Origin of the sequence: Fortiea sp. LEGE XX443 (assembly GCF_015206815.1) — a bacterium.
In the GTDB taxonomy this organism is placed as follows: domain Bacteria; phylum Cyanobacteriota; class Cyanobacteriia; order Cyanobacteriales; family Nostocaceae; genus Nostoc_B.
In genome coordinates this window covers 1-57,671 of sequence record NZ_JADEXZ010000010.1, presented here as the reverse complement: position 1 = coordinate 57,671, position 57,671 = coordinate 1, and the positions used below count along the sequence as shown (strand labels likewise).

The following is a 57,671-nucleotide window of genomic DNA, read 5'->3' as shown; positions in this document are numbered from 1 at the left end:
AACAAGATATGAATATCCAAGATGTAATCCGCATGGATCACAATAAGGTAAATATCTTGTTTACAGAACTGCTACAAAGCAATAATCCCCAAAAGATCCAAGAATACTTCGGTCAAATTTATAAAGATTTAACTGCCCATGCAGAAGCTGAAGAGGAAGTAGTGTATCCCAGAGTTCGTTCCTTCTACGGAGAGAGCGATACCCAAGAACTGTATGACGAACAAGCCGAAATGAAGCGCCTATTAGAGCAAATCAAAGCTATTAATTCTTCTGCACCTGAATTCAAAGATAGAGTCAGAAATTTGATGGATATTGTTGGCGACCATATTCGTCAAGAAGAAAGTACAATGTTTGCTGCCATCCGCAACAATTTGAATACTGAACAAACTGAGCAATTAGCTACACAATTCAAAGCAGCTAAGAGCAGAATTCAACAAAGATTAGGCGGTACTACAACCGGTGTGAATGTTTAGTGGGAGTTCCCGCTGACAATAGCAGCTAATCTGCACACAGAAATATCTGATTTTGTAGCTTAATAAAAAAGGGGATAAGTATATCAACTATCCCCTTTTTGTTTGAGCTTTAAGTAGATTTTAAATCAGAAAAATCTAGGAATATAGCAGTAGACAAGGCAGTTAGGACATCGGCCAATGATAAAAATCATGCACTAAAAGACGTTTAACCCTGTCACCTGCGGTCACTGAGCGGCTGGTGAGCGCAGTCGAACCATGCCGAAGTGTCACCTGTTCCCTGTCACCTGCTATAACTAACTAATTTCACTATCTATACCAGCGATTGTTATTACGATACTTTTTGTAATGACCATAATGATTACCACGGTCACGACGAGAATTTTGAGATATCCCATAGTCTTGATCTCTGTTAGAATCACGTCGCTGATAAGGTGCTTGACGACGATTTATCTGCCCTCGACGATTCTGTTGACGATTAGTTTGATTGATAATTTGGATAATTGTATTGTTGTCTCCATTAATGGCCGCAGTTTGACCTGCTCCTTGATTACTGTTCACCTGTGCTAGAACAGGAAAAGACGCAAGCCCAACACTTGCAACTGCCGTTAAAAGACTAAAAATAAATTTTTGTTTGCTCATTTTCGTCATACCTTAAATCAACTCATTAAAACCACCTGATCTTAGATTTTGGTGGGGCTTGTAATAATTTAATTACTAATTAGTAATTATTTAGCCCCATATTCATCTGTTCAATCCAAAATCTAAAATTTTCAATTTTCTGAAGGGTTTGAGCCTTGGACTAAATAGCTAATAAATTTCAACGGCGGAAATTGCGCTGTCTAGTTAAAGATGGATCATATGCTGGGTTGTAAACATCCACCTGAACCCCAACAGGAACTTTAATAGTCGGCCCATTTATCCCTGTACCGTTACCTCTACCGCCATTAATGCGTTGTCTGCTGGTGCGTTGTTGGTTTGCCCGTCCACTGCCAGTGTAAACTTGAGTCCCAACTTGTGTAATTGCGTTTCCTGAGCATTGACCTTGATTTTGCAAATCAACATTGTTGCTCTGTCGTGAAGGCTGTCTAGAGCCACGAACAGCTACTTGAACACCAACATCAGTCATTACACACTGTGCAGCAGCAGAATCAGTAAAAGCAGGTAATATCGGTAGTAAAGCACTGCTCGATAACCATCCAAGTAATAACAGTTTGGATCTCATGTTTACCTCCTAATCAACATCTGGTAATTACTATCGACATACAGTTGTAGAAGTAGTAGTTTGAGCAACACTTCTACCTGAGTAACTTGTTTGACGCTTGGTGTAGTTAGAAGTGTAGCGACGACAGGGTGCTTGCCGATAGTACCTACGCAGGCGACGACGGGAATAGGAATCTGATTGAGTGTAGTAACTATCTCCTGGTTGATACCTGTCTTCTTCAGAAGTTATTCTGATTCCACTATCTGAATCAACTATTGTTGTGCCGTCATCAGTACGGATTTCTATTCTGGATGCGCTGGCTGCATTTGGCCAGGCTATGAGCGCCAAGAAGACCGCTAAGGGTAAATACTTTTTCGTCATCATGATGAAATTTCTCCATAAATGGAGGGAAAAAGCTTTCTGATGCTGAATTAATTCAAAAAGCCCAAAAATTTTAAACCTGATTTTGTGATTGCTTAAAGCAATACGTTACGCAAAGATAAACCAAATAGTTAGCTTGCAACTCCCAATCTTCAATTAAGATTGGGAGTCTTACTTAAGAGCTAATGAATCTCATCAACTAATAACCTGACTAATCAATATCTGTCACGGCGACCACGCTGATCACGGCGAACAGAGTTTCTTTGTGTGTTAATTACTCTAGAGCGTTGTTCAATAGAGTTGCGATAACCTACAGCACCCGCAGATTGATCAGTATATTGATCATTACCTTGATTGACTTGTCCGCCAGAACGCCGACCTCTGACGCGTTGACGGCTGTTTTGGATATTGATCTGATCAGCCCGTTGATAAATGTAGTTTTCGTCGCCTACGGTAGCAGCATTTTGATTGACGCTCTGAGTACTTGTTTGGTTAGTCTGGGCATTAGCAGGTAAGGAAGCTAATCCTAAAGCTGCTACAGAGAAGATACCGACCAGATAACGTTTTACTAATGTCATGCTCACCTCAATTTGTAAATTTTGAGTGCAGTGAAAGAAACACTTTCTTGCATTAAAAACGTGCAAAAGCACACGTGAGTATCTTAGCCTACGTTTTTACATCTTACATGAATAATTTCTCATTAATTTGGAATAATTTCGTTTTTTATATCTTTATATGCTCATATGGCTGAAAAATAATCATCAAAGAAATAGACCTAATAAGGTATAAAAAATTCTCTTTTATAGCTTTTATTGCCTAGTCTTTATTTCTCGTTTTTAAGTATATAAAAAGACTGGGCAAAAAAATAATTACTGATGCTTCTCTCAAGGACAAAGTTGCCCAAAATGAGATTTTTTAGCTTTTTATCCCCCAAAATTACGGGCTAATAAAGTTTTTACATTTGCTGAGATTAAATTTCATAGTGCCAAATGTCTTCTTCTCTCACCACGATTCGATGGAGAGATAGACGATCAATTAAACCTTCTTCCTCAAACTGTCCTAAAATTCTAGTGATGGTCACGCGGGTGGAACCAAGCATTTCAGCTAGGTCTTCGTGAGTTAAACGCATATCTATTAAACGTCCCTGCTCAACTTCCGATCCGAACTTTTTGGATAACCAAGCTAATAGTTTGATGAGCATAGTATCCACTTTTTTATAACTACGGATCACCATCAATTCTTCAGCCTGTTGGATGTGTGCTAATAGAGTCTCTTGGGGTTGATACCAATCTTCTATGAGTAAGATTCTGACTTCTACCTTTGTTAAGCACTCCATCTGATAAGGTTCTATTTTTGACATACTTTTACCAGTGATATCTCCAGGCCCCCATAATCCTAGAGCAACTGTCGTACCATCTTCTAAGTAAGTAAAAGTTCGCACGAAACCTGTTTCAATCTGCCAAAGAATATTTTGATAATCTGGCAGGAATGACCGCCTTGTAAAATGCTGCTTGGCATTTTTAGTGGGTGAGTTAGACACACTGGAGTGTAAAGACACCATGATATATAGTACTATTTTTCGATATATTAACCGTAGTATACATAATAGATCAAGCTAAATAAACTTGTAGGTATAAAAAATCGTAAGTTTTAAACCTACGATTTTTGAGAAGCGCAGGGAGGACTGGCTTGGCATGGGGCGCTTTACCTGTAAGTTTACCCGCCATAAAACTTCTCCCTTTGTGTGAATTTAGCATTGAGGTTTGCCCTCAATGTGCTGGAAAATTGTGTCAAGAAGAAATGTGAGTTGTCATAAAGCGAACGATATGGTCAGCGATCGCATTTCCTTCCTCTTCCAAGGCAAAATGCCCGGTATCGAGTAAATGAAACTCAAGCTTTTGCAGGTCGCGCTTGTAGGGATAAGCACCTTCGGCTGGAAAGATAAAGTCATTCTTACCCCAGACAATCAGGGTAGGGGGCTGATATTTGCGGAAATACTCCTGCCATTGCGGATATAACGGTGGATTTGTGCGATAGCTATAAAACAGCGCGAGTTGAATCTCATCGTTTCCGGGGCGATCTAGGAAGGATTGATCGATGTTCCAGTTATCAGGACTGATCGCTTCAGGATTGCGAACACCATTGATATATTGCCACTTTGTCGTTTCTAGTGTGAAAAAGGGTCTGAGCTTGTCAGCATTCTCAGGAGAAGGATTTTGCCAGTAAGCCTTAATCGGTTCCCAAAATTCGCCGCGGATACCTTCTTCATAGGCATTCCCGTTTTGAACAATGAGTGCTTCCACTCGCTCTGGATGTTTAGCCGCAATCCGAAAGCCAATGGGAGCGCCATAATCCATTACATAAAGGCTATAACGCTGGAGATCAATGGCGGTAATAAATTTCTCTACGATCTTTGCCAGGCGGTCAAACGTGTAGTCAAACTCTTGCACGGTTGGCATAGAACTGTTACCATAGCCCGGATAATCAGGTGCAACCACATGAAAGCGATCGCTAAGTGCAGGAATTAAATTGCGAAACATATGAGAGGATGTTGGGAAGCCATGCAACAGCAGAATCGTCGGATTACTGCGGGAGCCAGCTTCTCGGTAAAAGATATCTAAACCATCGATCGAAACTGTGCGAAATTTGGTCATAACATTACTCCTGGTAAGTTTTTGTACTGAACATGTTTGTTCTGGCAGAAATTTTAGCCGGAAAATCCGCCATTAGCGTGAGAGTGTCAGTCTTTGAGGAACGACAGCAGGTCAGCGTTGAGTTGATCTTTGTGCGTGTCGGTCAGTCCGTGGGGTGCGCCTGGATAGATTTTTAAAGTGGCATTCTTCACAAGTTTGGCGGCAGCGATCGCCGCAGCACCGATCGGCACGATCTGATCATCATCACCGTGGATCATCAACGTTGGTACGTCGAACTTTTTGAGATCCTGGGTGAAGTCCGTTTCAGAGAATGCCTTGATGCAGTCGAAGGCGTTTTTGTGACCCGCCTGCATACCCTGAAGCCAGAACCAGTCGATCATACCTTGGGAGACTTTAGCACCCGGACGGTTGAAGCCGAAGAACGGGCCGCTAGCGAGATCCTTGTAGAGCTGCGATCGGTCAGTAAGAGAACCAGTGCGAAGCCCGTCGAACACTTCGATGGGTAGCCCATTAGGATTATTCTCTGTCTTCAGCATCAGTGGCGGAACGGCAGAGATTAGCGCAGCTTTCGCAACTCGTGCTGTGCCGTGGCGACCGATATAGCGAGCAACTTCACCGCCACCCGTCGAGAATCCAAACAACACCGCCTTTTTAAGATCCAGGCTTTCGATTAGCTCCGCCAGATCGTCGGCATAGGTATTCATCTCGTTGCCGTTCCAGGGTTGGCTTGATCGCCCATGTCCTCGGCGATCGTGGGCAATGACCCGAAATCCGTGGTCTGCCAAAAACAGCATCTGAGCTTCCCAACTATCAGAATTCAGAGGCCAACCGTGGCTGAAGACAATCGGTTGTCCTGTACCCCAATCTTTGTAGTAAATCTGTGTGCCATCTTGCGTTGTGATTATGCTCATGGAATTTCTCCTCAATCGGTATGGGTTGGGTTCAAGAGAACGAAGGCGCTGACTGGACATTTACATCGTTGTTCTCATTCTTCAACAGACATTCCATTTAGCCCACGCAAGTTCCCTGAGTTAAGCTGCAACTTATCTTGAAGCGTGGTATTCTTCAGGAAAAAAGACCGTGATTCAAAGGCTACAGCTCGTTATAAAAAAGACTCGCTTTGTTCTTTAATCCTGCAATTTGCTTATGGATGCCAATGCCAAGAAATCCAAGCACAGTAGAGTTGCCTCTGCACGGGTGAGAGGAGTCATTCTATCGCCTCATGGATGGCAGAGGTTTCAAGCGGCAAAGCAACAGGCAGAATCGGAGGAAACCTGGGGTAAGCGATTCACGCAAGAAGATTTAAGCGATCGCACCGGATTATCACTCAATACCCTGTCCCGCATTTTTAAGCGCGAACTGGGAGTTGATCGCCAGTCGTTAGAGCTTCTGTTCCGGGCGTTTGCGCTGGAATTAACGAAAACTGATTATTTATCCCCGATTACATCAGAGGAAGAATTAGCTCTCCAAAAAGTGAATCCGCAGCAGGACTGGGATAACGCGGTCGATGCCTCTGTTTTTTATGGTCGTGAGGCGGAGTTAGCACAACTGTGGCAGTGGGTTGTGACTGAACGCTGCCGCATAGTTGGGATACTGGGAATTGGGGGGATTGGCAAAAGTACGATCGCCGTCAAAGCAGCACTGCAAATGCAGCCAGAGTTTGAGATTGTAGTCTGGCGATCGCTTGTCAATGCACCTTCATTAGACGAACTCCTGACCAGTCTGCTAAAATTTCTCATGCCACTCCAGGGAGACGATCCCATCATCCCTGGTACGCTCGACGAAAAGCTAATTTTATTGATGCAGTATTGGCGATTGCAACGATGTCTATTGATTTTGGATAATGCGGAAACGATTTTGCATAGCGAGCAAGCTGGTCATTGGCGATCAGGTTATGAAGCTTATGGACAGTGGCTCAGAACGATTGGCGAAACGCACCACCAAAGCTGTTGTTTGCTAACCAGCCGCGAGAAACCACAGGAAATAGCGATGATGGAAGGCACACAAAGCAGGGTGCGATCGCTACCTCTAAATGGACTCACGCCCGATGATGGCCGCGCCATCTTTCGAGAAAAGGGAGTATTTACAGGTTCAGAAGCCCAGTGGCAAAATCTGATCAATCACTATGGTGGCAATCCCCTGGCACTGAAGATGGTGGCAGCTGCTACCCAAGATGTATTCAACGGTAGCATTGCTGATTTTATAGCCTACATCAGTCAGGGGACTTTCATCTTTGGAGACATCCGCGATTTGCTGGCTCGTCAGTTCAATCGCCTATCAACAGAAGAACAGAAAATATTGTACTGGTTTGCTATTCACCGGGAGCCAGTGGCGATCGCCCAGATTCGTGAAAATGTGGTTGGTTCAGCCGATCAACAAAGCGTTCCCCAACTGATAAACTCGTTGATCCGGCGATCTCTAATCGAGAAGGCAAAGCCTACGCTACTCGAAAAAATAGATGGGTTATTCTTCTTGCAGCCCGTTGTTATGGAATATGTCACGGAACGATTGATTCAAAAGGTCTGCACAGAATTTGCGACTCGACAGCTTGATGTATTGCAAAGCCATTCATTGATTCGAGTACAGGCAAAAGATTATATTCGAGAGATTCAACTGCGATTAATCGTGCAATCTGTGCTGGAATGGCTGTTATCGTCTTACAGAAATGTGACAGAGGTTGAGGACAGAGCAAGGCAACTACTAGCACAGCAGCGACAGCCATCAAGATATGGAACAGGATATGTTGCAGGTAATCTAATCAATCTTCTGGTGCAGCTCAAAGTAGATTTGCGCGGTTCCGATTTTTCTTTCCTCGTGGTGCAGCAAGCTGACCTGCGGCAGGTTAATTTAGCAGGGGTCAATTTTCAAAATGCAGATTTAAGCAAGTCCATTTTTTCAGAGAGCTTAAATAGTGCGATGTCCATCGATATTAGCCCAGACGGTGAGATTGTTGCTGTTGGTGATTCAAGTGGACTGGTATATCTCTGGCAGATCGCTACGACTCAACTATTAGCTACCTTTGAAGGTCATACAAGCTGGGTATGGTGCGTTGCCTTTAGTCCTGATGGTAACAGGTTAGCCAGTAGCGGTAGTGATACTTCGATACGGTTGTGGGATGTGCAGAGCGGCCAGTGCTTACGGGTTTTAACAGAGCATACAGGCTGTGTTTGGTCAGTGAACTTTAGTCCCGATGGTCAACGGTTGGCGAGTGGTAGTGACGATCAAACTGTGAGAGTGTGGAATTTACAAGGAGATTGTCTCCAAGTCTTGCAGGGACATACAAAAAACGTTTACTCAGTTCACTTCTCTCCTGATAATCAAACCTTAGCCAGTGGCAGCAAAGACGAGTCGGTTCGGATTTGGGATGTGATGAATGGTAAATGTCTCAATGTGTTGCAAGGACATACTGAGGGAGTTCATTGTGTCCGTTACAGCCCAGATGGTCAACTGCTAGCCAGTGGCAGTTTTAGTGGCTCGATTCGACTCTGGAGTGGGCAACTTCACACCAACGCCTATCAATCAACGGTGCTGCATGGACACACCAATTGGGTTTGGAGTATGGCATTTAGCCCAGATGGGAGCATTTTGGCGAGTGGCAGTGATGATGGGACTCTGCGCCTGTGGAATGTCCAAGATGCTCAGTGCATCAATGTTTTGGACGGTCACACCGACGATGTTCTGGCTATTGCCATTCGGGGGCAACTAATAGCGAGTGCCAGTCAAGATCAAACGGTGCGGCTGTGGAATCTGCACGGGCAAAGCCTGAAAACATTGCGCGGGTGTACCAGTGGCATTCGTTCTCTCAGCCTCAGTCCGAATGGTCAAACCCTTGCTAGTAGAGGTCAGGATGAAACAATTCACCTGTGGCATTTGCCGTTGGATGACAACTTGTCACCCCTTCGCCCTTACAAAACCTTGCAAAGAGAAACTGATACGATTTCTTGTTTAACCAGTTGGACTTCATATTTAAGCTTTAGCCCTGATAGCCAAACAGTTGCAACTAATGGCCAGGATGGCTCGATTTTGATGTGGAATCTGCAAACGGGATCTCTGTGTGAGTGGTTAGGTCATGATGCGCCCGTGTGGACAGTCATGTTCAATCCTAGCGGGAAAATTTTGGCAAGCGGTAGCCACGATCAAACTGTGCGGCTATGGGATGTAGACACTCATCAGTGTTTGCGGGTACTGCGCGGTCATCAGGATGGTGTGAGATCGATCGCATTTAATACTGATGGTCAAAGGCTCGTAAGTGGCAGTTCTGACCAAACCATTCGCCTGTGGGACGTGCAAACCGGGGCTTGTCTGCAAGTGTTGCCGGGTCATACTGGCGGAGTGTTCACCCTGACATTTGCTGCCAATGATCGGCAGTTAATTAGCGGTAGTTTTGACCAAACTATTCGCCTGTGGGATCTCCAGACGGGCGAAAGTATAAAAGTTCTGCGGGGTCATACAGGTGGAATCTGGACTGTTGCCATCAGCCCTGACGGTAAAACCTTGGCAAGTGGCAGTGGTGATCAAACCATTCGCCTGTGGAATCTACAAACAGGGAATTGTTTGCAAGTGTTACACGAGCATACGAGTTGGGTAACTTCGGTGAGTTTTAGCTCCAATGGTCAATTTTTACTGAGTGGTAGTGACGATCGCACAATTAAGCTGTGGGATGTCGCAACCGGACGCTGTATTCGGACGTTGATCAGCGATCGCCTGTATGAAGGCATGAATATTCAAGGGACAAGGGGATTGACCAACGCTCAAAAAGCGACATTGAAAGCATTAGGGGCAATTGTTTAGTCTGTGTGTAGCGTGGGGAAAGATTTTAATTGCTCTGAAAATCTTGATCAACACTTTTGAGGTCACTCTATGGAGCCAAATGATACATCTGCCCGCTACGACCAAATTGCCCAATGGTGGCAAACTCAGCATCAAGATTCAACCTACGGGATTGCCCAATTAGAACGGGCGATCAAATTTACTTTTAAGCAGCACGCAGCACTTGATGTCGGGTGTGGAAGTAGTGGGCGTTTTATTAACAGCTTATTCCAGCATGGATTTCAGCCTGAAGGACTGGATATTTCCAGGGAAATGATCAATTTAGCCCAACGCCTACATCCAGAAATCACGTTTTACCAGGAAGATATTTGTGATTGGCAACCGCCGAAACTTTATAGCCTGATTGTGGCGTGGGACAGCACTTTTCATCTGCCACTCAACAGGCAAGCGCCTGTGATAAAAAAGCTATGCGATGCGCTTGAACCCGATGGAGTGCTTCTATTTACCTGTGGCGGTGGATATACAAGCAGCGAGATTTCAGGGGCGTTTCAAGGTCAGGAATTTGAGTACAGCACTTTGGGCGTAGATACTTTCCTGCAAATTCTGGCGGAGCATCATTGCACCTGCCGCCATCTCGAATATGACCAATATCCTGAAAATCATGTTTATATCATTACCCAAAAGACCTAACTTATCATTCGCACAATTAAGCTGTGGGATGTCGCAACCGGACGCTGTATGAAAATGTTGATGAGCGATCGCTTGTATGAAGGGATGAATATTCAAGGGGCAAGGGGATTGACGAACGCTCAAAAAGCGACCTTAAAAGCATTAGGGGCGATCGCGTAAACTTGACATTCTCAACAGGTTCAAGTGCAGCATGATGAAGCAACGTTAACCTTCAACAACTTGTAGAACCACTTTGCCTTTCGTGCCACCTTGTTCTAAACGCTGATGGGCTTGTGCTACTTGAGTCCAAGGCATGACAGAATCAATCACAGGATGTAGCTGATTGCGTTCAATTAAATGTCTAAGTGAATCTAATTTGGCGCGATATTGAGAGGTAATAACAAAATGTATGGTTAAGTTTTTAGCCCATGCTTCTAGTAATGACTGAGGAGTTGCAATATCGACAATGCTGACGATTCGACCATAGGGGCGAACCACTTGGGGACTCTGCTGAATAGTTTCTCCACCAATAGTGTCTAATAGGAGGTCAACGCCTTTGTCATTAGTTACACGCTGGATGACTTCAACGTAATCTTCAGACCTATAATCAATTGCATAATCTGCTCCTAGTTGTTTGACCAAGTCGTGATTATTAAAACTACAAGTTGTAAAAACGTAAGCGCCTATTGCTTTCGCTAACTGAATGGCAAATGAACCAACGCCACCTGCGCCAGCATGAATCAAAACAGACTCACCTACTTGTAACTGACCTCTAGTCACTAAACAGTCCCATGCTGTCCCCGCAGCCAAGGGAAAACAGGCGGCTTCCGGATGTGATAAGTTTACTGGTTTATGAGCAACGATCTGCTGATCTGCAACGTGATACTCTGCGTAACTCCCCGATTCACCAAAAAGCTGCGGTGAGTAGTACACTTCATCACCGACTTTGAAAGTTGTGACAGATTCTCCAACAGCTTCAATGACACCGGAAATATCCACACCAAGAATGGCAGGTAACTTCACCAAATTCTGATAGTCTCCACGACGAGTCTGATAATCAACTGGATTGAGAGACGTGGCATGAACTCGCACTAACACTTGATGCGGTTTTGGCTTTGGTTTGGGGATTTCCTGAATCTCGAACCCATTGACACCACCAAACGCTTTTAGAACAGCAGCTTTCATCAACTGCATAGTTATCTTCCTAGCCTCTAAAATTGAGTTTAAAGCGCTCTTGCTTCTCTACTCACCAGTATAGAGTCCTATGTCGTTACAATACTTTTTCATCTCCTATTTAAGATCCTGTAGAGACGTTGCATTGGAACGTCTCTACAAAAAGATGTGTTTCATATTTATTGGAAATTGGTATCACCGATGCTCTAGAGGTAAGGATTTAGGGTGAGGATGTGCTGCACGGAGGTTGTTTAAGGCTCCCTGATCGCCTTAACTTGGTGCTTAACTAGCGGATCTTGAGTGGTGTAATTTCGATTAGTCACGCACACTGAGTCCATCTCGCAACAGCTTACGCCATAAGCTATTTAGAGCATTCTGCAATTCCTCATTCCCAATAACTCAAATTAGGATCAATAACTCATGTCTACATTCAAGTACAACCGGTTAGACAAAAATAATGCTGCGGTGCTGCTGGTCGATCACCAAACTGGACTGTTCTCACTTGTGCGTGATATTGGTGCGGCTGACTTCAAAAATAATGTGCTAGCGCTAGCAAGTGCAGCCAAGTTTTTTAACCTGCCCACAGTTTTGACAACTAGCTTTGAGGATGGCCCCAATGGTGTCATCATCCCTGAACTGAAAGAGAAGTTTCCCGATGCTCCTTTTATTCCGCGTCCCGGACAGATCAACGCTTGGGATAACGAGGACTTTGTGAAAGCAGTAGTAGCAACAGGCAAGAAGCAATTAATCATTGCCGGCATTGTCACTGATGTCTGTGTTACTTTTTGTGCGCTTTCGGCATTGGAAGCGGGTTATGAGGTTTTTGTTGTCACTGATGCCTCTGGAACCTTTGATGAAGCCTGTCGTTATGCCGCTTGGGAACGAATGTCTCGTGCTGGAATTCAATTGGTCAATTGGTTTAGCGTTGTGGGTGAATTGCACCGTGACTGGCGTAACGATATTGAAGGACTGGGTAGTCTCTTAGCAGGGTTTATTCCTGACTACAAAAACTTGATGACCAGCTATGCAGCAACGTCAAATGCTGGATCTCCCAGTAAATAGTGAGAAAGCGCCTACTTTAGCTTGTGTGTAACTGAGTTGGTATTGTCATCGCTAGGTTATCAACTTTACTTGAAACATAGCGGTGACAACTACTTCTTGGTAAACAATTGCCGAACAATCTGGTATCTCTAAGGTGGTTGTTCTCAATGAAACTTTTTTCTCAATTAATTCTCTCGTCATCTCTGATCTTTGGAGTATGCCTAACTCAGCAATGCCTTTCTAGACCTGCTACTGCTCAGGATACATTGCACGATCGAGTCACATCTGTGAATCAGCTTACTGATGTGCAGCCTACAGATTGGGCGTTTCAAGCATTACAAGCATTAGTTGATCGCTACGACTGCATTGTTGGTTATCCCGATTAAAAATTTCAAGGCAATCGCTCAATCACTCGCTATGAATTTGCTGTCGGGTTGAATGCTTGTCTCGCTCGGCTCAATCAGCTACTAGAAAGTACGACAGCAGATGTGATTAAGAGAGAAGATTTACAAACTTTGCAAAGACTTCAAAAGGAATTTGCAGCAGAACTCTCAATATTGCGTGGACGGGTAGATTCCTTAGCAACACGCACAGATCAATTCGAGTCTCAGCAATTCTCGACGACGACAAAATTTACTGGAGAAGTAGTTTTTGCGGTGAGTGGTGCATTTGGCGATGATAAAGCTGTACCAGCAGGAGAAACACCTGGCTCCAGGGGTAAGGTCGGTGATAATATCATTTTTAGCGATCGCGTGCGGTTAATCTTTAACACCAGTTTTACGGGGCAAGATTTACTGAGAATTCGATTTCAGGCTGGCAATATTCCTAACTTGAGGCAAGCTACAGGTACAAATATGGCTCGCCTCAGTTTTGATGGTGATACAGACAATCAGTTAATTCTCAATCAACTCTATTATCAATTTCCCATCGGGTCTGCTGTTAAGGTGAGTGCGATCGCTCAAGGTACGTTGTTTGATGTGGTCGATACTATTAACCCTCTATTGGGAAGTGATGGCAGAGGTTCTATTTCTGCATTGGGGATTCGCAGCCCTATCTATCGTGAAGAAACAGGTGGGACAGGCATTGGTGTCAGTTATAACTTCAACTCAGCCATCAATTTGGCACTGGTTTATCTTGCTAGTGAAGCCAACAACCCGACTGCGGGATCTGGATTATTTGATGGTTCCTACTCTGCCCTAGCACAACTGACATTAAAACCTACGAAATCCTTAAGTTTTGGCTTAACCTATGCTCGTTCTTTGAATGCGATCGATATCAATACAAGTAGTACCATTACCAATGACCCCTTCAATGGAGCCAGTAACAACATTGTTGGCAATAGCTATAGTCTTGCAGCTTCCTGGCTCGTCAACCCTGCCTTCAGATTAGGGGGATGGGTAGGATATCTCCAAGCATCAGCGCCAGACCTCCCCAATGATCCCAGCGCTGAGATTTTTTACTATGCTGTTAATTTTGGATTCCCAGATTTGGGCAAAAAAAGCAACCTACTGGGCTTTGTCTTTGGACAACCTCCCAAAGTAATCAGCAATGAGTTTGGGGTAATAGATCGCAACACTTCATTGCATTTTGAAGCCTTCTATCGATTGCAAGTGAACGATAATGTCTCAGTTACCCCTGGTGCGATCGCCATTATCAACCCCGATCACAACAGCAATAATGACACGATTTTTGTGGGTACCATTCGGACGACCTTTCAATTTTAGGATCTGTACAAGCACAGTAAAAGCAAGTTTCTTTTAACTATCAAATTTCCCAGAACGTTAAATTCTATGTTGGATGAACCATCGGCGATTAATACCAGTGAAGAAAATTATTTAGTCACAGCTGTGATCTCTCATGTAGTAAAACCAGGACGTGAGCAAGGTTACGAAGCATGGTTTCATGGTATCGCCGCAGATGCACGAAAATTCAAGGGACATTTGGGTGTTAGCACTATTCGACCTCATGATCATACCCATCCTGAATACGTAGCCATTCTCAAGTTCGATTGCTATGACAATCTTAAGACCTGGCTAGAATCAGATATTCGGCAGGAATGGATTGAGCGATTGCAGCCCTTGATCGAAAAACCAGAAGATATTCAAACCCTAACTGGGTTGGAAACCTGGTTTACTCTCTCAAACAGGCCGATGAAGTCTCCACCACCTCGCTACAAAATGATGTTAGTGACGTGGTTGGGAGTCTTCTTCACTCTTCCTCAACTCAATCGTTTGCTAGCACCGTTGTTATCTGGGTTGCCTGTCTTGCTTAGTCAACTGATTAGCACAGGATTCGGTGTCGCCTTGCTCACTTATGTGATTATGCCGCGCCTAACACAATTATTTCGCAAATGGCTGTATCCCATTCCCTAAAACGCTGCTTCATATGTGAGGTAAATTATTTGCAGTAGTAATGGCTGTTATCAACGGATCGAGATTCTAGCGATGCCTGCGGCGGGCAAGGCGACTGTCTTTAATTAGTTGTGGCAGTCTCGCTGCGGTAGACTCAAGTGGAAGAATGCGATCGCTATCTCCATGAATAACTAAAGTTGGCACGTTGATCCGTGGCGGATCGTCACGAAAATGTATAAGAAGCTTGGCCATGTCTGTCTCTATAGCGGTTAGCTGGCGTTGTGCGAGATAGGTTGGGAAGCAGAGCTTGGCGTGCGTCTTCATACGCCTCCCATTGCTCGATATCTGAGAGGGAAGGAATGGTGGCGAATTCCCCCTCGTCGAGACCAGCAAGAGCCGCATCAACCATGTCGTCAACCGACATAACGATCTCTTGTGGTAGGTGTTCAACTGGCGTACCAGCAATACTCCAAAAGTTTGTGCTTGTAGCACCTGGTAGGACGACCTGAATCCGAATTCCTGTGTTAGCCAGCTCATGTCGCAACGATTGGCTGAAGGCCAAAACGAATGCTTTTGTACCGCCGTATACGCCATTGAGTGTCTCAGGAGCCACTGCAACGATTGAGGCGATGTTGATAATCGTGCCAGAGCCACGGGAAACAAATGCTGGCACTACCGCATAGGTCAGTCGGGTCAGCACCTCGACACCTCGACTACGACCAAACCATTCCTCGTATGTGCGGTTGGCAAACCGATAACGCTGGTTGGCATCTACATAAGTGATACAAACAGGTAGAGCGTCTGTGATCAGTCGTAATTCCTGTTCTCGTAAGCGCAATTCGGCTTCGCTTTTATGTAAAGCTGCTGTTCGTTCTGCAACCTGTTGTTCTAAGGTGCGATTGTAATCGGCTAACAGTTGCTCGGCTTGTTTTCGCTCAGTAATGTCTTGAAAAGCGGCGATCGCATAAGTCACATTGCCCTGCTCATCAAAAACTGGAGTTCCCCGTGCCTCAATGGGAATTATGGCGTTGTTGTGGCAAATTTCTATATCATCAACTCTAGTATGTTCGCCCCTTAACGGCTCAACGGGAGGAACCCCCGCACGCAACTTTTCGCTTTTTGAGCCACATTCTGGACAATTCATCTTTCAGCACCCTCTATTCATACCTTATTATGCAACGCCAAAGAATAATGAGTGTGCGCTGATATTCGTGCTGACTGTATGCCTTGATCGCGCCTTCTAAGTTAAGCGATCGCGTAATTTCATATTCCTGCCTGTAGCGGGTGAGTTCCAATGAACTAACCCGCTTTCAAGAAACAGAAATGTTTCTTAGAAGCAGACGCACTGGCGGCACACCACCCGCTATGAATAGAAGAAACAAGTCAAATCCTCTTCCCTTCTGCCTTCTGCCCTCTGCCTTCTGCCTTGTTTCTTGAAAGAGGGCTAAGTCCTGAAGAGTTAAAGATGATTAATTATTCGATTTCCTACGCCCATATCTCTTCTATTGACCAAAACTAGGGTCACCACGTTCTGGCAAAAAATGCTCTGGTGCAAACACTTCTGGTTCACGGAAATGCTCTGGTATGATGTGGGCAATCTAATTATGACGATGAACGAGAGTGGCGCTGGCTTGATCTACTGGCATGAGGATGACTTCGTTAATGTTCACATGGGGCGATCGCGTGGTGCAGAAAAATACCACATCAGCAATATCATCAGGAGTTAACGGGTTTACCCCTTGATAAACTCGCTTGGCGCGTTCAGCGTCGCCATGAAAACGCACTTCACTAAATTCTGTTTCCACCATACCGGGATCAACGGAAGTTACACGTACAGGAGTGCCTAAGAGGTCTTGTTTCAAGCCTTCGGAAATTGCCTTCACAGCAGCTTTTGTCGCACAGTAAACATTCCCACCTGGATAAGTTTGATGTCCGGCAATAGAACCAATATTTACCACATGACCGCGATCGCGCTTCACCATTCCAGGAACAACATAGCGGGTAAGATACAACAAACCCTTAATATTGGTATCAATCATTTCTTCCCAGTTTTGAAAGTCGCCTTCATGCAGCTTGTCTAAACCACGACTCAAACCAGCGTTGTTGATGAGAATGTCAATATTAGACCAGTCGGCGGGTAGGTTAGCAATTACAGATTCTACCGCTAGGCGATCGCGCACATCTAGCTGTAACAAATGAGTTGCTGTCCCGAACTCTTGACTCAGATTGTCTGCTAACTGCTGTAACCGTTCTAGCCGCCGCGCCGCTAAAATCAACCTTGCACCAGCACCAGCAAAAACTTTAGCGCAAGCAGTACCAATTCCACTGCTTGCACCAGTAATCAAAACAATTTGATTTTGTAGGGAAATCATTATTAGTCAATAGAGAATGGATAATAGGGAGCGGGGAACAGAAGTTTCTTGACTGTTTCCTGTTCCTGGTTCCCTTTTAACAAGATGAAGGATAAAGACTGAAATTTCACACTTCATACTTCATACTTCATACTTCATTTCACTACTCGCAAACGCTGAGTCACCATTGTCATACCTTCACCCCGCACAATTACCGCCGAAATCCAGTGATTACCAGGGGTTGCGGGTGCGCGTCCGACTTTAAAAAGTCCACCTGATGTGAGTAATTGCAAATCTACAGGTGTGGGATTGAGATATTTTTCTGCTTTGACGGGTTCTTCTATGGCTGTTCCTAGTAGAAAATCATCTCCTAATGGTTCTTTAACGATCGCATCAAAACTATACTGCTGTCCAACTTTCACCTGCTGGGGTAATTTAAAATCAATTTGGGGTGGTTGATTGCCAGAGGTAATTAGGCTACGTTCCGCTAAGATGTCTTGACTAACTATTTTTCCACCTGCAATTTTTTGGCGGGATGTAATAGTGGCATTGAAAGCCAAATTATTAGCGTTAGCAGATGGCGAATTAGAAATGTTAGTGACTGTTTCGGCAATAATGGCATTACCTTCAGATTGCCAAGATTGTAGCTTTGTGCTGTAGCGCAATTGTGGATATTGTTTCCAGAGTGTAACCAAAGCCTTTTCGAGATTTGGGCGGTTTAATCCATCTCCACTGGTAAAATTGGGACTATAGAATTGGATCACACCTTTAACATCACCTTTACTAGCAGATGTATCAATTTGCGTTAGTAAATTGTTCAGTTCTGCGGGTGCGGTTTGGGGGGGTGCAGCTTGTACACCATGCAAACTGCTAGTTAAACCCAGTGTCAGCAGAGATAATAACAACCAACTGTTAGCAGCAAATCGGGGTTGGCGTTTTAATAATGCAGCGATAATGTTAGTCATTGGTAACACTTTACTGATTTTAGTCATGAACGTAGGGAAATTGTTTTATCTTAATTAAGCTAGGCGCTAAACGGTAGAGGTTTGATGACAAACGCACCGATAAAATTACTCATAGCTGCCAGTGGGACTGGTGGACACTTGTTTCCAGCGATCGCACTGGCACAAAAACTGCCAGACTATGAAATTGAATGGTTGGGTGTCCCAAATCGGCTAGAAACGCAACTTGTTCCCAAACAGTATCCCTTGAATACTATTCCAGTTGAAGGGTTCCAGCAAGGGTTCGGACTTGCCTCTGTTCGCATTTTGGGTAAACTCATTGGTTCGATTATAGAAGTTCGACGAATTCTCAAACGAGGAAACTTTCAAGGCGTATTTACTACAGGTGGCTATATTGCGGGGCCTGCGGTAATTGCGGCGCGTTCTTTGGGTTTACCTGTAGTTTTTCACGAATCTAATGCTTTACCAGGAAAGGTAACTCGCTTTTTTGGCCCTTGGTGCAATGCAATGGCGCTAAGCTTTGAAGCCGCTGTTAAGTATTTACCCCGTGCTAAAAATGTTTGTGTTGGTACACCAGTGCGGACACAATTTTTAGATGCTGAAATCCCATCACTAGATTTATCGATTCCTGAAAGTGTGCCTTTAATAGTGGTTTTTGGTGGTAGTCAAGGCGCAGTTGCTGTCAATAAATTAGTGCGTCAGGCGGCGACAGCCTGGCTAGATACTGGTGCTTATATCGTACATTTAACAGGCGATCGCGATGCCGATGCAGGTATTTTTAAACATCCGCAATATATAGAGTTACCGTTTTATGACAACATGGCGGCGCTATTACGACGTGCAACTTTAGCAATTAGTCGTTCTGGCGCTGGTAGCTTAACAGAATTAGCCGTGTGTGGTACACCAGCGATTTTGATACCTTATCCCTTCGCGGCGGAAGATCATCAATCTTACAACGCAGCCGTATTTACCAAAGCTGGTGCAGCAATTATGGATAAACAATCAGAGTTAACAGCCGAAATATTACAAACTCAAGTTCTACAGTTGTTGCAAAATCCCGCCGAGTTAACCAAAATGGGCGAAAATGCGAAAGCGATCGCGGTTCCTGATAGTGCTGATAAATTGGCTTCTCTATTGCGGGAAGTGCTGGAAAGTTAAAAAACTCAGGATAGAAAATATTATCTGGAGACACGAAATTTCGTGTCTCTTTTATGTATGGGAACTTTTAAACTTCACACTTCCTACTTTCCCGTCCCCAGTTCCCGGTATGATAAATATTAGAGACCTTTTGTAATTATTTGCAAAATATAGAACTATGGGAATTTTGACATTAGGCTGGGTATCACTGCTAGTTGTGTTCACTTGGTCGATCGCAATGGTAGTTTGGGGACGTAACGGACTGTAGGGGAATCGTGGAAAGTCCATTTTTGAGTATTTTGGCTTTACTTGCCATAGTGCTGCTAGTAACTGTGACTGGCGGTGTTGGTTACTTGACGTTGGCAGAGTGGCGCGATCGCCGTCGTCGAGAAGTCGAAAAACGTGAACAGCGACGTGCATCTCCTAAAAAGCGATGATGCGATCGCAATTTAATCATGTTTTTGTAGGGACACAAATAATATTGTGTCCCTACACTGTTTTGAATTAGGGAATAGGCAAACCTTGATGTTTGTTGATGTCAAACATTCTGTACCATTACCAATTAAAAGCATCTGTAAATCTTAATCTTTTTGTAATTTAAAGTTGATTTTTAATTTAGATTGACATAAAAACAAATAATTAATAGACTTATGAGGTTAAAACTAATATAAATCCAATAAATTAGATACATATCAAATCTCTTACTGTTATCTTTCCTATTAATGAGGGAATTCTAAAATAGAAGACTTCCATATTTAAAGTTCTATAGTGAATGGAAAACTCCTCTACCATAAAACCGAATTCCAAACCACCAGAACAACACTCAGACATCACATTCTCTCTATATCAGAGTGAAAAACAAAAAGCCTTATCTGGAGTAATTGCCCGGATTCGAGAGTCTCTGGATATAGACACCATCTTCAAAATTACAGTCACAGAAGTACGACAGTTACTGAAAACTGATCGAGTGAGTGTGTTTCGTTTTTATCCTGAGTTGGGATGGGAAGGAGAATTTATTTATGAAGATGTAGATGAAGCATGGAGTGCCGCACTAGCAACTAAACTACGCGATCGCTGCTTTGCTGCGGAATTTGCCGGACTATACCAAGAAGGTAGAATTCATGCGATCGCTGACATATATCAAGCTGATATCAGCGATTGTCACATTCAAATTTTAGAAAAATTCCAAGTACGTGCCAACATAGTAGCACCCCTAATGAAAGGAAAAAATTTATGGGGATTGTTATGTATTCATCAGTGTACTCATTCTCGACAATGGGAAGAATCGGAAATTGAATTTGTGCAACTCATAGCGGCGCATTTAGGAGTTGCTTTACAACAAGCAGATTACCTCGAACAGGTAAAAATAAAATCGACACAACTAGCACAAGCAAAAGCTAGAGAAAAAGCAGCAGAATGGCAGAAAACTATCGCCATCACCGTTGAGAAAATTCGTCAGACTTTAGATATAGACATCATTTTCCGCACCAGTACCGCAGAAATTAGGCAATTACTAAATGCCGATCGCGTCGCTATTTATCGCTTCAATGCCGATTGGAGTGGTGAATTTGTCTTTGAATCAGTAGGCGAGGGTTGGATTTCTCTGATTAATGAACAGTCGCAACAAGCAGAATTAAAAGAAAATGTCAGCGAGTGTAGCGTTAAAGAATTAACTGAATCCCCAGTCATGGATACTTACTTACAAGACACTGAGGGGGGTAACTTCGCTAGAGGTGAAATATACCGGATTTGTCATAATATTTACGATTATGGGTTTACTGACTGCTACCTCAAAGTTCTAGAAAGCTATCAGGCCAAAGCTTACGTCATCATTGCCATTTACCACGGTCAAAAGCTCTGGGGTTTACTGGCAGTATATCAAAACACTGGCAGCCGCGATTGGCAAGAAGATGAAGTCTACTTACTCACCCAAATTAGTACCCAACTAGGTGTAGCTTTACAACAAGCAGAATTATTACAACAAATGCAGCATCAAGCAGCAGCAATCAGTAAAGCTGCTGAACGACAAAGGGCCCTGGCGAATACCGTTGAAAAAATTCGCCAATCGTTGGATATTAACGCTATTTTTAAAACCACCACTCAAGAAGTCAGAAGACTTTTAGAAGTAGAACGAGTGGCTATTTATCGCTTTTACCCTGATTGGAGTGGTGAATTTGTTGCTGATTCAATTGTTGATGACTGGACACCAATCGCCAAACCCCAGCCCATAATAGAACGTGTGTTGCTACAAGAAACTCAAGCAGGTAAATATCCCCGCAACGAAATTTTTGTACCAATTTCCCAAGGTGACAAACTGTGGGGGTTGTTGGTAGCTTATCAAAATTCCCAACCCCGCTATTGGCAAGATGAAGAAATCAACTTATTAGCTCAAGTTGGTATACAGCTAGGAGTAGCATTACAGCAAGCAGAAGCATTAAAACAAGTGCAAATGCAAGCTGAACAACTCGCTAAAGCCGCTGAACGAGAACGAAAATCTGCCGAGAGAGAAAAGGCTTTAGCCCTCACAGTTGAGAAAATCCGCCAATCTCTCGACTTAAACACAATTTTTGTTACCAGTACCCAAGAAGTCCAGCGGTTGTTGGAAGTAGATCAGGTGACGATCTACCGTTTCCGTCCTGATTGGAGTGGTGAATTTGTAGCTGAATCCGCAGCACCAGGTTGGACATCAGTCCGCAAACTTTTGTATGTAATTACCAACGAATATTTACAAGCAACTCAAGGCGGAGACTTTGCTAAGGGAGAGATTTTTGTAGTTAAAGATATTTATCACAATCAAGATGCTCATCAATATATATCTTTAAGCCAGATGATGGAAGCTCGTTCATATATGATTGTGCCAATTTTTCAGAGTGATAAACTTTGGGGATTACTGGCTGCTTATCACAATACGGCTGCGCGTGATTGGCAAGAAGATGAAGTAGATTTATTGGTGCAGATTGGTAGTCAATTAGGTGTAGGACTCCAGCAAGCAGAATTACTAGAACGGACTCAAAGGCAAAAAGAAGAACTCAGACAAACTCTCAAAGAATTGCAGCAAACTCAGAGTCAGTTAATTCAAAGTGAGAAAATGGCTGGTTTAGGACAGCTAGTTGCAGGTATAGCCCACGAAATTAACAACCCAATTAGTTTTATTTTTGGGAATATTACTTATTTGACTGAGTACACTGAAGATGTGCTGAAATTGCTCTGCATGTATCAGAAATCCTATCCCAAGCCAAAAGCAGAAATTCGAGAGCTATCAGCAAAACTGGATATAGATTTTATTGCTGATGATTTACCCAAGATGCTGACTTCCATGACGCTGGGAGCAGATCGAATTTCGCAATTAGTTTTATCTCTACGCACCTTTGCACGACTAGACGAAGCAGATATGAAGCCTGTTAATCTTCATGAAGGCATGGAAAGCACTTTGTTAATTCTGCAACATCGGCTGCAAGCAAATAGCAAATCTCAAGCTATTGAAGTAATTAAGGAATATGGTAACTTGCCGCTAGTAGCCTGCTATGCAGCCCAGATGAATCAAGTGTTTATGAACATTCTCAACAATGCGATTGATGCTCTAGAGAATGCAGTGGCTCATGGCAAAATCACTGAGCAGCCAAAAATTTGGATTCGGACAGAAGTTACAGAAGAGAATACGATTCAAATTCGGATTGCTGACAATGGCTGTGGGATTCCAGACAATGTGCGATCGCATATTTTTGATCCCTTTTTTACCACCAAACAACCAGGTCAAGGCACTGGTTTAGGTTTATTCATCAGCTACCAAATTGTTGTAGATAAGCACGGCGGTCAACTCAAGTGTGTTTCTGAACTAGGAAAGGGTTGTGAGATTTGGATAGAAATTCCCTCTTAATATTATTTTTTATGAAGAAAAGAAAGACGTTGCAATGCAACGTCTCTACAGCTGATTAACACTGGTTTTTGAGCTTACCAATCAGGGTATTAAGATTAATTTGGCTAGGCCAGCCTTGAGGAAGATTGCTGGAATTGTAGCCTCTGTCTCGTAAATCTTGAATAAATCGGTTACGGATGTAGGTTGTATCAAAGTTACCAAGACCATCAAAATAAACATCCGTTAAGTGAGCCGGATCTAAAGCCATTTCGCCTCTGTAGACTGAACCATCATTGGAGTCATCCCATCCCCAAGGTGTATTAGCAGAATCGTTAGCACAAGTTGGTGTACCATCACCACAGCTACCGCTAGAATCTCCTCTGAATGTTCCCCACCGTGCAAAAGTTATCCCTGGAGAACTAGACGCTTCATTTAATTGATATTGCCACATACCATTAGTAGCAAATATATCAAGCAACGAATACTGCACATTGCGATCGTTTCCCGAACTCGGCACTTCGGCGGTAGTTTTAGAAGGATAGTAAATAATTCCGTCTTCGTTACTGGCTCCCCTAAAATTTCCAGTGTAAGGCCAAGCTTTTAAACCATGGCCTTTAGCTTCCTGAGTCGTCAAGTGATGGAGAGAGCCGTTATAACTACTCATTGTGAGCGTTCCATCAATACTTTCTGCACCACTTCGTAAAAGACTACCGCTAGGTGTAAAAGAGTAGAAGTCGTTATGAAATACAGTTACAATCCCTTCGAGTTTGCCATAAGTTGAACCATCTTTACGAACGATCGCCAACTCACCCTCTAAATCATTTTCGTGTTCTTGATCGAAAGGAATATCAGTCCAGTCTTGAGGATGGAAAAAAGAATAGGTGATGAACCTATGGGTACATGTCTCAACTACAGAATAGTAGCCATGAGCATTTAGCGGATATTGAAAAAGATTATCCCAATTATTTGTGCCTCGCCAATCTCCGTCATAGTTAAACCGCGTGATATAGTCACCACTATATTTAGTGCTGTCGGTGTCTTGATAGTGAATTGGCGCATGATAAGCCGCTAAATCTAAATCTGTGGGAGTTTGAGCCATTCCTTTTAGCTCTGTCAACGCGCCAAGTGCGATCGCCGCGATCGCACCAATAGCAATCAGCAAAACTTTTTTCAACATCATCTGTTTATTACCCTGGATGATTAACAAAACTCAGGATAAAGGCAGATATTTAAGAATTGGTTGGGTAATGATGTCAACTAAGTTAAATGCAACAAAAAACACCGGCGAAACTAACCGGGGTAAAATTTAAATTGTATAATTTGGGATCTAAAACCTTCCTACAGCCTAGAGATGGCTAAAAAATTAGATGCGTGTCAGCTTATTTTTGCTGATTCTAGAGAGCGATCGCTCTTCAATTAATTAAAGTCATCAATATTTAATTATTTATTGTTTTTGGTTTAACCAAGCTTCTAAATCCGCCACTGTAGAAAAATCTAATAATGCTTCTCCCAGTGCTTCTAACTGTTCAATAGACAATTTTTGAATTTGATCAACAAGAGATAATTCTAGATTTCCCAGTCGTCGATTTAACTGGCGCAGAATTAGCTGTTGTTCTCCTTGCTGTAATCCTTGCTGTACCCCTTGCTGTACCCCTTGCTGTAATCCTTCTTGTCTAGCTTGTTCTCTATCTTGTTGATACAGTGGTGCTAATCTCATCACTAACTCCCGATCCTCTGTTTCTATATTTTGATTAATTCGCAAGTTTTGTTGCAGGTTATAAAGTAATTCTAACGTGATTCTCTGTAATGGGTGATTTGCTGGTAGTGCGGTTAATTCATCAATTGCTTGACGTTGTACTTTCCCACGTCCTAAAAGTCTTACCCACAGTGTTTCTGGTGTATATGGTAACTGATGAATTATTACTATCGCTGTGCGGAAATATTTTGCTAAAAAGTACACTCCTTTTCCCCAGTCTGAATTTTCAGTTCCACCAAACCCGGAGATTATACCTTTTGAGCAGGTTGGTGTGAGTATCCATAGTTGGGGAATTTCTGAGTTTGGTATTTTTATTTTATTGCGCTTTGCTTCTCGCTGCATTGCGCTTTTTACTTCTGATAATTTTGATATACAATCGTTAATTTCTTCTGGGGATGTTGGATTGCGGAATGGTTCAAATACGGCGGATATTGTCGCCATTTTTCCTAATAAACCCAAGGTTACTAAGTTGGCTGTTTGTGTAGGAATTGGTGAGAATAATACGTCTATTTCTCTGACTTCTGCGGCGACTCGACTTGGTGCTTGGACTTTTCCATAAGGTTTTAGTAATTCTTCTAGGTAGTCTTTGGCAAATTGGTCATGGATGAATCTCGTCATTCATTTGATTTGGGTATGGTTTATTTCTGCAACTTAGGATAGTACGATGCGTGACAAAACTCCAGCTTTCAAGATGGACGAAGTTTAAGTTAAATGCAACAAAAAACCCCGGCGAAACTAACCGGGGTAAAAGGGAGAAGTTCAAATGACGATGAGTGATACAGATACCGAAATCAAAATACTTTAGCTCACTGCAAAAGCAAACAAAACTAGAACAGCAACAAACATAGTTGCAACTGCGCCTTGTAAAACGTAGCGACGTTGTTCCCAAATTGCTGGGTACTCAGCGCAATAAACTTGGGGTTCTTTTGCGTAGTTATTGAGAACGCCGTCTTCATTTACAGTTGTGTACATAGTTTTTTTCCTTAGTTGTTACCTTATGTAAATAAATTTAACAATATTGTTACAAATAGTCAAGGGGAGTTGACAAAAAAAGGTTAATTTATTAAACAGAGACTACTTATCAAAGCGATCGCACAATTCCTAGTGAAGTGCGATCGCTTGAAAACGTTTTTAACGCAAAGGAGCGCTGAGGTACGCGAAGTACTGAGTTAAGAGGAGTTTTTTAATTAAACCAAGCTGCGAATTGGAAGAATTGTCCGCGGAAAACTTGTAACAATCGCTGCCAAGTATCTGTGTCTGTTAGTTTACCCAACTCTAGATAAGGTGCAGCAGCACTTCCTTGTACCCACAGCACCAAATCAAACCCACGAGGCTTAGTAAAAACTTTGTTTAAATTAATACCTCTAACCTCGCGTTTTCTCCAGAAAGGAATTAACTTTTTACCTGTCAGCAAAGCATCAGCTTCATTTAAAAAAGTCAACCAACTATCAATCATGGGTTGAGTGACTACAGCGTTGGGAATTACCCCCTTTTGTCGAGGGTTGGGTAGCCATTCCCGATCATTATCAGTTTCGGCTAAAATTAATTGCCAAGATTGACGACTTAAGGCTGTCACTGTTTGTAAATTTTGGATTGCAGCCGTTAAACGCTCTGGTTCCACAACCGGAAAATTGAGCAGATGAATGAACGCAATCATGTCGCTAATATCAACATTACCCCAACCGAATGCTCCCGCACCATTAGCTAGAAATGGATAAGCAGTTTGCGGTTTAGCAAAAACTAAATGAGCAGTTGAATCAAACAGTTGACTTTCATCATGTGCCAAAACCATCTGAGCGATCGCAGAAAGTAAATTACAATATCCTTTTAGCCAAACTACATCACCCGCATCAAATGCGATCGCTAAATTTTGGGCAGCTTTTTCTGTTGCTGGTATCCCTGTCAATAAGCTGAAAGTTTTCCAGAAAGATTCATTTTCTTCTAGCTTTCCATCCGCGTTGAAATCCATCTTTGTTAAACCAATCCGCAGCGGCAACTTGACTTTATTATCTTTGATAGGTTCGAGAGTATTTTTGATTTGAGTTAGATCATTGAGTAAATCTTGCAGAATATTTCGAGCGTCTTTATAGGTGACTGGCTGCGGTGTGGGATTTATCGGCACGGGAAGACGCAAAATTGGGAAGAATTGGGTAATCACATTTTGCTGCAAACCATAACGGTATAGTGACTGCATTAACCTTTGAGTTGTACCCATCAATTGCACAACTCCCAATTCAAATCGCGTCTGATCATCATTGTTATTTTGTTGAAGCTTGGCAACAAAAACTGCTTCTCCCTGCTGAAATTGAGCGTTCATTAGATACTGCTCAATATCTGAAGTAGGTGTTGCCGATTTTACTAGCGGCGTTAATGAGAATACGAGGGTGAAAATTAGTAACCAAGAACAGACAAGAAGACGCATAAGAATGTCATGAATTTAGATGTTTGCGATACTGTAACCCAAATAATGCTAAATTCTGTCAAATAATAGCTAAAACCCTAAGTTAGCAGTGCTGATTTTTGATACTGAAGTAGCGATCGCCTCATGTTGGACTCAAAACATCAGGGCAATTAAATTTATTTAGTCATCTTACATACTATCCATCCATCAGTTTTTACGGAAATTAACGCAACAATTTCCACAATTGATGAAATTATTAGTTACGATTGTCTGGGTTTTACTTGCTGTTGGGGTGTGAATGTCTGTGTCGTGTAAATATACTTTTATTGTTCCTGTTAGTCTGAGTCTCACTTTATTAGTGACTGGTTGTGAGAATAAAATCTCCCAGTGTCAGCGGCTAATTCAAGTCGTCAACGAAGGAAATGCGCTGATTGATCAAAATAAAGGCAAGCAAGCAATCACCAGCTTGCAACTATCTAAAGATTTAGAAGCTATTGATACATCTTTAGAAGAACTAAAATTGGCAGATACTCAACTAAAAGAATATCAAAACCGTTTTCAGAAGGTGTTTGACAATCTCAGTCGCGCCATTGCTAAAGCAGCTAAAGCTTTAGCAGCCGCTAAAACAGCCGCAGCTTCGCCAGATGGTAGAGAAAAAATCAAAAAGGCTAGAAACGAAATCGATACAGCCTTAACAGCAGTCGCTACAACAGCAGGCAAAGAATCAGACACTTTAATGAATGATTTGAATAAGTACTGTAGCCAGCTTTAGTCGAAGTCTGAAGTCTGAAATTTAACGTTTCCAGGACTCATGATTTGATCACTCGAAACCCTACGTTAGTAGGGTGTGTTGTTGTGTAGCGCAACGCATCATCCAAGCTTTTCCGTGAGTTGGGGCTTTCTATCCACAACTCACCCTGCCGAATGAAAACATAATTTTATACTTCAGACTTCAGACTTTTTATAACTTTTTATACAAAAACATCCTGAAGAACACCAATAACCATTGTCAAAAGAAATGTTGGTGTTAGTCAATTGATATACCATGAGTGAGATAAGTCTACTGATGCTGGGCGTATTGACAGCCGGGCAAACGTCTCCACCGAATAATTTACCAGAGCCGCCTGTAATTCAGTCAGACAATGGCGTACAGCAGTCAACAGATGAGAATTTACCTCAAAGTTCTCCACCTGTTGAAATTACACCACCTGAATTCATACAGCCTGATAGCACTTCCGAAGTTATTTCTGCACCTGTAAATCACAAGTATCAAAATCTACTTAATAAAATTCATAAAAACGTTAGTTCTCAAAATTTTTCTACCCAAGATTCCCAACCACTAGCAGAAACAACCCACCCATTAGAAACCACGCCAGAACTCGCACCATCTTCCCACCTGCCAATTTCGCCAGAATCTCCTGTAACACTAGAGTTTTCTGAGTCAGATGAGCAGATGTCTCAAGTTACAGCGGTGTCGCAATTGGATGATGTGCAACCTACGGATTGGGCTTTTACTACTTTACAATTTTTGGTTGAGCGCTACGGCTGTATTGCAGGACATACGAATGAGAATTATTTAGGTAACAGTGCTGTAAATCGTTATGAATTTGCCTATAGTTTAAATATTTGTCTAAACAAAATTCAGGAATTAATTACTAAAAATCAAGCTAATACTGTTAGTAATGAAGAATTAGATCAAATACAACGGTTACAAGCTGAGTTTCAAATCGAATTACAAGAAATTGAGCAGCGTGTAGATGTTTTAGAAAATAAAACTATTGAATTACAGTCTCATCAGTTTTCCACAACAACCAGACTATTTGGGCAAGCTATTTTTAGTGTTCAAGGAACAAATATGACAAATGTTGATTTGTTTCCTAGAGATGGTGTACCAGAGCGTCAAGGGAAGACAAATCTGACTTTAAACAATAGCGTACAGTTAACATTAGCAACTTCCTTTACAGGGAAAGATTTATTAATTACGGGGTTATCTGCGGGAAATTTAGCTTCTAATGCTTCTTTAGTTTCTAACAATATGGGGCGATTGAGTTTTGAGTCTAATACAGAGAATAGGCTCGTAATTAATGACTTGTCTTATCGGTTTTTATTTTCAGATAACTTGGGAATTGTGGTGGGTACATCTGGTGTGAACCCCGCCACAACCTTTCGTGGAATTAACCCTTTAGAAGGTTCTGGAGATGGCGCAATTTCGCAATTTGGTCAGCGTAACCCGATTTTGAACATTGGTAATGGTACTGGTGGTATAGGTTTTGACTGGGAAATTAGCGATCGCATCAGTCTTCAAGGTGTTTACAGCGCTGAAATTCCTAGTTTTTCTGGTGATAGCAATTCTGGTGGCTTATTTGGTGGTAGATATAACGCAGGCGCACAACTGACTCTAGCACCCACTGATAAAATTGATGTCGGTATACATTACATCTACTCCCATTCCCCGAATGATTTACTGGGTACTGGTATTGGTGATTCTCAATTAATTTCACCTTTTGCACCTAGTACAGCTTTTAATACTCATGCTGTTGGTGCTACTGTGGCATGGCGTGTTAATGAGAATTTGGAGTTGGGTGGTTGGGGTGGTTTTTCTTACTCTAAACCAGTCAATCTCTCTGGTAGTGTAGAAACTACCAACTGGATGGTATTTGCGGCGTTACCTAATTTAGGCGGTGCTGGTAATCTGGGCGGTTTTCTGGTTGGACAACCCCCGAAAATTAGTTCTAGTAGCTTACCCGATGGCTTCAATTTTCCTAACTTTTCCGATGAGGGAACGCCCGGTGGACGCAGTGATACATCGTTGCATTTAGAACTTTTTTATCGCGCCCAGTTAAATGACCGTTTTTCTTTGACACCAGGCTTATTAGTTATTTTCAATCCCGATCATAATACTGCTAATGACACTCTGATAGTAGGCGCATTGCGAGCGACTTTCCGGTTTTAATTCCGTAATCATGTAAATGTAATTACAAGGTTTGAAACCCCCACTCCGTATTGTCTTACTACTCTTGACTGTCAGCAATCTTTAATCAAATACCCAATACCTAATTCCTCTTAATATTAAGGAGTAGATTTTTCATGCAATTTAAGTCATCAGTAGCAAAGATCGGCTGTGCAGTTTTGGGTAGTAGCAGTTTAGCAGCAGTTTTTATCGGCTTTGGAGGAAGCAGTGCTTCTGCTCAACTAATCATTCAAAGCACTGGTACATTATCAGGAACATTAGAACTTCCCAGTTTTAACCCCAATTTTAATAACTCAGTCACTCGCATTGATACAGATTCCCAAGGAGTGTACCAACGCAACATAGGTTCTCAGAATAAGCCCAATTATGTACCTGTTTACAAGTCCGACTATGTAAAGGTAGAAACGCGGGCGGATGGTAGCTTGAAATACTTTGTTGATTTTAAAGGTATTCCAGTAATTTCTTTCAATGGTGTTTTGACTTCGCCAGCGTTGTCTGGTGGCCAATTAACACCGTTTACTTATCAAGGAAAAATCTCCAACACCTCATTTCAAGGAGTAGTTCAAGATGAGTTTGGGTTAACGAGAGCTTTTTACACTGGCGTTGTTACCGATCCAAAAACTGGTAAGCAATATCAGGGGACTTTTCAACTGAATGGACAAGGTCCAAGATATAGCGATCGCAATGGTGGTGAAAGTCCGACGGTATTTGACTATAAATCCGATATTCCAAATACTACGCCAACTCCTACCCCCTTTGAGGTGAAAAATACTCCTTTGGTGAGATTGACAATTACAGTCCCGGAAAATGCCACTTTAATTAATTCGGGTAGTAATACTTCAACCCCGACTGCGCCTGTAGTTAGTAATACCCCTACTTCTACACCAGTTCCCAGTACACCAGTTGCAGCATCAGTAAATAGTATGGCGATCGCAACTGCTCCTGCACAACCTAATGTTAGTAGTACGTTTGGTGAGGTAATTGCTGACACAAGTAAGTCTAATTTCTCATCACCTTCTACCGAGTCTAATATAGAGTTTAGTAGTGGTTATTCCCTCACAGCTAATCCAGTAAGTTTAGAAGCTTCTAGCATTGCTACCAAGGTTTGCACACAAGATTCTGTTAATTGTCGCCCAAAAATCACAACTTCTAAACAAGCGATCGGCCCTCGCAGTCGAGTTTTAGTACGTTAGCTACTTTTGAAAATCTGTAATCAGATAATTCTGGAATTGCCCTCAGGAAGATTGTATCTAAATTACGTCTAAAAAAAGTACGACCTCCTAGAGCAAAAATTATACTGGAAGTGTGAGTAGCCAAACTGCTATCCGCACTTTCAGATTTCTGCTAAATATATTCTTGATAATTTTCTGGTTATACTAGTTATCTGGAGTGGTTGATTCACAGATTAATCCATAACTAGTTTCACATTTATACAAATTACCCAATTTATCAGTCAATCACTAAAATTGAAACTACAAAGCAAAAATCAATCAATCATATATCTTGCACTTGAGTATTTATGAAAGCAGAATTTATTGAATTGATAGCCAGAGTTTTACAGGTTTTACGGATCAACATGAATTGGATGACGTGGAACTTGTTTTTGGCTTTTATACCTTTAGCTTTAAGTGTTTGGCTGTTTCGCAATAGACGGGGACGTTCTTGGATTTGGTGGCTAGGCTTTATAGTTTTTTATGCTTTTTTACCAAATGCGCCTTATCTATTAACCGATGTTATTCACTTCATACATGATATCCGCACAATTCAATCAGTGTGGATAATTACTTTAGTGCTAATTCCTGTCTATTTGTTGGTGATTTTGGCTGGGTTTGAAGCTTATGTTATTTCTCTAATAAATTTAGGTTACTATTTACACCGTATCGGCAAAAGTCAATGGATTTTTAAAGTTGAGTTAATTACTCATGCTCTTTGTGCTATTGGAATTTATTGGGGAAGGTTTTTGCGTTTCAACAGTTGGGATTTTATTACTCAACCTGATGCCTTATTGACTAAAGGTGTAGAAGAACTTTTGGGTAAACAGCCTTTAGTAATTATGGCTATTACATTTCTGATTCTTCTAAGTTTGCACTGGATTATGAAACGAGTAACTTTGGGTTTTGTTAATCCGTCGCAACAAGGGGTAGCGAGCAAATCAAATTCAACAAATCCTGATACTCCTAAAGCTGGATAAATACCAGTTTTAGTAATAGTAAAAATTACCGCCAATATTTAGTTAATTAAAATGTTAATTAATACGCCTTAAACGGGCGTTTTTTTATATCTACTTTTCTTTATCCATCTAAAGAATGGTGAGTTAATAGAGATTTATTATCAAAAGAAAGATGATTTTTTTGGCTTTTAGCTTTGAAATAAATCTAGATAATGCAATTTGCATAGATGTGGATAGGAGTTTTATAATATGGCACTATTATCTATTGATGAACTAAAAACTTTAGCTGAACATACAGATAGCCCCTGTGTTTCTCTCTATATGCCTATGCAAAAAGCAGGGCCAGAGATTCGACAAAATCCTATTCGGTTTAAAAATTTAATCCGCGAAGCCCAAGAACGCTTAGAAGCAATGGAAATTCGCCAAACGGAGGCGATTGAGTTTCTTCAGCCAGCGATGGAACTTGATGCTGGTGAATTTTGGGAAAATCAAGACCACGGTTTAGCTATTTTTGTTGCTCCGGGAGTATTTCGCTATTATCAGCTACCAATAGAGTTCCAAGAATTGGTAGTAGTGAGCGATCGCTTCCATATTAAGCCATTACTACCTTTAATTAATCATGATGGCAAGTTCTACGTTCTGGCTTTGAGCCAGCAAGATTTAAAATTTTTTGAAGGTACACGCTCTGGACTCAATGAGGTAGAAGTAGAAAATCTGCCTAAGAGTATTGATGAAGCTCTTTTATATGACGAAACTGCTAAAGAAGGTCAATTTCGCATCGCCACATCTAAAGGTAGCACTTTCAATCCTTTTTCAAGCTCACAACCAGGTGTATTTCACGGACAAGGAAGCCCAGATAAAGATCAACCCCAAGAAGTTATCCTGCAATTTTTTCACATAGTTGACACAGAACTTCATGAAAAACTGCGAGATGAAACAGCACCACTAATTTTAGCGGGAGTAGAATATTTGCACCCAATTTACCGCGAAGCAAATACTTATACCAATTTACTAGAACAAGGTATTACCCGCAGACCGGAACTTTTCCAAGTCGATGAATTACATGCGTCAGCTTGGGAAATTGTAGAACCTCTGTTTCATGAGTCAGAACAGCAAGCGATGGAACTTTACCAACAACTAGCTGGGGAAGGTACTGGTACAGCTTCTAGTGATCTCAAGGAAATTGTTTCTGCGGCTTATTACCAAAGAGTTGATTCTTTGTTTGTGCCTCTAGGGCAACAAATCTGGGGCAAATTTGACCCGGAGGCGATGACTGTAGATATACACTCAGAACCGGAAGCGGATGATCAAGATTTGTTAGATTTTGCCGCAATTCATAGCATTATCAATGGTGGCAGAGTTTATGCTGTGGAAGCAGAAAATATGCCAAGTCCAACAGCATTGGCAGCAATTTTCCGATATTGATGATTTTTGTAGTGTTGTATAAAGTTGAACAAGCTATATACAACATCCATGCTAAATAATTTTCGTGCTTTGCTTAGTCAATCTCTCATAGGTTTAGCGGTTTTCAGTCAAATCGCTATATTTGCCCAGCCAAGTAGTGCAGAAACCCTGACTGGGCAATTAGGTAATATCCGAGCAGAAATATCTTATGACAAACCAGAGGAATATCAATATAAGAATGTGCGTTTGCAGATTCGCCGAGGAGATAAAATTGTTTTAGATAAAAAATTGCCCCAAGAAAGTGAATATGACCGACCTGTTGGGGGTTTCAACAATCAAGAAAGTAAGTTACCAGTGTTAGATTTGGACGGTAATAAAGAACCTGAAGTAGTTGCCGATTTCTTTACAGGTGGAGCGCATTGTTGTACTTATTCCTTAATTTATCGCTACGACAGTAAATCGGAAAAGTACACTCAGATGCGCCATGAATGGGGTAATGCTGGTTATCGATTCAATGATGTAGATAAAGATGGACTCATGGAATTTGAGAGTCGAGACGATCGCTTTGCTTATGCTTTTACAGCTTATGCCGCTTCTGGTTATCCGTTGCAAATTTGGCAATATCGTCAAGGCAAGATGGTTGATGTTACTAGGCGCTATCCCAAATTAATTTACAATCATGCTACGGAGTTATGGAAAACTTATACTGAAATTCAGCAACAAGGTGATGATGGTAGGGGATTTTTAGCAGCGTACTTAGCAGATAAGTATTTACTCGGTCAGGGAGAGGATGGTTGGAAACGAGTACGAGAAGCTTACACCAAGAGCGATGCCTCCGGCGGGCTGCGCCAACGCGCACAATACTTCGCTGACTTACGTAAGTTCCTCCGCAAAACTGGATACATGAAGTAATATTATGCACCCAAAAGGTGCATTTAAGGGTGCTGGGATTAATAGCTGTAGCGACCTGCAATGCTAATCGCTCAGACCTGCAATCAAAACATTTACAAACCAGGATTATTTGCAACTATAATTGCGCGTCAGCCAGGATTAATTGCAACCAGCCTGCAATCATCGGTTTGAGCCAGGATTATTTGCAACTAACCGAAAGTCCCATCAAACGGTAGTTTGAAAGTTTGCTCAAAAAACTCTCTGACTTATAGAAAAAAATAGTTGAATTTCAGCCAGGATTAACTGCAACTATAGGGGTGAAATGAGCAAGCGTTTCTCTCGCTGGCCTTCGATGACGAAGCGGCGACGGCTTATGGCAGAATCCGTGCCAACCTTGCCGCCCAGGGAATGCCCATCGGTTCCAACGATTTGCAGATCGCCGCGATCGCGCTGGCGAAAAAGAGCTATGAATTGCGTCTGGCAGAGCAGGAGGTGGCCCAGGAGATCCGAGAAAGCATCATGCCCATGCCACAGCAGAAATCGCTTACCTTATACCAATTCGTAATTCGTAATTCGTAATTCGTAATTAAGAAACTCTGATTTGGTCTGGGTTGTGGGGTTTGAATGTGTTGCCTAATTTTAGAGAATTGGTATTACATCATGGACCATAATGTTACATAAGCATTGAAATCCTTGCTTCCCTCTATGCCATGCTTTTGGGTGCAATGCCTTGATTAGAGAAAAGGGAAAACGCTTGCTGGCTTTCTCTGACAGTTGACGTTTAGCGCTGTTAGCCTAAGGTAGGGCCAAGGCGCTGGATGCTTCTGGTAAGATGCTGGCGATGCTCGCCGTCTTGTATTCGTGAAAGCTCAGCTTGAATCAGTGGCTCGTCACCATTTCTCACAGCCTGAATCAATGCCTGCGATGCGCCCCGCATCACCTGCCGATCACGGACAGCGAGTCGCTGCCCGCCCCGGCGGTAGCGACCCTCAGGGTATCACGATGTTGAACCACAAGTCGAAGCTGTCGAGGTACGAAAGCATCTCGTCGAGCTTGGCTTTGGTTCCGGAGACCTTCACGTCTCCCGCAGCGATCACGTCCTTCAGCGTGGTCTCCTTAAGCACGACCCGATTGAGCGTCTCCCGCGAAAGAGTCAGCGTCGCGTCGGCATCTTTCGCCTGCCTGCCCGGCGTGTGGTTCAGCACGCCGTTGACCATCTCGAGGACGTACTGCTCCCTCACGTCGGTGAAGTTGAAGTTGAGCACGATCCGCTTGCCGTCGGCCTTGGGACCGTTCAGTCGCATGGCGAGGTAGTCGAAGAACAGGTCGAGGCTCATCGCGCGCACGGTGTCCGGACTTGCCGTGTCCGGCGTCGGCAACTTTGCCACGCCTTCCCGCAGCTCCTTGGCGCCGGTCAGGTAGAAGTTGCGCCAGGGCCCGTTCTCGGCCTGGTAGCCCAGCTGCTCCAGCGCATCGGCCTGGAGGTTCTTCGCCACCCGGTTGGCCGGGTCGGCGAAGACCGCGTGGTTCACCACCTCCGCGACCCAGCGGTACTCGCCCTTCTCGTAATACTCCCTGGCTTTCTTCAGGACCGCGTCCGTGCCGCCCATCATCTCCACGTAGCGCTTCGACGCCTCGACCGGTGGGAGCGCGTGCAGCGTGGCGGGATTCCCGATGAACCAACCGAGGTACAGGACGTAGGTCGCCTTCACGTTGTGATTCAGCGATCCGTAGTAACCGCGGTTCGAGAAGCGGCTGGCAACCGCTTTCGGCAACTCGACCTGCTCCGCGATCTCGACCATCGTTTGGCCGTGGTTGGCGAGCCGCAGCGTCTGGTCGTTGATGTAGCGATACATGTCGCGCTGGAGCTTGAGATGCTCGACGATGGCGTCGCGTCCCCAAACCGGCCAGTGGTGCATCGCGAACATAACCTCCGGCTCGTCTCCCCACATGTCCAGTACCTGGTTGAGGTATTTCGACCAGACCAGCGGGTCGCGGATCTTGGCTCCCCGCAGCGAGTAGGTGTTGTGCAGCGTGTGGGTCGCGTCTTCGGCGGCGTTGATGGCCTTCTTCTCCTTGATGTAGAAGAGCATCTCCGAAGGTGCCTCGCTCTCCGGGGCGTACAGGAACTCGTAAGTCAGCCCGTCGATGACACGGGTGTCGCCTGTCTTCTGGATGATGTCGGTCGGCGGAATGAGCGTGACCGTGCCCGCAGAGGTCGTGGTGCCGAGACCGGCACCCACTTGCCCAGTCGGGTTGGGCGTCAGGAGGTTTCCGTACATGTAGCTGGCGCGCCGGCTCATCGCGGTGCCAGCCATCACGTTCTCGGCTACGGCCGCCTCTAGGAAGCCGACAGGCGCGTAGATCGTAACCTTTCCGGCCTTGACGTCCGCCTCGTCCACCACACCGCGCACGCCACCGTAGTGGTCGACGTGGCTATGGGTGTAGACGACGGCTACTACGGGTTTCTTGGGCCGGTGCTGATAGTAGAGGTCGAGCGCCACTTTCGCGGTCTCCACGGAAACCAGGGGATCAAAGATGGTGATGCCGTTCTTTCCCTCGACGATCGTCATATTCGACAGATCCTGGTTGCGGACTTGGTAGATCCCCGGCGTGACCTCGAAGAGGCCCGATATGTTGATCAACTGCGACTGACGCCACAAACTCGGGTTCACGGTGTCGGGAGCCGCGGCGCCCTCCTTGATGAAGTTGTACTGCATGGGATTCCAGATGGTGTTGCCCGCCTGTCCCTTGATCACCGCCTGTGGCAGCGGCGCGATGAAACCCTTGTGGGCAAGTGCGAATGCGGTCTTGTCCGCAAAGGGAAGTTCTCCGAGCAACTTGGCGTTCGCCGTCTTGGTGGCGTCGGTCGCGTTCTTCGGACTCTCCTCCGCCTTGGCCGAGGCAACAACTAGTCCCACAGCCAAGATGGCGGAGACGATCAAAATCGATAACTTCCTGTAAACGTTCATTCTTCCTTCCTCCCTTGATGCTACGATTGAGGGCACTGCGAGCTGTCTTCCTTCGTGGCAAGGCAATGCTAACTGGCAAACAAGGCTATGTTATGCTCAAAGGCCCGCGGTAGCTCAACGAGTTAATTTGTGGCAGTGACAGACACCGCTCTTGATTGAGCGAAGCAGTATCAAGTTGCGCCATTACCTAGAGGGAAAAACCCTTACTAGACTTGAGTTTTTGTTGCTGCTCTTCTGATATTATTTCTTGCAATACGCGCTCTGCCTCTTGCCAAAGCTGGATGTATTCTCTTTCTACTTTCCCCACATTAATTGGTGAATACTCAAGCTCACCTGACTGGTTTCGGCTGACGGATACTCGAAAAATTTCACCTCGCTCATCATGGGTAAACACCAGTTCTTTATCCTGTTTTTCCAGAGTGGCACGTTTAAATCTAAGGCTATTTGAGCCACTTTCTCTTAACTGCCAGTTGATTAATTCAACAGCAATAGGTGTAGCGACCTGCAATGCTAATCGCTCAGACCTGCAATCAAGACATTTACAAACCAGGATTATTTGCAACTAACCGAAAATCCCATCAAACGGTAGCTTGAAAGTTTGCTCAAAAAACCCTCTGACTTATAGAAAAAAATAGTTGAATTTCAGCCAGGATTAACTGCAACTATAAAGGTAAAAGAAACGACCGTTTTCTTTACCACTATGATTGATATGCAAGTCCCCCTAGAATCGGCTCAAGTTTGGTAACGAAACTCGGTAAAAATATTATCGGCAACATATACTGTTCAGTAACGGGTTTATTTACTGACTTGTTAGGGTTCAAGAAATGTTGATCGGCTATGCGCGAGTTTCAACAGATGACCAAAAATTGAACCTGCAAATGGATGCCTTGCAGCAAGCTGGTTGTGCAAAGATTTACTCAGATCATATAAGTGGAGTGAAAGCAGCAAGACCTGGACTGAGCCAAGCACTGGAAATAGCAAGGGCTGGTGATGTCCTAGTGGTGTGGAGATTAGACCGCCTGGGAAGGTCGCTCAAAGATCTAATCGAGATCTAATCGAAATCATATCCCAGTTAGATGATAGAGGAATTGAACTCTCTAGTTTGTCAGAATCCATTACTACAACTAATAATAGTGGGCGGCTAATTTTCCATCTGTTCGGTGCATTGGCAGAATTTGAACGCAATCTCATCCGTGAACGCACAACGGCGGGTCTTGTAGCAGCGCGCGCGCGTGGTCATAAGGGAGGTAGACCAAAAGCACTAGACTCAGCAAAACGTCAATTAGCAGTAAAGCTTTATACCGAAAAGCAATACACCATTGTCGAAATCTGTAGACTCATGGGGATTTCAAAACCAACCCTCTACAGCTACATAGCAGAGATAAATAGATAACATGGCACACAAGGAAATCCCGGTAGAGGCACTCATCAATTTACGCCATCGCCTCGACGGATAGCCCAGCCGTTGCCAAGAACGTCGAATTCTCATTGAACAGACATCTGCCCTATATGGTGTGTCAACAGATACGCTATATCGCGCTTTGCGTAACTTATCACGCCCCAAATCCATCAACCGTTCAGATAGTGGAACACCTCGAAAGCTATCACTCTCTGAAATGGAACTCTACTGTGAAATCATTGCGGCAATGAAAATCCGCACCAGCAATAAGAAAGGACGACACCTCTCCACTGCACGGGCGATTGAACTACTGGAAGAATTTGGGATGGATACACCAAATGGCTTTATCCAAGCGAGCAAGGGTACTTTAACTAGAAGTACCGTCAACTATTACTTGAAAGCATGGGGATATGACAATGAACGAATGACCCGGCAACCTCCGGCGGTGCGTTTTCAGGCAGAATACAGCAATGAATGTTGGCATTTCGACCTGAGCCAGTCTGATTTGAAACACGTAAAGCAACCATTGTGGGTCGAACCGGGAAAAGGTAATCCACTGCTGATGCTTTATAGCGTTGTCGATGATCGTAGCGGCGTATGTTATCAAGAATACCATTGTGTTTATGGAGAAGATATGGAAGCGGCATTGCGTTTCTTATTTAATGCAATGACAGCGAAAACAACGGATGGATTTCCTTTTCAGGGAATTCCAGAGATGATTTACACAGACAATGGGCCAATTGCCAAAAACATGGTATTTCAAAATGTCATGGACTGCCTAAAAATCAAGTTAGTCACACATCTGCCCAATGGCAAAGATGGTCGTCGGGTGACAGCTCGTTCCAAAGGCAAAGTAGAAAGACCGTTTCGGACGGTAAAAGAAGCTTACGAAACTCTGTATCACTTTCACGAACCGGAAAACGAGGTAGAGGCTAACCTTTGGCTGCGCCAGTATTTGTTGCTTTACAACGATAAACCACACCGAGAGTCCCCACATTCGCGGATAGAAGATTGGCTGCGAAATCTCCCCAAGTCAGGCTTACGCTCAATGTGCAGTTGGGAGCGATTCTGTAACTTTGCCCGCGAACCGCAACGTAGAAAGGTTGGTTCAGATGCCAGGGTATCAGTTGAAGGCGTAGCTTATGAGGTAGAGCCAGACTTAGCTGGTGAAACCGTAATCCTTTGGTGGGGTTTATTTGACAACGAGCTATACGTTGAGTTTAGCGATCGCCGCTACGGGCCATTTTACCCGGTTGATGGACCGTGCTGTCGAAGCTTCTTGATGATTTGGAACCGACTCTCACCTGGCATGGCTATAACGTGAGAGACTTGGCGGAACAGTTCAATGCCAAACCGGCTGAAATTAAGTTGTTGTTTCGTGGTCAACTTGACCCGGTGCGTGCGCGTGAGTTACAAGAGCAAATGTTGGCGGCGGGGCTACCACTTTGAGCAACAGGGTAAGCGCAATCCAATGCAGGTTCATTTATAGTTGCAAATAATTCTGGCTCAAACCGATGATTGCAGTTTGGTTGCAAATAATCCTGGCTCAGTTGCATTTAATCCTGGCTGACGCGTAATTATAGTTGCAAATAATCCTGGTTTGTAAATGTCATGATTGCAGGTTTGAGCGATTAGCATTGCAGGTCGCTACAAATAGCAGTAATTTCAGGGTAACGAGCAAAATTACTAAGTATTAAATGTCAGAATATGGGTTAACCCATGCACCAGCATTGCTGCAACCAGTCGAGTGTCTCTAATTTCATGTGACTTGTGGTGAACATTTCTGAGATGCTACCGTCTACAAGTTGGCACAGGAGTAGAAAGATTCTCAAATCATGAAGCGCAGACACAAAGTAGCTGGTTTTCAAGCATCACTCTTCAGTCTTAGCTTAATCGCAACATACCTCGTACCTGACTCTACTATTGTTGCTGCACCACCGAGAACCCCAGATAAAACAGTGAATTGCGAAATTTTGGTGGTGGGTGGTGGACTTTCTGGGGTAGCCACAGCTTATGAGGGATTACTCGCTGGTAGAACAGTGTGTTTGACAGAAATTACCGATTGGTTGGGGGGACAAATTTCGTCTCAGGGGACATCTGCGTTAGATGAAAGACCAACTCAGCGCGATCGCCAATTTTATTCTCGCGGATATTCGGAATTACGCAATCGGATTCAGCGCCATTACGGCAAACTTAACCCTGGTGACTGCTGGGTAAGTGATTCCTGTTTTCTCCCCCGCGATGCTCATACCATCATGTCTCAGATGCTGAAGGATGCAGAGAAAAAGGGCAAAGGTAAATTGGAATGGTTTCCCAACACCGTAATTAAGGATGTAAATATTAATGCTGGCGGGAAGATTATTGATGGTGCGATCGCTATTCAACATCAACCAGTCAAAGGCGCACCACCTCTCAACACTTTTACCCTAGCTCAAACTATTGAGGATGCCTATCGCTACCAAAACTCATCTCGCTTTAACAAAAAGATTATCAGCTTTATCCCCAAGGTTGCCAAAAAGTCAACCGCCAGCAATTCTCCCAAATGGTACGTTATCGATGCTAGTGAAACTGGGGAAATTATCGCCTTAGCAGATGTTCCCTATCGCCTGGGTATTGATGCTCGTTCTTTCCTAGAACCATCTTCTTCTAGTACCAGCAATGATGCTTATTGTACTCAAGGCTTTACCTACACCTTTGCAATGGAGGCAACTAAGGAACCACAACCTCAAACAATGCCCCCATTTTATTTACAGTATTCACCATATTTCAGCTATGAATTAAAAAGATTAGCAAACTTTGACTTAGTTTTTACCTACCGTCGCATCTGGAGTCCCACCAAAGGGCAAGCCACACAATTCAACGGTGTGAGATTTACTACACCCACACCAGGAGACATCTCCATGCAGAACTGGACTTGGGGTAACGACTATCGTCCTGGAACTGCCAAAGATAACTTAATTTACACTCGCCAACAACTGCAAAGCACTGGACAATTAAAACCAGGCGGCTGGATGGGGGGACTGCGGACAGAAACTCTGCGTAGAGGCGAAGAAAATGCCCTGGCATATTATTACTGGCTGGTACAGGGAACCACTGACTCCCAACTAGGTAAGGGTGTGAAAGAACCACAAACGAGAAACCGACTGCTGACAGGGTTAAATTCGCCAATGGGGACAGCGCATGGCTTGTCAAAATATCCCTATATGCGCGAAGGAAGGCGGATAATTGGTCGCCCCAGTTGGGGACAACCCCAAGGCTTTATGATTTGGGAAGTTGATATTTCTCGCCGCGACTATAACGATGAATACTACCGCAAAACACTAACACCAGAGACTTATCGCCAATTAAAAGCGACACTAGCAGGTTTAGAAGGAACATCAGTAATTGCTGGTCAAGTCTCACCAGATAAAGCATTACGGCGCAGTCGTTCGACAATTTATCCTGATGCTGTAGGTATTGGTCACTACGCCATTGACTTTCATCCTTGCATGGTTCAAAGTCCGCCAGAAGCCCCCGGTAACAAAGAACGTCCAGGAGAAAGGCGCGGCGCTGGACAAGCTTATCCGTTCCAAATTGCGCTACGGGCGATGATTCCCCAAAAAATCGACAATTTAATTGTGGGTGGTAAGAGTATCGCTACCAGTCACATTGCTGCTGCTGCTTATCGCGTGCATTCTTTTGAATGGTCTTCTGGTGCGGCGGCGGGAACAGTGGTAGCCTTTTCTTTGAAAAACAATATTGCACCTTACCAATTGGTGGATGATTTACCTAAATCAGAACCGCAACTCCAAGTTCTCAGACGTTTGTTAGAAAAAAATGGTAATCCTACCGCTTTCCCCGACACCTCAATTTTTAATCGAAACTGGGAAGATTGGCGGTAAGTGCAGCAGTAGATAATTTATTGCAAGCAATGTGATTGCATCGACTTGCATTGTGATTGCATCGACTTGCAATGTGATTGCATCGACCTACATTGTGATTGCATCGACCTACATTGTGATTGCATCGACTTGCATTGTGATTTCACTGACTTGCAAAAATTAATCGACTAGTTCAGTACAGTAGGGTGCGTTATAGCAAAGCTTAACGCACCATCTTTATCGGTGCGTTACGGCTAATTCTCACTACTCAAACTTCCATATCCTTGCATAGCCGTAACACACCCTACTTAATTTAGTTACTTAAGTTGGGCTAATTCGGATGTAGTAGTATTCGCTAATGCGGTTTTCTTGATAGGTGCTAATTCAATTTTGCGTTGTGGGAGCATTTTTTCATAGCGGTTTGTGAGAAACGAATTTAGTTTTCTGTCCCACTTTTTTAGGAGTCTTTTTAATGGTTTGTTTTCTCTTCCAAAGCTGACTTGACGGATAAAAGGCTTAATAATTGTTGCTACCCGTCTTACACCCAATTTTTTATATTTGGTTTGGAAATAACCATCTTCAGATAAATTCCATTTTTCGCGGATGCGTTGTAAGCTTGCCAAAGTCCAAGCATCACTCCAACGCAGCATATAAAAGTGTAAATCACTCCACTCTAAAGGAGGGCCTGGTACATAGGTGACTAAACTATCAGGCTCAAAATAGATTTTACTTCCCACCTGTACTACACTCATGCAAAAATCTAAGTGTTCTTTGGTGTTGAGCATTTGTTCATCTAAATAGCCAATTTGCCCAAATACTTCTGTGCGGACTAGAGTACAGTGAAATTCCGCTAACTCTGTTTGTGTGCGCTGAAGTTGTGGACGTAAATTTGCGACTTGATGACCTTGTTTGTACATTTTCTCACGTAAATGCCTTCTGCCTTTGATATCAACGACAATGTGGCTTTCTCCACCTGCAAAGTGAATTCTTTGGTGAATTGGTTGTTTTTCGCACATAAGGGGGCCAACTACAGTTGCGCCTGTTGTTTCTGCACAGTTAACTAATGCTGCTAACCAACCAGGAGAAACTATCACATCGTTATCAATAAAGACTAAATATTTAGTGTCAACGTGACTTAAACCAATGTTACGTGCATGGTTGGGAGAAAGATAATAATCTGTCCGAATTAATTTAAAGTTTTTTTCTTGTGCTTGTGCTTCTAGATAGCGATGTACTTTAGTTGGTGAATTACCATCAATATAAATCAATTTGAAGGGGAAGTTTGTATGTTCGTAAATACTTTCAAGGGATGCTTGGGTACAGCTAAAACGTTCACGGGGAACAACAACAAGTGTAACTATTGGTTCTGACATAGTTGATATCTCCTATGAATGCGTGGATTTGATTAGTTGTTGATTAGTAAAATTTGGTGTTGATAATTCACTGTGTAACACTTGTTGATAAATTTCTACTAATTCATCATTTAACTTGTGCATATCATATTTTTCTTCTACACGCGCACGTCCAGCTTTACCCATGTTTACCCATAGTTCGGGATGCTCTATTAGATAGGTTAATTTGTGAGCGATCGCATCTGCATCTCGCTCTGGGACTAAAAACCCTGACACGCCATCTTCGACTAATTCTGGAATTCCCCCATGTTTGGTACTAATCACAGGTAAACCCATGGCCATTGCTTCTTTTAATGTATTGACTGGCGCGTCTTGATTACCATCTTTGACAGTGACACTAGGAGCAACAAAAATATGACATTTATCCAGAATTTCGACAATTTCTTTTTGCTGTTTCCAGCCTAATAATTTGACGACATTACCAAGATTTAAATCAGTAATGAGTTTTTCAAAATGTTCTTTAAGTTCACCATCACCGATAATATTGTATTCAAGATTTGGGTAAATTCGCACTACTTGAGCAATTGCTCTAATAACATATTCAATCCCTTTTTTTTCTACCAAGCGTCCAGTAGTTACAATGCGGATTACGCCATCATCAAATAAATGACGTTCTTTAAAAAAGAACTTGCTACAATCAATCCCTGAACCGTGGACATGAATTTTATTTGGTTCACATCCTAAAGCGACAGCTTTATCTTTGAAAAATTCACAGTTAGCTAGAAAAAAATCTGTTTCTTGAAATAATTCTTGATAAACTTTTTCACCCCATTTGGGTAAAAACTTACTAATATCTGAACCTCGAAAGGTAGAAATTAATTTACCTTCTATTAAACCAAGCTGACGAAACCACACGCCAAATACACCTAAAGTACTAAATTGACAGTGGATGATGTCATAGGATTTCTTTTCTAAAAATGGTAATGCTCGGTAGAGCATTTTTAATGATTTGGCTTGGCTGACGTAGCGTGATGTGTTGAGTAGTTGTAAGCAAACAGAAGGGTTTTTATAAAAGTTGATTCCCAATAAAAATAAACCTTTTATCCATCGCCATAACTCATGCTTTGGTCGAGTAGCTGCGTAAATTGTATGGTTAATAAGTTGATATTGGTTAACTAATGGATGCACGTTAGATATATCTTGAGGTTTTCCATCAAGAGAGTAAATATCAACCTCGTGTCCATGTTCTATTGCACCAGCAATTTGATTTAAGATAAAGGGTTCTGAGAGTATCGGAAAATGTGCCACAAAAAATGCTATTTTCATAGTTAAGAGTTTTAAATATGAGTCAATTCTTTTGATTGTTGTGGGAGAATTGTTGGCGGTGATTCTGGGTTTAAAACTTGTTGATAAATTGCGACTAATTCATCATTCAGCTTGTTGGTGTCGTATTTTTCTTCTACACGCGCACGTCCAGCTTTACCCATGTTTACCCATAGTTCGGGATGCTCTATTAGATAGGATAACTTGTGGGCGATCGCATCTGCATCTCGCTCTGGTACTAAAAACCCTGACACTCCATCTTCAACTAATTCTGGAATTCCACCATGTCGAGTACTAATAACAGGTAAACCCATCGCCATTGCTTCTTTTAATGTATTGACTGGCGCATCTTGATTACCATCAGCAGCAGTTACACTAGGAGCAATAAAAATGTGAGCGTTATCGAGAATTTCCACAATTTCTTTTTGTTGTTTCCATCCCAATAATTTGATAATATGACCAACATTTAATTCGGTAATCAGTTTTTCTAACTGTTCTTTAAGTTCACCATCACCGAGAATGTTATATTCAATATTGGGATAACTTAGAGCGATTTGAGCAACTGCACGAATCACATATTCTATACCTTTCTTTTCTACCAAACGTCCTGTTGTGGCAATCTGCACATTACCATCAACAGGAAAATAACGAGATTTAAAAGAAAACTTACTACAATCCAAACCAGAACCATGAATAACTATTTTATCAGGATTGCAGCCTAACTTAATGGCGCGATCGCCAAAAAACTTGCAGTTCGCCAAGAAAAATTCGCCATCACGGAAAAGTTGGTCATAAACATTTATGCCATTCTCCTGCACATACTTACTAATATCAATACCGCGAAACGTTGTAATTAACTTACCAGAAATTATCCCAGCTTCTCGATAAGCAAGCGCAATCGGCGCTAACGTCCCAAATTGACAGTGAATAATATCATAATTACCATCTTGAAGTAGATTTTCAACTCTGTATAATGTTTTTACAGTTGCGACTTCCTCGCCATATTTATCAGAAGTAAAAAATCGCAGAGTTTTCCAAGAACCTCGATGGAAATTCTTGAACAGTAATCCTATCCCTTCACAAAAACGCCAAACAAAGTTTTCAGGAACAGTAGGCGGAAAGTAAGTATGTTCTAATAACTTATATTCCTCAACAACCGGATGCACCTTTCCTGTATAATTTTTTGGTAACCCATTCACAGGATGAATGTAAACATCATGGCCACGGTCAATTAAACCCGTGATTTGATTCAGAATAAACGCCTCTGATAAAACAGGAAATCGCCAAACAATAAACGCTATCTTCATAACTAAACCTCTGCGATACTTTGCGTTTAAAAAATCCGTCTAAAACTCACCTCTTCCTCTCTCAAATGGGAATTTAAATTCATCGCCTTCAATTCCCCAGAAGCTAATGTACCATCAGGAAAATTGAGTATACTAATCCCACAATTCGACTGTTGCAAACAATGATAATATTTAGGACTTATCCCCAAAGCAGTGCTAATTAAAGCCCTATTTGTACCACCATGTGCAATTACCAGCACAGTTTTACCAACATGATACGGTAGAATTGCTTGCCAAAATTCTTGCACCTGTTCATATAAATCAAGTGCTGGGTAAAATTTGGTTTTACTATCTATTTGTACCCAAAATTCATGAGGACGCTGTTTCCAAAGTTGATATGCTTCCGGGAAAGTTTCACGCACATATTGAAACGCCAAACCTTCCCAATTAGGTAGATGATTTTCTCGTAATTTATCAGTAATAAAAATTGTGTTTGGGTTAACAGTAATTTCCTTTAAAATTTCCTTAGCAGTTTCCTGTGCTCGTTGCAGAGAACTAATATACAGTCCATCAAATGTTAATCCTTTGAGAAAATCGCCTGTAATTCTAGCTTCCTTGCGTCCCAGTTCTGTTAATACTGATTCATCACTGCTACCTTGATACAAACCCAGCACATTAAAAGTACTTTGTCCGTGGCGCAGAAGAATGACGCGAGTTCCTTGATTTTCCTCACACTTCCACTGCATAGATATCTCCTTCGGAATCTACAATGCTTTGCATTCGATATAAAGTGGCGTAATAACCACCCAGACACATCAATTCCTGGTGCGTACCTTGTTCCACAATTTTCCCCTCTTCAACGTAGAGAATCATATCTGCGTTCTCTACGGCTTTGAGGTTATGGGAAATCACAAAGGTTGTGCATCCTTGAGTTAATTTTTCCAGCGCCGCGTTGACGATATTTTCGCTTTTTTTATCTAAACCCGTAGTGGGTTCATCAAGAATAACTATTGGTGCTTGTCGTATTGCAGCACGAGCGATCGCAATTCTTTGTCTTTGTCCTCCTGATAGTGTACCACCGCGATCGCCCAAAATTGTGTCATAACCTTGGGGTAAGTTCATGATAAATTCATGAGCATTCGCCAAACGTGCGGCGTTTTCCACTTCTTTATCAGTAGCACCTAATTTTCCATAAGCAATATTTTCTTTCACACTCGCCGCAAACAACACACTATCTTGTAACACCACGCTGATTTGCTGACGTAGTGAATTTAATGTATATTCGCGGATATCTTGACCATCTATTAAAATTCGACCAGCGCCAGGATCATAAAGGCGTAATATTAAACTAAGCAGAGTAGATTTACCACTTCCAGAAAATCCCACTAATGCAACTTGCTGCCCTGGTTGCACAATAAAATTAATATCTTTTAAAATCTCTTGATTTGTGTCGTAGCCGAAAGCAACATTTTCAAAACGAACTGCACCAAAAAACGGATGTGCTAGTTTTGAATTTGGTAAATCTTTTACATTCGGTTCATAGTCGAGAAGTTCTACAACTCGTTCACCGGAAGCCGTCGCTTTAGCAATTTGTCCGACTTGGTTTGAAAGTTTCCGCATCGGTTCAAAAGCATTTCTCAAATATGTCATAAACACCAACAATTCCCCAGGAGTGAGTTCTTTGTGTAACACCACATGAGAACCACGCCACAACACCACAGCAATAATAATCGCCATTAAAATTTGTACAGTTCTTTCTAATGCGGCGGAAAGTCTTAAAGATTCAATTGCTTCATCTAAACTCTTTTGATTTTGTTTTGCAAAAACACCATGCAACATTTCCTGAAGGGATAAAACTTGTACAACCTTAATTGCACCAATAGTTTCACCTGTTGTAGCAGCTAAAACACCTTCAGAATCACGATGCTTTTTAGCAAACTTCCGAATACGGCTAATCATGCTACTTGTCAGCAACATTAATAATGGGAAAATTGCCATTACAACTAACGCCAATTCCCAATTTAACCAAAACATAATTCCCAACATCCCCACAAGTGAAAGTATGTTGGTTAATAAAGGTAAAGCCGTTTTTACAGTCACAGTTCGCATCTTTTCAATATCAGCCGTGACGCGAGTAATTAAATCACCACTTTTAGATTTTTGATGAAAAGATAAAGAAAGATGTTGTAAATGATTAAAAACATTAGCGCGAACTTCTGATAGTATCTGCACCACAGCTAAAGACATTCCATAAGTGCTAAGATATGCAGCAATGCTACCTAAAGCAGAAATAACAACAATTGCTACAGATGACAAAGTTAATAAGACAACTGGACTAAAACCATAAGTATTAGTAACACTTGTAGAATTATTGTGAGCAGGTATTAAAATATAGTCAAAAACATATTTTAAAGGCCAAGGTTCCAGCAAACGTAAGCCTGTTTCAAATAAAAGTGCTAAGAATGAAACAACTATCAACACCCTTTGTTGACGGATATAAAACGAAAATTTCCTTAAAATTCGCCATACTCCAGGGACAACCCCTCTTAATTCCTTTTCCTTGATACGTTGACTCATTAATTATCTCTCCTTGTGTAAAAAATCGACTCAACATACCATTCTTTTTATTTCTTTGTGGTCTTTGCGTCCTTCTCCCAAGGGGAGACGCTACGCGAATGCGGTTCGTTTTTAATTTCTTGTTTTTAGCGCAAAGTTACGCGGAGGTTTTGTCGCCTCTATAAAGCTAATAATTTGACTCTTTCTAAGTAACTTTTTAAGAAACAGGCGGTTTTATTAGCACCATTCAACTCAAAATTATTTTGATGTAATTTTCTATTTTTATTTAAATTAGTAACGATTTTTTCTGCTAAATATGATGCTGTTAAATCTTGAGGGAGAATATAATTAACAATGCCCAATTGCTCTAATTTATGAGTTCTAACTAACTGTTCTTTATCTTGTTGTTCATGTCCAATTGGCACAACAATGGCACGCACACCCGTACTCAAAATATTCATTGTAGTATTGTAACCACTTAAACTGAGGGAAATATCTGCTGTTTGCATATATTCCAGCAATTTGCAAGTGTATGTTTCAATTTGAATATTACTGCAATCGCCCGAAATTTGTTTTAATTGTTTTATCTTATCTTCTGGCATAAAAGGGCCAGTAAATATCTTGATAATATGTGGTGTTATTTGAGATAGATTTGAACTTGCTACTACTACAGTTTCTAAAAGTTCATAACCAATTCTCCCGCCACCGACGCTGACTAAAATTTTGGCAGTATTTGGATTTATCTCACCCCATAATTGCTGATTATCAATATTGGCTTTTACAGCTTGAGTCACAAACCCAGTGTGAATAACTTCACTTTTAATATCTCTGTATCTAGCAAAACTTTCGGAAAATTGCTGAAATTTAGAATCAGCGTGAAATAGTAACAAATCAAAATAGCGATTCATCAAATCGCAAATAGTTTCTTCTTCCTGCGGTTCAGTTTCCTTACCAATAACATCACGTAAACTACAAATAATTTTTGTGTTCGGACTTATATTTTTAATATGTTCAACTAAAGGAAGTAATTCAAAGATTAACTTATGTCTACCAAAGGGAAAAAATTCAGTGATTAAACAATCCGGCTTGATTCTATCAAATTCAGAAATCAAAAGATTTTTTCTAGATTCCTTGACTGTTTCCACACTTTGGCAACTATCGCCAACTGTAAATTCCCCATTTTCTAACCATAGTGCAGGTAGTCTAATTAATTCTACCTGTGGAGGCATTTCAAAACCAGCGATCGCCGGGCCGCCATTAATAAAATAAACCTGAAAATGTTTAACTAAACTCCGCACTATTTCTGTGCTTCTAACTAAATGCCCCATACCACTAAGGTACTGGCAATAAAACATGATTTTTTTCATTTGCTCATAGCTAAGGTAAGTGTTCTATTGGCTTTATTAATTTGACGTTCACATTTTGTTTGGATTAGTAGTAAATGAATGTAATATTTAACGTTACCTAAACCATTCATGCTAAATACAAATTCAGGTATTCGCGGATTATTTAACTGATGTATTAGTAAATTTTTCAATTTATTAGGGTTAAAGTTTTCAGGATAAATCGCAGGAAATAAACCTAATTTATCCATTGCTTGAGTGCGAATTAATTGCTCTTTTGATGGTTGACAACGTGGAATAAGTACAGCAGGTTTATTTGCAGATAATATTTCACAAACTGTGTTATAACCAGCCATTGAAACTATGACATCTGCCGCTTGAATGTAACTCATCAAATCATCTGTAAATTCCCCAATTTGTACTTGAGGATAATTGTTGGCAGCTTGATAAATTAGTTGCTTTTGATTTATGGGCATTTCTGGGCCACAAATGATTAAACTTTTACAGTGATTTGCGGCGGGTAATAACTGAAGTGCAGCCAGATAAATTTCAACTAATTCGTAACCATCTTCACCGCCGCCAGGAGTAACTAGAATCAAATGTTCTTGTGGCGATACTTGCAATTCTTCTCGAATAATTTCCAGTGATTTTAACCCTGGATTACGACTGATATAACCGCAGTAACGAGATTTTTGGGTAAGAATCGGCGAAAATTGGTATTCTTTAACAGTATCAAAAACTTCTAGTGTTCCGACTATTAAAACTTGATGGTAGTACTTTTCTAAAGCTATATAATAGCCATTTTTTTGCCACTCAGCGATAGTTGCTTCAGGAGAATCAAGAATATCGCGTAATAAAAGAACTAACTTAGTTTCGGGAAGTTCTCTATGAAAATAATTAATCGTGTCAGCTAATTCGTTTTTGACACCGTAGGGTTTTTTATCAACAAGAAATAAGTCTGGTTGAAAATTAATTGCAGCTGAGAGAATCAATTGCGATCGCAATCTTATCGTCTCTTCAATACCCATATCCAGATACTTTACAGCAACTTCACCCGTTTTGCCTCTGTTCAGGCAAGGAAGTTTAATGTAATCTAGACCTTTGGGTAAGCGAAACCCTTGCAGCATAGGTGAACCTGACAGCAGCAAAATCGTGAGTTCAGGAATTTCGCTGAGTAAGTGTTCACAGATAGCTAACATTCGGCGAATGTTACCCAGTCCATATGTGTCGTGGGAATATACTAGCAGTCGCATAATTTTTACCCCATGACAAAAACATCAGTATTGATCTTTTCTTTCTAATACTAAGAATTACTGATGCAGGTGAATTCTTTATGAAACTTTTATGAGAAGGTTCTTATGATCATCCACCATGATTTGATGATTGATGGTGCGTCTATATCTTTGTACCTTGTGGAAAGCCGCTACTGCATCTACATTCTGCGGCTAATTTCATCTAAACTTTTCTCTTGAAATGCTTCCAAAGGTAATAATATCGTAAACGTGGCTCCTGCTCCCAGTTGGCTTGCAAGGATGACTTTGCCGCCATGAGCTTCTACAATGGCTTGCACAATAGATAACCCTAAACCAGAACCTTCCGAACGACGACGGCTATTGACAGCACGAGCAAAACGCTGAAAAATTCTTTGTTGGTCGGCTTTGGCAATACCTTCGCCGGTATCATGTACCCAAAACTTGACTTTATTTAGGTAAATAGCTGAACCAATAGTAATTGTATCGGTATTTTTTGTATGTTGCGTGGCGTTTTGTACCAAATTCATCACAGCCTGAGTTAGACGTTGGCGGTCTGCGACTATTTTACCTTTAGCTGTGCTTTGAAGTTGCCAGTTGCGATCGCCTAAAGCTTTAATTTTGACAAACAATTCTTCGGTGAAACTGCGAACATCAACTGTTTCTAACAGTAAAAAATCAGATTGCTCGGCTTTTGCTAGTAAGATTAGGTCATTGACCAGTCGATTCATCCGTTCTAGCTCATCCATTACTAGTGCTAGAGTTTCTTGAATTTCTTGTGGGTCATCTCCCATCAACTCTAAATGACCCCGAATAATTGTAATGGGAGTTCGTAATTCGTGTCCAGCATCATTAATAAAATTACGCTGACTGATGAAGGCAGTTTGCAACCTATCCATCATGTCATTAAAAGTAGTTGCTAGTTCTGCAAGTTCTCCTTTTCCATCTACAAAAATGCGTTGATTTAACTCTAATTCGCTAATATTACGAGTAGTTTGAGCTAACAAGCGCAAGGGTGCGAGAATTTTTCCTGAAGTAACCCAAGCCAACACTAAAGCTAAAATCAAAACACCTGCACTTAGTTGAATAATGACTGTGACAGCTTCTAAAACTTCTCCCCGTTCACCTGCTGTGGTGTGTGCAATGGCAAACACCGCCATACTTTTACCGTTTAATGTCACAGGTTTAGCAAGATAAATAATGCTGTCAATACTACTCCCAGGAATTATTTTTTCTCCTTGTTCTCCTTTAGTTAAGGTTGTCCAATATTGAATCAGTTTTGAATCGCTACTTAATTCTTTTGGCCTAGCTCTCGGACTGGATTTATAAAAGTTACCCTTCCATAATACAATTAAAAATGTATCATCTTCCGGAATTTGATTGCCTAAAAACGCATCAAAAAATTCTCGTAGTTCTTCTGAATTTTGTGGCGGTTTAATCAGACGTTTGTCAGACATTCTGATGCGATTTATAGCGTTATATTTAAAATATGCAAAAGTATCAAATGTTTGAGATTCACCATAGAGTAACTCTTCAAATATTTTCATCTTTTCATATAGTTCACTATACACACGACTATTAACTCGTGCATATAGAACTTGCCGAAAAGCCGGGATGAAACCCACAAAAATAAAGCATAAAATTATGGTATACCAGAAAAGAATTCGATTACGTGTAGACCAAAAAAATCCTCTGATTAGATATGCTTTAGGGGCTAGTTGTCTGTTACTCTGATTTCGCCACATTTCTCGAAATCTTATTTTATTGCTTTTTTATTAAAACTATCACATTTTTAGCCGATAACCCATACCTCGGACGGTTTCAATTAAATCACTGCCTAGTTTTTTTCGCAAATAGCCAACATAAACATCAACAATATTAGAACCTGGCTCATAATCGTAACCCCATACTCTATCTAATAATTGTTCGCGGCTTAAAACTTGTCCAGGATGGCGGAAGAAGGTTTCTGCAAGGGTAAATTCCCGCGCTGGTAGTTCAATTATATTTTTGCCAACTTTTACTTTGCGCGATCGCAAATCTAAAACTATATTACCAGCCTGAAGCAACAACTCATCGTTAGCTTGGCTGTTATTGCTGTTACGCAACCTAGCTTTGACTCTAACTAGCAATTCTTCAAATCGAAAAGGTTTTGTGATATAGTCGTCTGCACCAGCTTCAAACCCAGCAATTTTATCTTGAATGTTATCACGGGCTGTTAAAATAATTACTGGCAAATTTTCTCCTTGACCGCGCAGTTCTTCTAATACATTCAAGCCATCTTTACCAGGAAGCCCTAAATCTAAAATCATTAAGTCAAAATAACTACTTAATGCCATATTAGTAGCAGCATGAGCATCACTCGCTACGGTGGTTGTAAAACCGTGAGAACGCAATCCTTTTTCGATAAAAGCTGCTATGCGTATTTCGTCTTCAGCAATCAGTATTCGATTCATAGTATGATGCAGCCTCTTGGATAATACTCAGTATACCGTGTGATATTGACACCGCGTATAGTTTACCTAAAGAGAAGGGATAGTGCGATCGCATGATTAATTTATGGAAAATATCTGTCATGTTAGCAAAATCATAATTTTTGTAACAAAAGTATTACTAAATTTATCGTTCTTATTCATTTAAACGAAGTGCGATCGCTTGTTGCAATTCTTCAAATCCTGATTGGTTATGAATGTCTGAGCTCAAAGTATTTATTCCTTTCAGCAAGTTGGTAAGTTTGTCAAAGTGATCATGAATTTCTTGATATAATCTAAGCTCATATAAAGTTTCTTCGGAAATATGGGGAGAGGTTTGGATAGGTGTTCTGAATATACTTTTCGACTTTTCAAATATTCTCTTAGAGCGAAAAAGTAACGCAAAGTTTAATTTACAAGTCAGATTTTAAGTATTAGCTAAACTGTATTGCCGCATATCCTAGTAAATTGATAGTGAGGCGTTTTTGAATAGCAAACAGCATGGCAGATACCATAAATCGCATTGAATCATACCGCGCTTTGGCACTGCAAGTTACTTGCCATGCTGTGAATCAAGCAAGCGATCGCCAACAAGCCCAGGTGATGATACATCATACTATCAACCGCTTGGCACAACAAATCGCCGCTAGTATTGCTTTTATTGGTTTTGACTGTCGGTTAATTGTCCTACCAGAATATTTCCTCACAGGTTTCCCGATGGGGGAACCTTTGGCTGTGTGGGGAGAAAAAGCTTGTATAGAAATGCACGGTGCAGAATATGAAGCACTTGGTAAAATTACCCAAAAACATCAAATATTTTTAGCGGGTAACGCCTACGAACTCGACCCCAATTTTCCCAGCTTGTACTTTCAAACCTGCTTTGTGATTGACCCCTCTGGTGATATTGTCTTGCGGTATCGGCGGCTAAATTCTTTATTTGCACCCACACCCCATGATGTTTGGGATAAATATCTTGACTGTTACGGTTTAGAAGGTGTTTTTCCTGTTGCGAAAACAGCAATTGGCAATTTAGCAGCTTTAGCTTCCGAAGAAATTTTATACCCAGAAGTGGCGAGGTGTTTAGCGATGCGCGGTGCAGAAATATTTCTGCATTCCACCTCAGAAATTTACAGCAAAAACCTCACACCTAAAGACGCGGCGAAAATTTCTCGCGCTGTCGAGAATATGGCTTACGTTGTTTCATCTAATACAGCAGGTCTAGCTAATAGCCCTATCCCCATTGCTTCCGTTGATGGGGGTTCAAAAATTATTGACTATCGCGGAATCGTATTAGCAGAAACAGGTGCAGGTGAAAGTATGGCTGCTTTTGCAGAAATAGATTTAGCTGCATTAAAACGCGATCGCCGTCGTCCAGGGTTAAATAATTTACTCTCCCGCCAGCGATTTGAATTATACGCTCAAAGTTACAGTCAGGCGCAATTTTACCCAGCAAACACTATGCTGGATCAAGATATAGACCGCAGACATTTCATCCAAACACAGCAAAAGGCTATAGAACATCTATCCCAACTAGGTGTAATTTAATGTGGGTGTAAGAGGCGTATTGAATACTCAACACTCAACATTCAGCACTCAATACGGGCTGAACGCCCCGCTACCGCTAACAGCACTATTGACAAATGACCAATGACAAAACCAATAGAAGTCCGTAACCCGCGCACAGGAAAATATGACTACGTAATTATCCCACCACCGCCAAAACTGCTAACGCAGCAATGTAACCGGGCGAAAAGGGCGCAAGTGCGTTGGCAAAAACTAGGGGTAGAAAGGAGAGTTGCAGCTTTGCAAGAATGGAAGCAAGCCATCTTGTCTGAACGCGACAAGCTAACAGAAGCTTTGATGAATGATACAGGCAGATTGTCTATATCGGTAATGGAAATCGATTCTTTCTTTTCTAGCATCGATCGCTGGTGTAGTTTAGCGCCAGAATTATTGCAAGATTCAGCTAAAAATACCTCCATCCCGTTTATCGCCTTGCAACAAACATCAGTCCCTTATCCCTTAGTTGGGGTAATTAGTCCGTGGAATTTTCCCCTGTTGCTGTCGATGATTGATACTGTTCCCGCACTGCTGGCTGGTTGTGCTGTAGTTGTTAAACCCAGTGAAATTGCGCCGCGCTTTATCGCCCCACTCATCGCAGCAATTAATACAGTTCCCGCGTTGCGCGACATCTTAAGTTTTGTGGAAGGTGCAGGAGAAACTGGAGCCGCATTGATTGACAATGTAGACTTAATATGCTTTACAGGTAGTGTCGCCACTGGGCGCAAAGTTGCAGAAGCCGCAGCTAAACGGTTTATTCCCGCTTTTTTAGAATTGGGTGGCAAAGATCCGGCGATCGTTTTAGAATCAGCCAACTTAGAATTAGCAACATCAGCAATTTTGTGGGGTTCCGTTGTCAACACCGGACAATCATGTTTATCAATTGAGCGAATTTACGTTGCAGAACCTATATTTGAAAAGTTTTATCATCAGCTTGTCACTAAAGCCCATCGCCTACAACTAGCCCACCCTACAGTTGAAAGTGGCGAAATAGGGCCGATTATTGCCGAAAGACAAGCAGCAATTATTAACGAACATATCTTTGATGCTGTCGAAAAAGGTGCAGTCATTCATTGCGGCGGGAAAATTGAGGAATTAGGCGGTGGCTTGTGGTGTCGTCCCACAGTATTGACTGAAGTTAACCATACTATGAAAGTCATGACTGAAGAGACATTTGGCCCCATCATGCCAGTCATGGCTTTTGCCACAGTTGAAGAAGCAGTGAATTTAGCCAACGATTCAATTTATGGACTGAGTGCTGCGGTGTTTGCAGAAACCGAAACAGAAGCATTAGCCGTTGCCCAACAAATTGATGCAGGTGCTATTAGTATTAATGATGCCGCCCTCACCGCTATCATGCACGAAGGTGAGAAAAACGCCTTCAAATTCTCCGGTTTAGGAGGTTCACGCATGGGTGCAGCAGCCTTAAAACGGTTTCTGCGGAAAAAAGCTTTTTTGATTAAAACCAACTCTAGTAAAGACCCTTGGTGGTTTGATAATTGACAATAATATTTAGAATAATCTAGTACAATAAGGCATAAATAAAGCACCCATGCCAATATAAGGAATGAGGATAAAATAAGATCCAGAATTATGAGGTCTGCGGGACTGCTGTATAATTCCATTGCGGTAAATAATCATCAAATACAATTTCCATCATCTGCTTAAATTCATCTGTTACCTTGCGACC

The 57,671-nt window shown here is 42.2% G+C and carries 48 protein-coding genes and 3 pseudogenes (1 of these 51 running past the window's edge); 23 read left to right on the top strand and 28 right to left on the bottom strand.

Translation table 11 applies throughout. The annotated features are described in order from the left end of the window. Nucleotides 1–473, top strand: the 3' portion of a protein-coding gene (locus IQ259_RS06565) for a hemerythrin domain-containing protein (protein ID WP_193882725.1). 583 nt of this gene lie to the left of the window's left edge; the window shows 473 of its 1,056 coding nt (coding positions 584–1,056); the start codon falls outside the window, past its left edge; its stop codon occupies nt 471–473. Nucleotides 474–779: 306 nt separating this feature from the next. Here IQ259_RS06565 and IQ259_RS06560 read toward each other — a convergent pair whose 3' ends face one another. From IQ259_RS06560 to IQ259_RS06530, 7 genes are all read right to left on the bottom strand, one after another. Next, complete coding sequence (locus IQ259_RS06560) at nt 780–1,112, bottom strand: hypothetical protein (protein WP_193882709.1); 333 nt, start codon at nt 1,110–1,112, stop codon at nt 780–782. Between the two features lie 178 nt (nt 1,113–1,290). Continuing rightward, a complete protein-coding gene (locus tag IQ259_RS06555) occupies nt 1,291–1,695 on the bottom strand; it encodes a hypothetical protein (RefSeq protein WP_193882706.1) in 405 nt (134 codons plus the stop codon). Nucleotides 1,696–1,725: 30 nt separating this feature from the next. Beyond that, nucleotides 1,726–2,058: a hypothetical protein gene (locus tag IQ259_RS06550; RefSeq protein ID WP_193882703.1), complete on the bottom strand. Its 333-nt coding sequence runs from the start codon at nt 2,056–2,058 to the stop codon at nt 1,726–1,728. A 212-nt stretch (nt 2,059–2,270) separates the two neighbouring features. After that, on the bottom strand, nt 2,271–2,633 hold the full coding sequence (locus tag IQ259_RS06545) for a hypothetical protein (RefSeq protein ID WP_193882700.1): 363 nt from the start codon (nt 2,631–2,633) through the stop codon (nt 2,271–2,273). Nucleotides 2,634–3,025: 392 nt separating this feature from the next. Then, a complete protein-coding gene (locus IQ259_RS06540) occupies nt 3,026–3,616 on the bottom strand; it encodes a Crp/Fnr family transcriptional regulator (protein WP_193882697.1) in 591 nt (196 codons plus the stop codon). A 229-nt stretch (nt 3,617–3,845) separates the two neighbouring features. After that, on the bottom strand, nt 3,846–4,709 hold the full coding sequence (locus IQ259_RS06535; RefSeq protein WP_193882694.1) for an alpha/beta fold hydrolase: 864 nt from the start codon (nt 4,707–4,709) through the stop codon (nt 3,846–3,848). A gap of 86 nt (nt 4,710–4,795) precedes the next feature. Continuing rightward, nucleotides 4,796–5,620, bottom strand: a complete 825-nt coding sequence (locus tag IQ259_RS06530) for an alpha/beta fold hydrolase (protein ID WP_193882691.1) — start codon at nt 5,618–5,620, stop codon at nt 4,796–4,798. 235 nt (nt 5,621–5,855) lie between these two features. Between IQ259_RS06530 and IQ259_RS06525 the strand changes: the two genes are divergently transcribed. Beyond that, nucleotides 5,856–9,500: an NB-ARC domain-containing protein gene (locus tag IQ259_RS06525; RefSeq protein WP_193882688.1), complete on the top strand. Its 3,645-nt coding sequence runs from the start codon at nt 5,856–5,858 to the stop codon at nt 9,498–9,500. A 69-nt stretch (nt 9,501–9,569) separates the two neighbouring features. Next, nucleotides 9,570–10,169: a trans-aconitate 2-methyltransferase gene (locus IQ259_RS06520; protein WP_193882686.1), complete on the top strand. Its 600-nt coding sequence runs from the start codon at nt 9,570–9,572 to the stop codon at nt 10,167–10,169. A 204-nt stretch (nt 10,170–10,373) separates the two neighbouring features. Here the strand turns inward: IQ259_RS06520 and IQ259_RS06515 are convergent, their stop codons facing one another. Next, nucleotides 10,374–11,342 carry a zinc-dependent alcohol dehydrogenase family protein gene (locus tag IQ259_RS06515; protein WP_193882682.1) on the bottom strand — a complete coding sequence of 323 codons (969 nt, stop codon included), beginning with the start codon at nt 11,340–11,342 and terminating at the stop codon, nt 10,374–10,376. Nucleotides 11,343–11,741: 399 nt separating this feature from the next. Here IQ259_RS06515 and ycaC point away from each other — a divergent pair, with 399 nt between their 5' ends. The 4 genes and pseudogenes from ycaC to IQ259_RS06500 all read left to right on the top strand — a co-directional run bounded on the left by ycaC (nt 11,742) and on the right by IQ259_RS06500 (nt 14,734). Then, on the top strand, nt 11,742–12,383 hold the full coding sequence (gene ycaC, locus IQ259_RS06510) for an isochorismate family cysteine hydrolase YcaC (RefSeq protein ID WP_193882678.1): 642 nt from the start codon (nt 11,742–11,744) through the stop codon (nt 12,381–12,383). Nucleotides 12,384–12,529: 146 nt separating this feature from the next. Beyond that, complete coding sequence (locus tag IQ259_RS27095) at nt 12,530–12,748, top strand: hypothetical protein (protein WP_228014401.1); 219 nt, start codon at nt 12,530–12,532, stop codon at nt 12,746–12,748. 15 nt (nt 12,749–12,763) lie between these two features. Then, a pseudogene (locus tag IQ259_RS06505) lies at nt 12,764–14,086 on the top strand (iron uptake porin); the annotation flags it as partial. Between the two features lie 66 nt (nt 14,087–14,152). Further along, nucleotides 14,153–14,734 carry an antibiotic biosynthesis monooxygenase gene (locus IQ259_RS06500; RefSeq protein WP_193882675.1) on the top strand — a complete coding sequence of 194 codons (582 nt, stop codon included), beginning with the start codon at nt 14,153–14,155 and terminating at the stop codon, nt 14,732–14,734. Nucleotides 14,735–14,800: 66 nt separating this feature from the next. Here the strand turns inward: IQ259_RS06500 and IQ259_RS06495 are convergent, their stop codons facing one another. From IQ259_RS06495 to IQ259_RS06480, 4 genes are all read right to left on the bottom strand, one after another. Next, complete coding sequence (locus IQ259_RS06495; protein ID WP_228014399.1) at nt 14,801–14,965, bottom strand: alpha/beta fold hydrolase; 165 nt, start codon at nt 14,963–14,965, stop codon at nt 14,801–14,803. Next, complete coding sequence (locus IQ259_RS27090; protein ID WP_228014398.1) at nt 14,937–15,857, bottom strand: SDR family NAD(P)-dependent oxidoreductase; 921 nt, start codon at nt 15,855–15,857, stop codon at nt 14,937–14,939. The genes IQ259_RS06495 and IQ259_RS27090 overlap by 29 nt, the downstream gene beginning before the upstream one ends. A 454-nt stretch (nt 15,858–16,311) precedes the next feature. Then, the gene (locus IQ259_RS06485; RefSeq protein ID WP_193882672.1) at nt 16,312–17,085 is read right to left on the bottom strand and encodes an SDR family oxidoreductase; all 774 of its coding nucleotides are present in this window, start codon (nt 17,083–17,085) and stop codon (nt 16,312–16,314) included. A 134-nt stretch (nt 17,086–17,219) separates the two neighbouring features. After that, nucleotides 17,220–18,029 carry a nuclear transport factor 2 family protein gene (locus IQ259_RS06480; protein WP_193882668.1) on the bottom strand — a complete coding sequence of 270 codons (810 nt, stop codon included), beginning with the start codon at nt 18,027–18,029 and terminating at the stop codon, nt 17,220–17,222. Between the two features lie 84 nt (nt 18,030–18,113). Here IQ259_RS06480 and murG point away from each other — a divergent pair, with 84 nt between their 5' ends. The 4 genes from murG to IQ259_RS06460 all read left to right on the top strand — a co-directional run bounded on the left by murG (nt 18,114) and on the right by IQ259_RS06460 (nt 23,040). Beyond that, entirely contained in the window at nt 18,114–19,184 is a 1,071-nt protein-coding gene (gene murG / locus IQ259_RS06475; RefSeq protein WP_193882666.1) for an undecaprenyldiphospho-muramoylpentapeptide beta-N-acetylglucosaminyltransferase, read from the top strand. Nucleotides 19,185–19,341: 157 nt separating this feature from the next. Next, complete coding sequence (gene petN / locus IQ259_RS06470; protein WP_083468698.1) at nt 19,342–19,431, top strand: cytochrome b6-f complex subunit PetN; 90 nt, start codon at nt 19,342–19,344, stop codon at nt 19,429–19,431. Between the two features lie 7 nt (nt 19,432–19,438). Then, nucleotides 19,439–19,600, top strand: a complete 162-nt coding sequence (locus IQ259_RS06465; RefSeq protein WP_193882663.1) for a hypothetical protein — start codon at nt 19,439–19,441, stop codon at nt 19,598–19,600. Between the two features lie 335 nt (nt 19,601–19,935). Further along, the gene (locus tag IQ259_RS06460; RefSeq protein ID WP_193882660.1) at nt 19,936–23,040 is read left to right on the top strand and encodes a GAF domain-containing protein; all 3,105 of its coding nucleotides are present in this window, start codon (nt 19,936–19,938) and stop codon (nt 23,038–23,040) included. A gap of 55 nt (nt 23,041–23,095) precedes the next feature. Here the strand turns inward: IQ259_RS06460 and IQ259_RS06455 are convergent, their stop codons facing one another. From IQ259_RS06455 to IQ259_RS06440, 4 genes are all read right to left on the bottom strand, one after another. Further along, a complete protein-coding gene (locus IQ259_RS06455) occupies nt 23,096–24,199 on the bottom strand; it encodes a hypothetical protein (RefSeq protein WP_193882644.1) in 1,104 nt (367 codons plus the stop codon). 264 nt (nt 24,200–24,463) lie between these two features. Beyond that, a complete protein-coding gene (locus tag IQ259_RS06450; protein WP_193882641.1) occupies nt 24,464–25,393 on the bottom strand; it encodes a DUF4351 domain-containing protein in 930 nt (309 codons plus the stop codon). Nucleotides 25,394–25,576: 183 nt separating this feature from the next. Then, a complete protein-coding gene (psb34, locus tag IQ259_RS06445; protein ID WP_193882638.1) occupies nt 25,577–25,747 on the bottom strand; it encodes a photosystem II assembly protein Psb34 in 171 nt (56 codons plus the stop codon). Nucleotides 25,748–25,958: 211 nt separating this feature from the next. Beyond that, on the bottom strand, nt 25,959–27,092 hold the full coding sequence (locus IQ259_RS06440) for a hypothetical protein (RefSeq protein WP_228014397.1): 1,134 nt from the start codon (nt 27,090–27,092) through the stop codon (nt 25,959–25,961). Between the two features lie 382 nt (nt 27,093–27,474). Here IQ259_RS06440 and IQ259_RS06435 point away from each other — a divergent pair, with 382 nt between their 5' ends. The 7 genes from IQ259_RS06435 to IQ259_RS27730 all read left to right on the top strand — a co-directional run bounded on the left by IQ259_RS06435 (nt 27,475) and on the right by IQ259_RS27730 (nt 35,191). Next, nucleotides 27,475–27,948: a hypothetical protein gene (locus tag IQ259_RS06435; protein ID WP_193882631.1), complete on the top strand. Its 474-nt coding sequence runs from the start codon at nt 27,475–27,477 to the stop codon at nt 27,946–27,948. 273 nt (nt 27,949–28,221) lie between these two features. Continuing rightward, complete coding sequence (locus tag IQ259_RS06430) at nt 28,222–30,129, top strand: iron uptake porin (RefSeq protein WP_193882628.1); 1,908 nt, start codon at nt 28,222–28,224, stop codon at nt 30,127–30,129. Nucleotides 30,130–30,263: 134 nt separating this feature from the next. Then, a complete protein-coding gene (locus tag IQ259_RS06425) occupies nt 30,264–31,340 on the top strand; it encodes a hypothetical protein (protein WP_193882611.1) in 1,077 nt (358 codons plus the stop codon). A gap of 326 nt (nt 31,341–31,666) precedes the next feature. Further along, on the top strand, nt 31,667–32,338 hold the full coding sequence (locus IQ259_RS06420; protein ID WP_193882609.1) for a DUF1361 domain-containing protein: 672 nt from the start codon (nt 31,667–31,669) through the stop codon (nt 32,336–32,338). A gap of 228 nt (nt 32,339–32,566) precedes the next feature. Further along, entirely contained in the window at nt 32,567–33,742 is a 1,176-nt protein-coding gene (locus IQ259_RS06415; protein WP_193882606.1) for a hypothetical protein, read from the top strand. Nucleotides 33,743–33,790: 48 nt separating this feature from the next. Further along, nucleotides 33,791–34,633 carry a hypothetical protein gene (locus IQ259_RS06410; RefSeq protein ID WP_193882603.1) on the top strand — a complete coding sequence of 281 codons (843 nt, stop codon included), beginning with the start codon at nt 33,791–33,793 and terminating at the stop codon, nt 34,631–34,633. A gap of 387 nt (nt 34,634–35,020) precedes the next feature. Further along, complete coding sequence (locus tag IQ259_RS27730) at nt 35,021–35,191, top strand: hypothetical protein (protein ID WP_370568007.1); 171 nt, start codon at nt 35,021–35,023, stop codon at nt 35,189–35,191. Between the two features lie 211 nt (nt 35,192–35,402). Here the strand turns inward: IQ259_RS27730 and IQ259_RS06400 are convergent, their stop codons facing one another. From IQ259_RS06400 to IQ259_RS06390, 3 genes are all read right to left on the bottom strand, one after another. Beyond that, nucleotides 35,403–35,549: a hypothetical protein gene (locus IQ259_RS06400; protein ID WP_193882600.1), complete on the bottom strand. Its 147-nt coding sequence runs from the start codon at nt 35,547–35,549 to the stop codon at nt 35,403–35,405. A gap of 52 nt (nt 35,550–35,601) precedes the next feature. Further along, nucleotides 35,602–37,584, bottom strand: coding sequence for an alkyl/aryl-sulfatase (locus IQ259_RS06395; protein ID WP_193882597.1), 1,983 nt, complete (start codon nt 37,582–37,584; stop codon nt 35,602–35,604). A 187-nt stretch (nt 37,585–37,771) separates the two neighbouring features. After that, nucleotides 37,772–38,092, bottom strand: coding sequence for a hypothetical protein (locus tag IQ259_RS06390; RefSeq protein ID WP_228014396.1), 321 nt, complete (start codon nt 38,090–38,092; stop codon nt 37,772–37,774). 316 nt (nt 38,093–38,408) lie between these two features. Between IQ259_RS06390 and IQ259_RS06385 the strand changes: the two are divergent. The 3 genes and pseudogenes from IQ259_RS06385 (at nt 38,409) to IQ259_RS06370 (ending at nt 42,864) form a co-directional block, all read left to right on the top strand. Next, nucleotides 38,409–38,977 (top strand): annotated as a pseudogene (locus tag IQ259_RS06385) (recombinase family protein). A 16-nt stretch (nt 38,978–38,993) separates the two neighbouring features. After that, nucleotides 38,994–40,247, top strand: a pseudogene (locus tag IQ259_RS06380) (IS481 family transposase); the annotation flags it as partial. A gap of 571 nt (nt 40,248–40,818) precedes the next feature. Beyond that, complete coding sequence (locus tag IQ259_RS06370) at nt 40,819–42,864, top strand: FAD-dependent oxidoreductase (protein WP_193882591.1); 2,046 nt, start codon at nt 40,819–40,821, stop codon at nt 42,862–42,864. 296 nt (nt 42,865–43,160) lie between these two features. On the opposite strand, the gene IQ259_RS06365 is transcribed toward IQ259_RS06370, so the two are convergent. The 9 genes from IQ259_RS06365 to IQ259_RS06325 all read right to left on the bottom strand — a co-directional run bounded on the left by IQ259_RS06365 (nt 43,161) and on the right by IQ259_RS06325 (nt 54,406). Further along, a complete protein-coding gene (locus IQ259_RS06365) occupies nt 43,161–44,216 on the bottom strand; it encodes a glycosyltransferase family 2 protein (RefSeq protein WP_193882588.1) in 1,056 nt (351 codons plus the stop codon). 12 nt (nt 44,217–44,228) lie between these two features. Beyond that, nucleotides 44,229–45,521 carry a glycosyltransferase gene (locus tag IQ259_RS06360; RefSeq protein ID WP_193882584.1) on the bottom strand — a complete coding sequence of 431 codons (1,293 nt, stop codon included), beginning with the start codon at nt 45,519–45,521 and terminating at the stop codon, nt 44,229–44,231. A gap of 11 nt (nt 45,522–45,532) precedes the next feature. Further along, the gene (locus tag IQ259_RS06355; protein ID WP_193882580.1) at nt 45,533–46,825 is read right to left on the bottom strand and encodes a colanic acid biosynthesis glycosyltransferase WcaL; all 1,293 of its coding nucleotides are present in this window, start codon (nt 46,823–46,825) and stop codon (nt 45,533–45,535) included. Nucleotides 46,826–46,851: 26 nt separating this feature from the next. Beyond that, on the bottom strand, nt 46,852–47,550 hold the full coding sequence (locus IQ259_RS06350; protein WP_193882577.1) for a histidine phosphatase family protein: 699 nt from the start codon (nt 47,548–47,550) through the stop codon (nt 46,852–46,854). After that, complete coding sequence (locus tag IQ259_RS06345) at nt 47,534–49,381, bottom strand: ABC transporter ATP-binding protein (protein ID WP_193882573.1); 1,848 nt, start codon at nt 49,379–49,381, stop codon at nt 47,534–47,536. The genes IQ259_RS06350 and IQ259_RS06345 overlap by 17 nt, the downstream gene beginning before the upstream one ends. Before the next feature lie 158 nt (nt 49,382–49,539). Next, nucleotides 49,540–50,589 (bottom strand): glycosyltransferase family protein, encoded by a 1,050-nt coding sequence (locus IQ259_RS06340; RefSeq protein ID WP_228014395.1) that lies wholly within the window; start codon nt 50,587–50,589, stop codon nt 49,540–49,542. A 134-nt stretch (nt 50,590–50,723) separates the two neighbouring features. After that, nucleotides 50,724–51,956 carry a glycosyltransferase family protein gene (locus IQ259_RS06335; protein ID WP_193882567.1) on the bottom strand — a complete coding sequence of 411 codons (1,233 nt, stop codon included), beginning with the start codon at nt 51,954–51,956 and terminating at the stop codon, nt 50,724–50,726. 179 nt (nt 51,957–52,135) lie between these two features. Further along, the gene (locus IQ259_RS06330) at nt 52,136–53,698 is read right to left on the bottom strand and encodes a HAMP domain-containing sensor histidine kinase (protein ID WP_193882564.1); all 1,563 of its coding nucleotides are present in this window, start codon (nt 53,696–53,698) and stop codon (nt 52,136–52,138) included. A gap of 39 nt (nt 53,699–53,737) precedes the next feature. Beyond that, nucleotides 53,738–54,406 carry a response regulator transcription factor gene (locus IQ259_RS06325; protein WP_193882561.1) on the bottom strand — a complete coding sequence of 223 codons (669 nt, stop codon included), beginning with the start codon at nt 54,404–54,406 and terminating at the stop codon, nt 53,738–53,740. Between the two features lie 516 nt (nt 54,407–54,922). On the opposite strand from IQ259_RS06325, the gene IQ259_RS06320 reads away from it, so the two are divergent. Both IQ259_RS06320 and IQ259_RS06315 read left to right on the top strand, forming a co-directional pair. Beyond that, the gene (locus IQ259_RS06320; RefSeq protein WP_193882558.1) at nt 54,923–55,966 is read left to right on the top strand and encodes a nitrilase-related carbon-nitrogen hydrolase; all 1,044 of its coding nucleotides are present in this window, start codon (nt 54,923–54,925) and stop codon (nt 55,964–55,966) included. 102 nt (nt 55,967–56,068) lie between these two features. Further along, on the top strand, nt 56,069–57,484 hold the full coding sequence (locus IQ259_RS06315; protein WP_193882555.1) for an aldehyde dehydrogenase family protein: 1,416 nt from the start codon (nt 56,069–56,071) through the stop codon (nt 57,482–57,484). Nucleotides 57,485–57,671: the final 187 nt, after the last annotated feature.

What these genes read in the sequence shown, in the direction of transcription:
- IQ259_RS06550 (WP_193882703.1), bottom strand. Translation starts at nt 2,058, where the DNA reads ATGATGACGAAAAAGTATTTACCCTTAGCGGTCTTCTTGGCGCTCATA.
- IQ259_RS06560 (WP_193882709.1), bottom strand. Translation starts at nt 1,112, where the DNA reads ATGAGCAAACAAAAATTTATTTTTAGTCTTTTAACGGCAGTTGCAAGT.
- IQ259_RS06520 (WP_193882686.1), top strand. Translation starts at nt 9,570, where the DNA reads ATGGAGCCAAATGATACATCTGCCCGCTACGACCAAATTGCCCAATGG.
- IQ259_RS06415 (WP_193882606.1), top strand. Translation starts at nt 32,567, where the DNA reads ATGGCACTATTATCTATTGATGAACTAAAAACTTTAGCTGAACATACA.
- IQ259_RS06535 (WP_193882694.1), bottom strand. Translation starts at nt 4,709, where the DNA reads ATGACCAAATTTCGCACAGTTTCGATCGATGGTTTAGATATCTTTTAC.
- IQ259_RS06540 (WP_193882697.1), bottom strand. Translation starts at nt 3,616, where the DNA reads ATGGTGTCTTTACACTCCAGTGTGTCTAACTCACCCACTAAAAATGCC.
- IQ259_RS06480 (WP_193882668.1), bottom strand. Translation starts at nt 18,029, where the DNA reads ATGACTAACATTATCGCTGCATTATTAAAACGCCAACCCCGATTTGCT.
- IQ259_RS06485 (WP_193882672.1), bottom strand. Translation starts at nt 17,085, where the DNA reads ATGATTTCCCTACAAAATCAAATTGTTTTGATTACTGGTGCAAGCAGT.
- IQ259_RS06495 (WP_228014399.1), bottom strand. Translation starts at nt 14,965, where the DNA reads ATGGCCAAGCTTCTTATACATTTTCGTGACGATCCGCCACGGATCAAC.
- IQ259_RS06325 (WP_193882561.1), bottom strand. Translation starts at nt 54,406, where the DNA reads ATGAATCGAATACTGATTGCTGAAGACGAAATACGCATAGCAGCTTTT.
- IQ259_RS06460 (WP_193882660.1), top strand. Translation starts at nt 19,936, where the DNA reads ATGGAAAACTCCTCTACCATAAAACCGAATTCCAAACCACCAGAACAA.
- IQ259_RS06440 (WP_228014397.1), bottom strand. Translation starts at nt 27,092, where the DNA reads ATGAACGCTCAATTTCAGCAGGGAGAAGCAGTTTTTGTTGCCAAGCTT.
- ycaC (WP_193882678.1), top strand. Translation starts at nt 11,742, where the DNA reads ATGTCTACATTCAAGTACAACCGGTTAGACAAAAATAATGCTGCGGTG.
- IQ259_RS06525 (WP_193882688.1), top strand. Translation starts at nt 5,856, where the DNA reads ATGGATGCCAATGCCAAGAAATCCAAGCACAGTAGAGTTGCCTCTGCA.
- IQ259_RS06330 (WP_193882564.1), bottom strand. Translation starts at nt 53,698, where the DNA reads ATGTGGCGAAATCAGAGTAACAGACAACTAGCCCCTAAAGCATATCTA.
- IQ259_RS27095 (WP_228014401.1), top strand. Translation starts at nt 12,530, where the DNA reads ATGAAACTTTTTTCTCAATTAATTCTCTCGTCATCTCTGATCTTTGGA.
- IQ259_RS27730 (WP_370568007.1), top strand. Translation starts at nt 35,021, where the DNA reads ATGCCCATCGGTTCCAACGATTTGCAGATCGCCGCGATCGCGCTGGCG.
- IQ259_RS06335 (WP_193882567.1), bottom strand. Translation starts at nt 51,956, where the DNA reads ATGCGACTGCTAGTATATTCCCACGACACATATGGACTGGGTAACATT.
- IQ259_RS06455 (WP_193882644.1), bottom strand. Translation starts at nt 24,199, where the DNA reads ATGATGTTGAAAAAAGTTTTGCTGATTGCTATTGGTGCGATCGCGGCG.
- IQ259_RS06355 (WP_193882580.1), bottom strand. Translation starts at nt 46,825, where the DNA reads ATGAAGATAGCGTTTATTGTTTGGCGATTTCCTGTTTTATCAGAGGCG.
- IQ259_RS06425 (WP_193882611.1), top strand. Translation starts at nt 30,264, where the DNA reads ATGCAATTTAAGTCATCAGTAGCAAAGATCGGCTGTGCAGTTTTGGGT.
- IQ259_RS06400 (WP_193882600.1), bottom strand. Translation starts at nt 35,549, where the DNA reads ATGCGGGGCGCATCGCAGGCATTGATTCAGGCTGTGAGAAATGGTGAC.
- IQ259_RS06350 (WP_193882577.1), bottom strand. Translation starts at nt 47,550, where the DNA reads ATGCAGTGGAAGTGTGAGGAAAATCAAGGAACTCGCGTCATTCTTCTG.
- IQ259_RS06320 (WP_193882558.1), top strand. Translation starts at nt 54,923, where the DNA reads ATGGCAGATACCATAAATCGCATTGAATCATACCGCGCTTTGGCACTG.
- IQ259_RS06345 (WP_193882573.1), bottom strand. Translation starts at nt 49,381, where the DNA reads ATGAGTCAACGTATCAAGGAAAAGGAATTAAGAGGGGTTGTCCCTGGA.
- IQ259_RS06360 (WP_193882584.1), bottom strand. Translation starts at nt 45,521, where the DNA reads ATGAAAATAGCATTTTTTGTGGCACATTTTCCGATACTCTCAGAACCC.
- IQ259_RS06410 (WP_193882603.1), top strand. Translation starts at nt 33,791, where the DNA reads ATGCTAAATAATTTTCGTGCTTTGCTTAGTCAATCTCTCATAGGTTTA.
- IQ259_RS06530 (WP_193882691.1), bottom strand. Translation starts at nt 5,620, where the DNA reads ATGAGCATAATCACAACGCAAGATGGCACACAGATTTACTACAAAGAT.
- IQ259_RS06365 (WP_193882588.1), bottom strand. Translation starts at nt 44,216, where the DNA reads ATGTCAGAACCAATAGTTACACTTGTTGTTGTTCCCCGTGAACGTTTT.
- IQ259_RS06450 (WP_193882641.1), bottom strand. Translation starts at nt 25,393, where the DNA reads ATGACGAGATTCATCCATGACCAATTTGCCAAAGACTACCTAGAAGAA.
- IQ259_RS06500 (WP_193882675.1), top strand. Translation starts at nt 14,153, where the DNA reads ATGTTGGATGAACCATCGGCGATTAATACCAGTGAAGAAAATTATTTA.
- petN (WP_083468698.1), top strand. Translation starts at nt 19,342, where the DNA reads ATGGGAATTTTGACATTAGGCTGGGTATCACTGCTAGTTGTGTTCACT.
- murG (WP_193882666.1), top strand. Translation starts at nt 18,114, where the DNA reads ATGACAAACGCACCGATAAAATTACTCATAGCTGCCAGTGGGACTGGT.
- IQ259_RS06340 (WP_228014395.1), bottom strand. Translation starts at nt 50,589, where the DNA reads ATGCCTCCACAGGTAGAATTAATTAGACTACCTGCACTATGGTTAGAA.
- IQ259_RS06420 (WP_193882609.1), top strand. Translation starts at nt 31,667, where the DNA reads ATGAAAGCAGAATTTATTGAATTGATAGCCAGAGTTTTACAGGTTTTA.
- IQ259_RS27090 (WP_228014398.1), bottom strand. Translation starts at nt 15,857, where the DNA reads ATGAATTGTCCAGAATGTGGCTCAAAAAGCGAAAAGTTGCGTGCGGGG.
- IQ259_RS06515 (WP_193882682.1), bottom strand. Translation starts at nt 11,342, where the DNA reads ATGCAGTTGATGAAAGCTGCTGTTCTAAAAGCGTTTGGTGGTGTCAAT.
- IQ259_RS06435 (WP_193882631.1), top strand. Translation starts at nt 27,475, where the DNA reads ATGTCTGTGTCGTGTAAATATACTTTTATTGTTCCTGTTAGTCTGAGT.
- IQ259_RS06395 (WP_193882597.1), bottom strand. Translation starts at nt 37,584, where the DNA reads ATGAACGTTTACAGGAAGTTATCGATTTTGATCGTCTCCGCCATCTTG.
- IQ259_RS06430 (WP_193882628.1), top strand. Translation starts at nt 28,222, where the DNA reads ATGAGTGAGATAAGTCTACTGATGCTGGGCGTATTGACAGCCGGGCAA.
- psb34 (WP_193882638.1), bottom strand. Translation starts at nt 25,747, where the DNA reads ATGTACACAACTGTAAATGAAGACGGCGTTCTCAATAACTACGCAAAA.
- IQ259_RS06545 (WP_193882700.1), bottom strand. Translation starts at nt 2,633, where the DNA reads ATGACATTAGTAAAACGTTATCTGGTCGGTATCTTCTCTGTAGCAGCT.
- IQ259_RS06370 (WP_193882591.1), top strand. Translation starts at nt 40,819, where the DNA reads ATGAAGCGCAGACACAAAGTAGCTGGTTTTCAAGCATCACTCTTCAGT.
- IQ259_RS06555 (WP_193882706.1), bottom strand. Translation starts at nt 1,695, where the DNA reads ATGAGATCCAAACTGTTATTACTTGGATGGTTATCGAGCAGTGCTTTA.
- IQ259_RS06315 (WP_193882555.1), top strand. Translation starts at nt 56,069, where the DNA reads ATGACAAAACCAATAGAAGTCCGTAACCCGCGCACAGGAAAATATGAC.